Source organism: Streptococcus sp. CF8_St5-11 (assembly GCF_024295625.1).
Classification (GTDB): Bacteria; Bacillota; Bacilli; order Lactobacillales; family Streptococcaceae; genus Streptococcus.
The window spans coordinates 1-57,671 of record NZ_JANCOJ010000001.1; the positions used below are offsets into that span (position 1 = coordinate 1).

Sequence of the window (57,671 nt, forward strand, 5' to 3'; positions counted from 1 at the left end):
CAAAATTAGAAAAGTTTGCTCATCAGTATCATTTTTATTTACTACTTAACTTCTTGATTCCTTACCAAGAGGTAGAGAGTTGCCCCAAGTGAACATACAAATCCAACAACGTAAATACAGAGTTGCAAATTGGAAGCACTACCTAAAATGGTATCCGCAACAATATTATAAAATAGATAACTAGTCAATGGTTCCACTACTCTTTCTATGAATGGTTGTACCAAAATAGGAAATAGCAGCAAAATAGCTAAACTCCCCATTGGACTTTTGAAAAAATAACTTAAGAAGTAAGAAATTAAAAAATATTGGATGGAGCCAATCAAATAGAAACTGAAAAGTTCTAAACTGACACCATTTTCGCTACTAAAAAAATGAAACCATACAAGCAGTACAATGAAATACAAGGTTGATTGTAGTACTACATCACATAATTCTACGAACAGGATCCGAATTGAACTTAAGATCCTTTTTCCACTTACCAAATAAACTAGTTTTGTTTCGTGTGATTGTAACTCAACAAATGCATTAACACACCCAATACTAACTGAGAGTATTGATGCAAAAACAAGAGCTTGCTTTATAGATAATTGTACAACAGTATCATTGATTGCAACTGGTAAAATACTTAAGAGACACACAAAACCTATCAAAAATGACTGTATGGTTATCTGGTACTTCACGGGTTTTAAACTATATTTTTTGACAATAAGACTAAAAAATATTCTTGCCATTCTTCCTCCTCATTCGAATCATTTCTACAAGCATTATGAATACAAAGAACAAGATCCCTTCAACTACTAAAAGTGTAAATCCATACAATTGGCTCGTTTGAGTCCCTTCAATTCGGCCAAAAGCAAATGACTTTGCTCCAATCAAAGGCAAGAGATTTTCTATTTTAGAGGAAATTCCTCTTAGAATACCTGATAAAGTGATTACCAATAACAAAACGTCTGCAATTAATGAAGTCATTGATTTTTTCGTTACTATTACTAAGAGTAAAGCTAATAGAGTAAGAACGATTGCAAATATCATAACTCTTACCGTAACATCTAAAAACAAAGTAAATTCTAAATAATTCTTTAAAGTTGAATCCAGAAAAACGAGTAAAACAACAGCATTTACTATAGAAAATACTAAAGTAGAAAGTATCGATAAGACAACCGAACTTGCAATAAAACCAGTAAGACGAACTTTCCAGTTAGGAATCAATAACTGAGTAAAACTATCATCACCAAATTGGTAATGGGTTGAATAAACAAGTGAAACCAAGATTGGTAAGAAAATAACACTTGCTTGGTAGGGTGAAGATAAGAGGGCATCCCTGACTGTATAGACTGGATTCGATGATAACATAGACGGATCAAGGTTAACTGCTTGGCCATTTCCTTCCACTAAAGCATTTATCACCTGGATATTTTGAATTGAAAAAAATATGCTGACTCCCAAAATAAGAAAAAAAGTAAATTTAAAAGTAGGTAAACTACAATATTTATAAAGGTCACTAAAAAAGGAACGCTTCAACATATTATTCACCTTCTTTCCCTTCGAGCGCCTTAAAATATGCTTCCTCAAAAGATCCAAACTGTTTCAAAATATCTTTTGTAGGAGCATCAATAACAATTTTCCCATTAGAAATACCAACCAGATGATCTACAGTTAATTCTAACTCACTCATATAATGACTTGTCATTAAGACAGTTTTACCTTCACTGACAAAAGACTGCAAAAAATTGCGTACCCAGCGTATTCCTTCTGGATCTAGTCCATTGATTGGTTCATCTAAAATTAAGATGTCAGGATTTGCTAATAAGGCTGTTGCTAAACCAAGACGTTGCTTCATTCCTAATGAATAGTCTTTTACTTTTTTATTTTTAGCTTCACTTAACCCCACCAACTCTAAACATTCGTTGCACCTATTTCTGTCAACACCACAAGCCAAGCCAATCCACCGAAGATGCTGAAGTCCTGTTCTTGTTGGATAAGGTTGACAACTATCTAGGAATGATCCAACAATACAAAAAGGATTATCTCCCAATTGAGAGTATTTTTTCCCATCGATCAACGCCATTCCCATTTGACTATTTTCTAAACCAAGTAAAATTCTAATTAAAGTTGATTTTCCAGATCCATTCGGTCCAATCAATCCAGTAATCTCACCTTTTTTGGCTTTGAAAGACACGTTTTGAAGGACAATTTTATTATTATATTCCTTATGTAGCTTTTGAATTGTTATCATTCATTCTTTTTCCTTTCTGACTTTTAGTGAAAATCCATCTTCACTTGGAGCAAGTATAACAGGAGAAAATCAGGAAATTATCAGAATAATTATTTTCTTCATTTCTAACAAATTGCATTCTAGATTTGCTATAATATGCTCATATAATTGGAGGAACTATGAAGTATAAAATTTTAGCCATTGACGATGATGAAAAAATCTTACGATTAATAGCGAATGCATTAAAAGCGAACAACTTTCACGTGGAAACTCGTAAAAATATAGAGGAGATCAATATCTGTGACTTTACTGGATTCGATCTAATTTTACTTGATGTCATGATGCCTATTTCTGGTTTAGAAATCTGTCGTTCCATTCGTTCACAAATTACTACTCCAATTCTATTTCTAACCGCTAAAGATTTTGAAGAAGATTTACTAAAAGGAATACAAGCCGGAGCCGATGATTACATTACAAAACCATTCAGCATAAAGGAATTGATTGCAAGAATTCAAATGCATCTTCGGAGGGAAGAAAGATCTCACAATGCCTCTAAAGAAGAGATGGATTCAAATATAACTTTTTATCGAGATAGTCAAGAAGTTTATTATCAATCAAAGAGAATTTCATTAACTAAGCGAGAGTTTGATTTACTTTATCTTTTAGCAAAAAATGAAAACCGAATATTTAGCATAGAAGAACTTTACAATTATCTTTATCCTATAAGCTCTGACGCACAACTACGATCCATCACTGAATACATCTATCAAATTAGACAAAAATTTAAGATTCATAAAATTGATCCAATCAAAACCGTTTGGGGAGGAGGATACAAATGGAAAAAGAATTGACAATCAAGCAACTCATTAAGAGTACCTACCTTAAAATCATTTGGCAATTTCTTCTATGTCTGATACTTTTTTACATAGTTCCAGCTCTTCTATCTTCTGTATCTGGAATTAATGAGAAAAATGTCAATCGCTTTGCTTTATTTTTTAGCGTCAGTTCTTGGATTTATCTTTGCATCATTTTAATTTTTATCATTGTAATAAATATTAGACAATTATTAACCAAGATTCAAAAAGAAATGAACATGGTTTATCATAGTGGACTATATTTCACCAAAAATGAACATCACCATTTGCAGATTAAAGAATTCATTGAAACAAACGATCTGATTGAAAAAATGCAATCTGATATAAAAAATAGAATTCAAAATGAAAAAGATCAAAAAAAAGAACTCATGTTTCAAGTATCTAGCGCTGCACATGATCTTCGTAGCCCTCTAACTGTTATCAGAGGAAATGCTGAATTCTTACAATCTACCGAGCAAACACCTCAAGTAATGGAATGTCTAAAAGATCTTGAGCAAGCAAGTATTCAATTAAACGATTATTTTAACCACTTCATCCAATACTCCAAAACCTTTTACGACCATGATATTCAACTTGAAAACATATCAATTAAACAAGTAATTTATCAATTACAGGAACATATCTCACCTTTACTCCCCAAAAATACACATTTTATTTTTACAAACACAGTAACTCCATCAACACAAATTGCCATTCATTCCAATCTATTTTTCCGAGCAATCACAAATATCATTAATAATGCAATACAACATCAAAAAGAAAATGATGCACAAATCCAGCTAACAATTTCACAAGAAAATAGTCAATTAGTTCTAACTATATGGAATAACCAATCTAATTTTTCAAAAAATATATTACAGAATGCTGGAAATCTTTTCTATAAAGATGACCAAGCAAGAACACCCTCTCAAGAAAGTCACTATGGACTTGGTTTATCTTTCGTAAAACGCGTCATGAAACTTCATAATGGAACGATGCATTTAGAAAATATTAATCATGGTGCACAAGTCAAGCTAATTATTCCCATTATATAAAATAAGCCGAACTCATCAATATGTGTTCGGCTTTCCTTCATTTTTAATTTATAAAAAAGACCGGCATTTTGCCTGTCTTCGTATTTATCATTATTTCCTATCAGCCATTTCACACTTATTACTCAACAGCTCTTTCATTTCTTTCCCCTAAGAGGTAAACAATCACGACGGATACTAGAAGAACCAGAGTTGTGATGATCGATCCTTCCGCTCCAAATTCCCCTCCGGTCAACCAGTCAGGTCCTGACCCCATGGTAAATCTGAAGATAGAGGCATCTGCTCCCGTACCACTGACTTGAAAACCAAGGATATTTCCTTGTACATAGTTCCAAGTACCGTGTTGGGCGACCACTAGCCAGATACTATCCGTATAGATAAAAAGCAGACCAGCCAGTACTCCATCGAGGATGATATTCAGAACGGATAAGAAGGTCACTCCTGCATTTCCCATATGCAGAATGCCAAAGAGACTACTAGAAATCGCGATTGCGAAAGGCAGATTAGTTCTTGCAGCAATCCGAGTCAGAAGCCAACCTCGCGTCGCTACTTCTTCCGTCCCCCCTTGCAGAAGCCAAAATGGAAATAATCCTAGGATAAAAAGCAAGGGCTCTAAACTGAGCTCATTTAACACAAAAGACCCGATTCCACTGACTTGGTAGACAAGCGCGATCACTCCCATTTGAACAAGTGAAATCATGATCCCCCAGACTAGATACTTGAGCCAATTTCTTTTTACAAAGCCTAAGCTTGATAAAGCATTCTTCTCTATGACCTTCACCCAAAACATAAAGAGGAACAGAATGATTACAAAACTGAAAAGCTCATAATAGAGAAGATAATGGTAGAAAAATTCTTGAATACTTGCTGTCCCATTTCCTGGTGAAAAGAACTCCGCCAGAAAACCTATCACTAAGGAAAATGGTCCCACCAATTCACTACCAAGCCATAGTCCCCCTTCTATAAAGAGGGAGGCTAAAAATACATAGAATAGTGTAGAAATAAGAACTGGCCATGAGGTGTTAGTTTTTATATCCTGAATCATCTTTCCTTTCTTCATGATCAACCTCCATTTATCTGATAGGTCCATTGTAGCAAAGAAAATCAAGAGCTGCAATATCATTTCATGTCAGAAAACCTAACATGAAAACTCGATTTTTCTTGCAAAGCAAACTATTTTCTGATATAATAGCTTTTGTAGAAAAACATAAGACCATTCATACTCGTTTTGGTATGAATGATTTGTTTTTTTAAGGCCATCCTTTGGTCAATGTGCTCATGGGTCAAAACCCCAAAGAGAAAAGAATTAAAAGGAGACAGAAATGAAGAAAAAATTACTAGCATGTTTGCTTTTCTTATTTCCATTCGTTGCATTCGCTGGTCATGCTCATGCTGAGACGATCAAGGTTGTTTTCGACACAGCATATGCACCGTTTGAATTTAAGGATTCAGATCAAACCTATAAAGGAATTGACGTAGAGATCTTGGACAAGGTCGCTGAAATCAATGGCTGGGATTTGGACAAATCCTTCCCGGGATTTGATGCAGCGGTCAATGCAGTTCAAGCTGGTCAAGCAGATGCCATCATGGCCGGTATGACCAAAACAACAGAACGTGAAAAAGTCTTCACCATGTCTGATACTTACTATGATACAAAAGTTGTCATCGCGACTACGAAAGCCGATAAAATCACGAAGTACAGCCAATTAAAAGGGAAGACAGTCGGTGTTAAAAACGGAACTGCAGCCCAACGCTTCCTCGATAAAAACAAGGACAAGTACGGCTACAAGATCAAGACTTTTGATACGGGTGATCTCATGTACAACAGTTTAACAGCTGGTGCAGTGGATGCAGTCATGGATGATCAACCCGTCATTCAATATGCCATCCAAAAGGGTCAGGACCTAGCTATCAATATGGACGGGGAAGCAGTCGGTGGCTTTGCCTTTGGTGTTAAAAAAGGTGGAAATCATGAAAAGTTGATCACCGAATTTAACAAGGCCCTCGCTCAAATGAAAGCTGATGGAACACTTGATGAGATCATCAAGAAATGGACAGGTGAAAGCCAATCATCAGGGAACAGTGCTGTTCCAACAACAACTACTCCTGCTGGTCAAAAAGCAACTCCTAAAAAGTCAAAATATGTAATTTCAAGTGACTCATCTTTTGCACCATTCGTTTTCCAGAATGGGAAAAATAAGTATACAGGGATCGATATGGACTTGATCAAGGCCATTGCCAAAGACCAAGGATTTACCATTGAAATTGATAACCCTGGATTTGACGCTGCGGTAAGTGATGTCCAATCTGGTCATGCGCAAGGAATGATCGCAGGGATGACCGTGACTGATGCTCGGAAAGAAACATTTGATTTTTCTGAACCATATTATACTGCTAACTCTATTCTTGCAGTCCAAAAGGATAGCAAGATTGATTCTTACGATGACTTAAAAGGTAAGACGGTCGGTGTTAAAAACGGAACTGCATCGCAGACCTTCCTTGAAAAGAATAAAAATAAATATGGCTACAAGATCAAAACGTTCTCTGATGGAGCTTCTATGTATGACAGTTTGAATTCTGGTTCTGTTGCAGCGATTATGGATGACGAACCTGTTATCAAATACGCTATTAAACAAGGACGTAAATTCAAAACACCTATCGAAGGGACTCCAAGTGGTCAACTAGCATTTGCCGTTAAGAAGGGTGAAAATCCTGAATTGATCGAAATGTTCAATAACGGTCTTGCGAACTTGAAGAAAAGCGGTCAATACCAAAAGATTCTCGATAAATACCTTAAAGCAGATAGCAAATCAAGTACTTCAAGTACAACAGCAGATGAAACAACGATCTGGGGCTTGCTCCAAAACAACTACAAACAATTGTTAAGTGGTTTGGGTGTCACTCTTGCCCTTGCCCTTCTCTCTTTCGCCATTGCTATGGTGATCGGTGTTATCTTTGGGATGTTTAGTGTTAGCCCTTATAAATGGCTCCGCTGGACTGCAGAGATCTTTGTCGATGTTATTCGTGGGATCCCACTCATGATCCTCGCCGCCTTCATCTTCTGGGGAATTCCAAACTTGATTGAATCGGTCACAGGTCATCAATCCCCAATTAACGACTTTGTCGCAGGTACTATTGCCCTCTCTCTAAATGCTGCTGCCTATATCGCAGAAATTGTCCGTGGGGGGATCCAAGCTGTACCGATTGGACAGATGGAAGCTAGCCGAAGCCTTGGGATCTCTTATGGCAAGACCATGCGAAAGATCATCTTGCCACAAGCAACCAAACTCATGCTTCCAAACTTTGTTAACCAATTCGTCATTGCCCTGAAAGATACGACGATCGTATCTGCGATCGGATTGGTAGAACTCTTCCAAACTGGTAAGATCATCATCGCTCGAAACTACCAAAGTTTCAAGATGTATGCGATCCTTGCCGTCTTCTACCTCGTGATTATCACCTTGCTAACACGATTTGCAAAAAAATTAGAAAAGAAGGTTAACTAATGGCTAAATTAAAAATTGATGTCCATGACCTCCACAAATACTATGGTGAAAATGAGGTCTTAAAAGGAATCTCAGCAAAATTCTACGAAGGGGATGTGGTCTGCATTATCGGACCGTCCGGTTCTGGTAAATCAACCTTCCTTCGTAGTCTCAATCTCCTCGAAGAAGTTACAAAAGGTCAAATTACAGTTAATGGATATGATCTAACCGATCCAAAAACCAATGTTGATTTGGTCCGTGAAAATATCGGGATGGTTTTCCAACACTTCAACCTCTTCCCTCACATGAGCGTCCTTGAAAACATCATGTTTGCGCCAGTAGAGCACAAACTGATGACCCGTGAAGAAGCTCAAAAAGTCGGGATGGAATTGTTGGAAAAAGTTGGACTCGCAGATAAAGCCGATGCCAATCCGAACAGCCTTTCCGGTGGTCAAAAACAACGTGTGGCTATCGCACGTGGACTTGCCATGAATCCAGATATTATGCTCTTTGACGAACCTACTTCTGCCCTTGACCCTGAGATGGTTGGAGATGTATTGAACGTTATGAAAGAGTTGGCAGAGCAAGGCATGACCATGATCATCGTTACCCACGAGATGGGATTTGCCCGCCAAGTAGCCAACCGCGTCATCTTCACCGCAGACGGTGAATTCCTCGAAGATGGTAAACCAGACCAAATCTTCGACAACCCACAACACCCACGCTTGAAAGAATTCTTGGATAAGGTTCTAAACGTTTAAAAAATAGTGGTTTTTGAAGCATCTAGCAATTTTGCTAGATGTTTTTTAGACCCAAAAAAGCATTTTCAAATCTGAAAATGCTTAGATTGAAGATAAAGACATATTAAAAACTTTCCTTAGGTGAGTACGGACGTCAGCGAACTTCTACGAAGTTCCATGACTTAGTTTTGAACCTAAAGTTTCAAAACTCCCGAGTGCCTGAAACTAAATTGTTTCAGGCACTTTTCTCACGGCGGAAAGTTTTAATTTTCTCTTAATTCGTTATACAAATTAGGTAGATATTTATTTCTTTACAGAATCACTTTACTTATTTACTTTAAAAATAGTTTGTCTACATTCTAACTAATCTGTTGCTGAGCTGTCTGCATCTTGTAGTAAACACCTTGCGCTTGCATGAGCTCTTCATGAGTGCCATGCTCAACTATATCACCATCCACCATGACAAGGATCATATCGGCATTTTGAATGGTCGATAAGCGGTGAGCAATGATAAAGCTGGTCCGTCCTTTCATGAGTTGATTAAAGGCATCTTGAATCAAGACCTCAGTCCGAGTATCGATGGAGGATGTCGCCTCATCCAAGATCAAAATCTTAGGAACTGAAAGGAAAACCCGAGCAATCGTTAAGAGTTGGCGTTGACCTTGGGACAAAGACTCTCCAGCATCTGAAAGATAGGTATCGTACCCTTGTGGCAACTGCCGAATGAAGAAATCTGCATTGGCCGCTTTGGCTGCTTCTATGACTTCTTCTCTAGTTGCATCTGGACGAGAAAAGGCGATATTTTCATGAATGGTCCCAACCTTGAGCCAGGTTTCTTGCAAAACCATACCAAACTGTTGGCGGTAAGAAGCACGGGTGTATTCCGTAATTGGTACCCCATCAATCGTGATCTCTCCAGAATTAACAGGGTAGAAACGCATGAGCAGATTAATCAATGTCGATTTTCCTGCTCCTGTAGGCCCTACAATGGCCACTTTACTGGCAGCTGGAACCTGAATGGTTAAATCTTTGATCAAGGTCCTCCCCAAATCATAGCCAAATGTGACGTGTTCAAAACCAATCGCACCTTTAACATCCTGACTTTCCAGAACTTGATGACCCGTCTCTTCGATCTCAGCTTGATCCAAGACACTATACAAGCGCTCTGCGCAGGCAAGGGCACTTTGGAGTTCTGACAAGACAGAGGAGATATCATTAAAGGGCTTGGTGTATTGGTTGACATAATTGAGGAAGGTCACCAATTGACCAACAGTAAAGTGAGATCCCGAAATAATGCGTACAGCACCAAATCCAGCCACTACTGCATAAATCAAGGCATTCACAAAGCGAGTGGCAGGGTTGACAGTTGAGGAATAAAAGACAGCGGATTGGGAATAATTGGCATAGCTTTCATTTGTCCCTTTAAAAGCCTTACGGAATTGATCCTGAGCATTAAAGGACTGGATCAAACTTTCCTGGGTCAAAGACTCTTCGATCAACTGGGTTTGAAGACCACGCGCCTTGGTCTGCTTTTGGAAAAGCGTATAAGAACGCTTGGCAATAAAACGAGCAATCAACAGGGATAAAGGGGTCAAGACCAGAACCGCCACCATCATAAAGAAATCCAATTCCGCCATCGTCACGATAGTGACAAGAATGGTTAAGAGGCCAACAAAGAACTGGTTAAAGACCATCAGAAGACCACTATTGAGTTGCTCTACATCGGTCGTGAGGCGACTGACGAAGTCCCCGCTCCCTTGTTTATCTAGATAAGACAAGGGCAATCGGTGTACTTTTTCCATCACTTCTGCTCTTAGGCTTTGGCTAAAACGATAGACCAATTGATTGTAGACAAGAGGATTGATCCATTGGATCAAGGTATTGGCCACAATGACCAGAACCATTTGGATCAAAACGGGCCATAAGACTTTCATCCCTTGAGGATTAATGACCAAGTCAACCGCATGTCCGATCAGGATCGGTAACCAGACCGTTAAGGCCACTTGAACGATAGTTCCGATACTGGCTAGAATCAGGAGCCCGGGATGGAGAGCAAAATCTCTAAACAGACGTTTTACATAACTAGAACGTTTTTGACTCATGCTTCCTCCCTCCCGTGTTGTGAATAATGAATTTCTTGATAAATCTCATTGGTAGACAAAAGGAAATCGTGATTTCCCAGTCCTACTTGATGTCCCTTGTTCAAGACTAAAATCTGATCAGCAGACTTAATACTATTGGTTCGTTGAGATACTAAGATCAAACTTGTATCACTCAATTCTTCTTTTATCGATTTTAAGAGACGAGCTTCCGTCAAATAATCCAAGGCAGAAGTTGAATCATCCAAAATCAAGAAAGGAGCCTTCTTCAAAAGGGCACGCGCAATGGTCAACCGCTGGCGTTGGCCACCTGAGAAATTTCGACCAAAGGCTTCCACTGGCTCATCGAGTTGTCCTTCTTTTTCACGAACAAAATCAGCCGCCTGAGCTGTTTCTAGTGCCCACCACAAATCATCCTCCGACACCTTTCCTTCCATTCCCAGTAAGAGATTCGAGCGGATAGTTCCTCTAAAGAGCTCTGCCTTCTGTGGGACAACAGCTACCCACTCCCGCCACTCCTTGAGAGTTTGAGGAGAGTGACCTTGATGATAGAGGGCTAATTTCCCCTGACTAACGGCATACAAATGACTCAATAAGTGAACCAGGGTGGATTTCCCAGATCCTGTACCACCGATAATTCCCAACATCTGTCCATGATCCAGATCAAAGGAAATATCTTCTAGAGCTGGTCTTGAAGCCGTTGGATAAGTGAACGAAATTTCCTCTGCACTGATCGCTTCTTGTTCTGTTGCGGTTTCCTCTGTTAAAGCTTCTAGGAGGTCTTCTTCTTTCAAATCAAAGATCTCTTGTACCCGCTTGGCTGAAATATAGCTGACATTTAAAGACGTAACCAGCATAGCCAGCTTGATCAATTCTGTTAAAATTTGCAATAAATAATTGACCAGAGCGACCAACATCCCTTGAGTCAAAAGACCAGCAGAGATAGTCAACTGTCCCTGCCAAATAACACAGACTAAGGTCGTATTGACCACAAGGAAGGTCAAGGGACTAACCAAACTAGACCAGATACCAGCGCGAATTTGCCAGACTTTGTAGTCCTGATTGACCTCTCTAAAATCTTCTAATTCACTAGCCTGTTGTCCAAAGGCCCGAATCACTCGCATCCCTTGAAATTGCTGACGCGTCACCGTAACCATCCGGTCTGTGATTTTCCGAATCTTAGCAAAGAGCGGATTGACAATCCGTGACATGATCACAATAATCAGGGTTAAAATCGCTACCATCCCCAAGAACCAAAGGGTTAATTTAGGACTGATGGTGAAGGCCATGATGATAGCTCCAAAGACAATAATCGGTGCCCTCAAAAAAAGCCGCAAGAAGAGATTGATCCCAACCTGGATTTGATAGGTATCAGAAGTGAGACGGGTTACCAAACTAGAAGTCCCGATCCTATCTCGCTTGTCCTTTGGAAGTGATAAGATCTTATCATACAAATCCTTGGTCATCTCGCGGGTAAAGCCGACTGCTGCCTTAGAAGAAAAATACTGGGCTGTAATAGCTACGACGACCCCAAAGCTCGCAAATAAAAACAAAACACCGACCGTCATCACCACTGCGCTCGTTTCCTTTTTCGGAATGACCTGATCGACTAAGTGGGCGATGATTAAGGGGACACACAATTCAAAAATAGCTTCTAAAAGCTTAAACACGGGCCCTAGAAAAGTTTCCCATAGATAGCCCTTAAAATACTTCAATAATGATTTCATACGACTCGATTCTTTTTTTAATGGATATACATATTTTACCACAAATTCTTAAGATGAAAAAACTCTCCCTGCAGAGCAGAGAGAGTTGAATACTGACCAGATGAAGGTCAGAAATCTTATTCCTTCTTTGTTACCTTGCTTAAGGTCTTACCCATTTTCCCCAACCCAAACATCAAGAGAGGGAAAGAGAAAAGCGTTATAAGGCCTAATACAAGAAAGACTGCTACAAATCCACAGCTATCAATGAACCAACCAGTCAGTGGGAAAATGACAATCATAGATAGACTAAACATCATCGAATTGATACTCAGCATGGTTGCTCGCACACTAGAAGGCAGATAAGCTTGTAAATCATTGTAGTAGATGGGTTGATAAACGGCATAAAGGGCATTGGTCAAGAGATAGACACTCAGATAGGCGAATGGAGTCTTCAAACCTACCAAAAGCAAGGCCAACCCTGTCAGTGCAACCAGAATCGGAAAGACTTGATTACTATTCCATTTTTTCCCGATTTGACTGGCCAAATAAACCGCTAAGAGATTGAATCCACTACCAATCAACATAATAAGAGAAACTTGCCAACTGGCTAAGTCACTGATTTTCTGTTGGTAATAAAAATAAAACATACACATGATGGTCCCTACCAACTGATAGGTGAGCATCCAGTAAAACAAGACTGGTTTGTCCTGCCATTCTTGTTTCACTACCTCCAATATCCGCTTTAAGGTCAAGTGACTTCGTTCATCACTCTTGCTCTCTGGCTCCTTCATGAGAAAAATCAATAGAATGGAAAGCAAGGAAAGGCCAATGGAAATATAGTAGGTCCAAGCCAATGCTCCGTGAATAAAGAAGCCTGCCACAACTGTTCCTAAAGTTCGGGTGACTTCGGCCACACCAGACAAGAAGCTAGAAATCTGAAGATAACGGTCTTTTTGACCTGCTTCCACCGCTGAATCAAATAAGAAAGCAGTACTGGTCCCCGAGTCAAAATTATAAGACCAAGCATTGACCATCATGGCAATGGCATAGATCCAAAAATTCCCCTGACCAAATAAAATCAAGATCGAGGATCCAATACTGGACAAGCGAGCCAAATAGAGATTGGTCTTGTAGCTAAAGCGATCCGCTAACATACCAGACGGGATCTCACACAAGAGACTCGTCCCATGAAAGATACTCTCTAATAAACCAATCTGAAGCAAAGAAAGGCCATTCTGAATAAAAAAGAGAATCCAAAAACTGGTGATTCCAAAATAAGATGTAAATTCCAAACCTGCTAGGAGTGAAATATTGCGTTTGTAAGTTCTTTTAAACATTGTTTTTCCTCTTTCAATAGATTATATAAGTGTTTCTAAAAGACTTACTTAGATTTGCCTACATCTTCTCCACCTCCTTCATTTTTCTTGATTCATTTCTTGACGCAGCTGGGCCACTTGATTAGACAAGGACACCAACAATTCGGTTTGCAACTTTTGAATTTCCAGTAAATCTGTCTGGTCTTGCTGCACCATATGATCAATCTTCGTATGCAGTAAGCGAATTTCTCTTTCCGACTCCATAGTGACGTTAAAGTCATTTCGCGCTTGCAGGCGATCATAATCTGCTGCCCTGTTTTGGCTCATCATGATCAAAGGAGCTTGAATCGCCGCAATCGTAGAAAGTGCTAGATTGAGCAAGATGAAAGGATAAGGGTCAAAATTCCAGCCAAAGGGATGCAAGACATTGATCAACATCCAGATAGCCATCATCATGATGAAGCTAATAATAAAGGTCCAAGAACCACCGAAGCGCGCAACAGAATCCGCCACCCGCTGACCGAAGGTATAGCTGGCTGTCAAGCGGTCTTCAACGTTAAAGGGGCGCTCGCTTTCGGGCATGACACCTGTCACCTGCTGTTTAATGGCTTCGTTTTTATCATTGGCACGCTCAATAATCTGACCTAGATAATCCATACAATATTGGCTCAAATTTTTATAGGTGATAAAATCATCCATTTGACTTTCCGGATAGGATGTCTTGAGCATCTGTTGAATGGAATGGTCCAGATCCGCAATCAAAGATCCTTGGCCTTCTTCGTATTCTTTCCCATCAATGATGTCTATTTTCAGCATTGAAATTCCTTTCATAGTTTTTTGAAGCAGATAAAAGTGAAAAACGCCTAATGGCGTTTTTACGTCTATTAAGGTTTAATACGGTGCAACATACGTGGGAATGGAATAGCTTCACGGATGTGTTTTGTACCAGCTGCGAAGGTTACCATACGCTCAATCCCAATACCAAATCCACCGTGTGGAACTGTACCGTATTTACGAAGGTCAAGGTAGAATTCATACTCTGTACGATCCATGCCAAGTTCATCCATTTTTGCAACAAGGGCATCGTAGTCTTCCTCACGCATAGAGCCACCGATGATTTCTCCATAGCCTTCTGGAGCAAGCAAGTCTGCACAAAGCACGCGCTCTGGATTTCCAGGAACTGGTTTCATGTAGAAGGCCTTGATAGCTGCTGGGTAGTTCATGACAAATGTTGGCACACCAAAGTGGTTTGAAATCCAAGTTTCATGTGGTGAGCCGAAGTCATCACCATGTTCCAAATGCTCATAATCCGCATCTTCATCATTTTCATGCTCTTGCAAGAGATCAATGGCTTCATCATAGGTGATCCGTTTGAATGGTTCAGCAATGTAGCGTTTCAAGAGCTCTGTATCACGTTCCAAGGTTTCCAAAGCTTGAGGAGCACGGTCCAAAACACCTTGAAGCAAAGCTTTGACATAAGCTTCTTGCAAGTCAAGTGACTCATCGTGTGTCAAGTAAGAGTACTCAGCGTCCATCATCCAGAACTCAGTCAAGTGACGACGAGTCTTAGATTTTTCAGCACGGAATACTGGACCAAAGTCAAAGACGCGACCAAGAGCCATAGCACCAGCCTCAAGATAAAGCTGTCCTGATTGGCTCAAGTAGGCCGGTGTTCCAAAGTAGTCTGTTTCAAACAATTCAGTTGAATCTTCCGCCGCATTTCCTGAAAGAATTGGGCTATCAAACTTCATGAAGCCGTTCTTATCGAAGAACTCATAAGTTGCATAGATAATAGCATTACGGATTTGCATGACAGCGACTTGTTTGCGTGAACGAAGCCACAAATGGCGGTTGTCCATCAAGAAGTCTGTACCGTGTTCTTTTGGAGTGATTGGGTAATCTTGTGATTCACCGATCACTTCAATATCTGTGATATCGAGCTCATAACCAAATTTAGAACGCTCGTCTTCTTTAACAATCCCTGTCACATAGACAGATGTTTCTTGGCTCAAGCGTTTGATGGTGTCAAATTTTTCAAGACCCACTTCTTCTCCGAATTTTTCGATAAAGTTTGGTTTGAAAGCTACACCTTGGAAAAAGGCAGTTCCGTCACGCAATTGCAAGAAAGCAATTTTTCCTTTTCCTGATTTGTTGGCCACCCAAGCACCGATGGTCACTTCTTGACCAACGTAATCTTTTACTTCGATGATAGTAATCCGTTTTGTCATCATTCATCTTCCTTTTCTCGTTAAACTTGTCCGAAGACATTATCTTCTTAATTGTATCATAAAAAGGCTTTCAGTGCTAGATTCTACCTGTGAAAACCAGATTTTTTTTAAAGAAAAAGATCCTCAGCTCATTACTAAGGATCTTGTAATTTTATTTTTCCATAAAGGCCTTGAGTCGGCGAACAGCTTCTTTGAGGGTATCCAAATCTGTCGCATAAGACAAGCGTACATTTTCAGGAGCACCAAAGCCAGCTCCTGTTACCAAAGCAACCTCTGCTTCTTCCAAAATCGCTGTGGTAAATTCCGTCACATCCGTGTACCCCTTCATCTCCATGGCCTTCTTGACATTTGGGAAGAGATAGAAGGCTCCTTGAGGTTTGATGGCTTCAAAACCAGGTACTTCATTCAACAAAGGATAAATAGTATTCAAGCGCTCTTCAAAAGCTTGACGCATGATCTCAATAGAAGATTGATCTCCTGTAAGGGCTTCGATTGCAGCATATTGGGAAACGGTTGTTAAGTTGGATGTTGTTTGGCTAATCACCTTGGCCATGGCTCCAATAATCTCTGGATCACCCACTGCAAAACCAACCCGCCAACCGGTCATAGCATAGGTCTTAGAAACTCCGTTAATAACGATGGTTTGCTTGCGAATCGCTTCTGACAAGCTAGAAATGGGCGTAAAGGTATTGCCATTATAGACCAATCGCCCATAGATATCGTCTGCCAAAATCAAGATGTCATGTTCGACAGCCCAATTTCCGATTGCCTCGAGTTCTTCTTTACTGTAGATCATTCCTGTTGGATTGGATGGCGAGTTCAGCAAGACAACCTTGGTCTTGTCTGTCCGTGCTGCATCCAGTTGCTCTACCGTTGCCTTGAAGTGATTTTCTTCTGTTGTTTGGAAAGTAACAGGTGTGCCTTCTACCATCTTGACCTGGTCTACATAAGAAACCCAGCAAGGGGTTGGAATGATGACTTCATCACCTGGATTGATAACAGATGTAAAGAAAGCATAAAGAATAAACTTGGCTCCAGTACCAACCACTACTTCATTTCGGTTCACTGCATAGCCATAAAATTCCTTCATATAGTCGCTAATGGCATCCTTCAATTCTGGAAGTCCAGATGCAACCGTATAAAAGCTAGCACGGCCATCCTCGATGGATGCGACTGCTGCTTCTTGAATATTTTTTGGAGTCGCAAAGTCAGGTTGACCAAGGGTCAAACTTAAGATATCACGACCTTCTGCCGCCAAAGCTTTGGCACGCGCATTTGCAGCCAAGGTCACACTTTCTTCCATTTCCAATACACGATTTGATAATTTCATATTTCCTCCTCAAATCTTAAAAAACACCGGTGACTTTCCCAGTCTTGAAATCCACCACATAATAGGAACTCCCGGCCTTGACTTCCCAGATCGGTTTGCCTTTAAAGCGTCCAAAAGTTACACGATCAATCGCGTCCTGACTCTTCTCTTTGACGACAGAAGCTGCCTCTTTGGAGCTAACTCCTTCTTTCAAAGGGTAGGTATAGACTGCATCATCCGCCTGTGCCACCAAGACCGCTAGATCTTGCCCCTCTTGGTCCTTGCCAATAAAGGAAAGATAGGCATCTTTGCCATGAAAGAAACTCTCCGTCTCAATAGTAGCAATCGAAGAGTGAGACAGAGCTATTTTTCTTGCTTGCGCCATTTGATCCTGCAAGCGATCAGAAGTTTTTTCAGCAAGAAATAGCCAAGAAAAAAGGATCGTCAACACTAAGATACAGATTCCTATTATATGTTGCCATACTATAAAAAGATTATTTTTCTGTTTCACTCCCTCATTATACACCAAAGCCACCTAGAATTCTATAGATTTTCAAGAAAGAATTGTTACTAATATTTCATACCTGTTACAATGTTTTAGTATAAAATTGTTTGATAAACAAAGTAAAATTAACATCTATGCCATCATTTGTTCATAGTTTAATAAATTTGTCACAATTTTGTAACTAATTTGAAAATAAAATTAAACGACAGAAATACTATTTATTGATAAAATATAGATATGGAAAATTTAAAGAGATTATTCAAAGAAGCAAACGTAGATTTAAAAACCATGATCGTCTTCCACAAGGCAGAACGATTGATCCGTGCGTCTGAGGCTCATATCTTTAAAAAGCACCAGTTGACGCCAACTCAATTCTCTGTACTTGAGACCTTATACAGCAAAGGCGATCTCCGCATTCAAGATCTGATTGATAGCATTCTTGCGACCTCTGGAAATATGACTGTGGTTATTCGCAATATGGTCCGCGATGGTTGGATTACACGCGAAACTGATCCAGAAGACCGCCGTGCTTATCTTGTATCTATTACAGATGCCGGTCGTAAAAAGATCGAAGAAGCTCTTCCAGATCATATCAAAAATATTCAACGCTTGATGCAAGTCTTTAATAGTGGTGAGCAAGCTGAGTTGACAGAACTCTTGAAGAAATTCAAACATATCGCCTAAGCCTACTGCTCAAGACGATTCTGACTCCAAAATCCTCTATTTTGGAGTTTTCATCGTGCATTCTCTTTATCTAACAGATCAAAAAAATATTCCTGACGCTTCTCAGGAATATTTTTATTTATTCTTTCACAAAGACCCATTCCTTCTCTTGCGATAAATCCTCACGATAAGAGAAACCTGCTACTTCTAATGATTTCAGATCTTCTAGATGGATGATTTCTTCCTTCATCATAGCTGTCACCATGGCCCCACGTGCTTTTTTTGAAATCGTCGAGTGAATCTTCAGGGTCCCACCACGATTCTCCATGAATTTGATCCGAATCATTCGCTCACGAATGGCTTTTGAAAAGACTTGTTCAAACTCAGAAGACAAAAGAGATAAGATCTGTTCTTCATCTTCTACTGCCCGATCATAGTCCTCTTTCCAGAGTACCTTTAGAGATTTTCCAGCTGGTTTTAGCTTCATCATAAAATCCAAGCGATGGGGAGCAATCCCTTCATAGGCTGGTAGCACACCATATAAAGCAGTCGTGATTAACAAATGCTCCTGCAGATAAGCCTGCTCTTTTTCGGATAAGTCTTGACGCTCGATACTACGATACATAAGGCCATCAAACAGTTCCAAAGAAGGATAGGTTTTAGCACTCCCAGCTAACAAAGCCTCAATTCTTTCTTTTTCTACTTGAGCTCTTTCCTCTGAGATCCCGTAAAAGGTCGCTAATTCTTCTAGGGAGAATGCCTTCAAAGCTTGGAGGATGGTTTTTGTGTTCTCTGACAAGGGTTGGGGCTCGACGATACGAGCCTGTTCGTTCAGTTCTTTGGCGGATGGAATTAATAGTTTCATAGGTCTATTGTACCATATTTTTCAAATTTTCTTGACAGGAGTTTTTATAAATGTTATTATCTAGTTATGAAAACTAGATTAAAGAAAGGTGAAGATTTCGTGTCCACTTTTTCCTATCCAACGTGGGAGCAACTACCTGAGCTAGATCTCTATCTCGATCAGGTCCTTCTTTATGTCAATAAAACCTGTGCACCTGTTCTCTCTTCTTCTGACAAGGGCTTGACGGCTGCCATGATCAACAATTACGTAAAACATGGCTATGTCGAAAAACCAGATAAGAAGAAATACCAGCGTAGACAGGTGGCTCGCTTAATCGCTATTACAACCTTAAAAACGGTCTTTTCTATTCAGGAGATCGCTTCTACCTTAAATTTCTTGCAGGACCAGGCGAGTTCAGATCTTCTCTATAATAGCTTTGTCGCTTATCTCAATGAGCAAAAAGAGCCGATCGCTCCTATCATTCGCTCTGCCTGTCAGACCGTTCAACTTTATCTAGAAACCCTATCTTATATTCAACCAGTAAAAACGGAGGAAGAAACTGATGAATTACACCATGAAACTAAGTAAAAAATTATCCTTTGGAGAAGAGATCGCCAATAGTGTAACCCATGCTGTTGGCGCCCTCCTCATGCTGATCTTGCTTCCGATCTCTGCAGTCTATAGCTTTGAACAACACGGTCTGCTCAGTGCTTTTGGAACTTCTATCTTTGTGATCAGTCTCTTTTTGATGTTTCTGTCTTCGACCGTCTACCATGCTATGTCTTACGATTCACCTCAAAAGTATGTACTTCGCATTATCGACCATTCCATGATCTACATTGCGATCGCAGGTAGTTACACACCGGTTGTCCTCACCTTGATGAACAACTGGATGGGCTACAGCATTATCTTGATCCAATGGGGGACCACCATCTTTGGTATTCTCTACAAAATCTTTGCCAAAAAAGTCAATGAAAAGTTCAGTCTCGCTCTTTACTTGATCATGGGCTGGTTGGTCATCTTTATTATTCCCCAAATCGTTAGCCAAACCAATCCGATCTTCTGGGGTCTCATGCTCATGGGCGGTCTGTGCTACACGGTTGGAGCTGGCTTTTATGCTAAGAAAAAACCATATTTCCACATGATTTGGCACCTCTTCATCCTGGCAGCTTCTGCTCTTCAGTATTTAGCCATCGTTTACTTTATGTAATACGCTCACCACTCTTATGAGTGGTTTTTTTGTGATTTTTTCTGTACAATAGTAAAAAACTGTATGGGGACAGTCAAGATGAAGACGAGCAAATACCAACAAATTATTCATGTTCTAAAAAAAGCCATTCAAGATGGCGAACTGGAGACTGGAGAGAAAATTCCTTCTGTTCGCCAGTTAGCCGGTCAATTTTCTTGTAGCAAGGACACAGTGCAACGAGCCTTGCTGGACTTGACTTACCAGCACTTCCTCTATGCTAAGCCTCAAAGTGGCTACTATGTTTTGGAGCAAGAACCTGATCGACATGAGGATCTTCCACTAAAATTAGAGAAAGACCGCAACCAAGCTTTCGAGGACTTCCGGACCTGTATCAACGAAACCTTGATTGGACGGGAGAATTATCTCTTTAATAACTTTTCGGACCAAGCAGGGTTAGTTGAAGTACGCCAATCCATTCAAGGCTTATTAAAGGAAGAAGGTATTTATACGACTGCAGATCAGATTGTTTTGACTGCTGGTACCCAGCAGGCGCTTAATATCCTCAGCCAGATTGACTTTCCCAATAAAAAATCGCAGATTTTGATCGAGCAACCGACTTATCATCGGATGAACCAACTCTTAGATTCGCAGCAACTTGCCTATCGTACCATTCAACGTAATTTAACAGGGATTGATCTCGAGGAACTTGAAGAGATTTTCAAAAGTGGCTATATCAAATTCTTCTACACGATCCCTCGTTTTCACTATCCGCTTGGCCATAGCTATTCGACCAAGCAGAAAGAAGCGATCTTGCAACTAGCTGACCAATATGATGTCTACCTTGTTGAGGACGACTATTTGGGAGATCTTGATAGCAGTAATGCTCCATCTTTTCATTATTTGGATCAAAAGGACCGGGTCATCTATATCAAATCTTTTTCGACCAATCTCTTTTCTGCTCTTCGCATCACTTCCATGATCCTTCCCCAAGCCCTTCTTAAGCCGGTCTTGACCTATAAGACGATTCTGGACTATGATAGCAATCTGATCATGCAAAAGGCCTTAAGTCTCTACATTGATAACGGTATGTATCTGACCAATAAAAAGCGACTCCTAGCCAGAAAAAAAGAGGAAGAAGCCAGTCTAAAGACCTTGATGGCCCAGTCTACTCTTCTTCCCCATCTGACCCTGACCCACGACGGGATCCTTTTAGAACTCAGCCAAGTTCAATCTCTTGCTGCCGTAAAACACAGTGGACTCCCGCTTGATTTCTTTGAAGCAGCCTACATCACGGCTTGTCCTTATCAACTCGCCAAGATCAAATCAGCAGATGTGGCCAATGTTTTACCAAAGCTTACGCCTTTTTTTGAAAGATAAACCCTCGTATAGACTATACGAGGGTTTTTCTTATTTCTTCAATTGCTCATAAACACGTTTGGCATTTTGAAGGCCAATCCGATAGTCGATGCGAATTAAGCGAATCGCTTCCATCTCTGGTTCTTTGAGGTACTTCTCTTTTTGTTCCTTGGAGATGCTACCTGGTTTTAGAAGATAGTAGGTGAATTGATTTCTGACTTTATTGAGCTCAACTTGAAGGGTGAAATAGAGTCCAAATAAGACAATCACAACTCCCATCATGATCAGATCGTTTGACATGGTGTATGCTCCCTTTTTCTTTTCTTTTCTTTTCTTTATTTTACAGCTTTCAAAGAAGAAAAACAAGAGGCTGGGACAAAAGTCCTAGCCTTTCAATTGTTTTTGGATTGTCGAGCAAGACGCAGTGGTTGAGTGGGCTCTACTACGCTGATTTCATCAGCTTTTACAGCCCTACTCAACTGTGCGGAGGTGGGACGACGAAATCGAATTCTAACGAATTACCGATTTCTGTCCCACTCTCCTTGTTTGTCCTTATTTCATCATACCGGCCTGGAGGTCATACATTTTCTTATACGTTCCTCCTAGAGCAATGAGTTGATCGTGATTGCCTGATTCGATGATTTTTCCTTTATCGAGAACATAGATGCAATCGGCATCTTGGATGGTAGAAAGGCGATGGGCAATGGCAATGGTTGTCCGCCCTTGGCGCATCTTCTTCAGAGAATTTTGGATCATCTCTTCCGTCTCTTGGTCAATATTGGCAGTAGCCTCATCCAAAATGAGGATCTTAGGCTGGGCAGCAATGGTCCGGGCAAAAGCCAGAAGCTGACGCTGACCGGTCGATAAGGTAGAACCCCGCTCTGTTACCGGATGATCATAGCCACCAGGTAGACTCTCAATAAAGTCTGCTACATCCACAAATGCAGCTGCTTGTCGGATTTCCTCATTTGTCAGTTCTTCATGGTACATCCGTATATTAGAAGCAATGGTTCCATGATAGAGGAAGGGTTCCTGCAACACTAGACCAATGGACTTGCGCAAGGCTTCCTGGCTGTAGTCCTTGATATCCTGTCCATCAATCAAGATCTGGCCACGATCAAATTCATAAAAGCGCATGAAGAGATTGATAATAGAAGATTTACCAGAACCAGTATGACCAACAAAAGCGATGGTTTGTCCGTTTTTGACCTCAAAGGAGATCTCTTTTAGGACATCCCGTTTGCTATCATAAGAAAAAGATACATGCTCAAAACGAATATCCCCCCGCTCGATCTCTTTCAGGCTACCAGCTTGCTTGGGTTCATAGTCGTCTCGATCCATCATCTCAAAGACACGACCTGCAGAAATGGTTGAGGTCTGCAAGGTTGCAAAATTTTGGGTGACATCAATCAAGGGCTGGAAAAGCTGGTTAACATATTGGATAAAGGCATAGATAAGACCTGCTGTAAAGCCTGAGAACTGCCAATTTAGGCCAAAAAAGGTTAGAATGACCGCATAAGCCAGGACCTGTAACAGGGTCATAGCTGGCCTCAAAAAGAGGGAATTGACATCCACAGATCGGTTGGCATAATCCAAATGTTCCCCATTAATCTGTTCGAATTCATCCGTCAAGCGCTTTTCTTGACGAAAGGCCTGCACGATCCGCATTCCTTCAATGGATTCCGATAATTTCACATTGATATCTGATAATTTTTGTCGGGTCATCTTGACCAAGCGATTGGATAACTTGCGATAGAGACGGATGGAAAACCAAATGATAGGAAGAAAAGGCAAGATCCAAATAGTCAAATGCCAGTCCAAGCTAAACATGGTTACTAGAGTGACTAGAAAGAGTAAAAAGGATGAAACCAGGCTTGAAAAGACCGTAGAAAACATATCTGCGACTGCCTGTGTATCATTGGTCACACGCGAAACAATCGAACCTGCTGCTGTCTGGTCATAAAAGGACATACCCAGCCTTTGAAGATTTTGGAAAATATCTAGTCGGATATCTCTTACGATAGAATTGGATACACGCGCAAAGGTTAACTGGCTCAGGTAGGTTGCCAGCACGCGCCCAATGAATAACCCATAGTAGAGAATCAAAAACTGAAAAGCTGTCAGTACTGGAGAGCCTGCTTCTGTTGGATCCACTAAGTGGTCAATATACCAGCGAGCTGCAAGAGGGATCGCCGTCAATAACAGACTAGTTAGGAAGGTGAAGGCTAAGGCTAGGGCTGTTAACCATTTATAACGCCACATGTAAGTCAAGAGCCGCTTCATCACATGAGCTTCAGATGTTTTCATTCAGCTTTCCCTCCATTTCTTCTGATAATTGTTGGGCTTGGTAGGTTTCATAGTACCAACCTTTTTGAGCCATTAATTCCTCGTGATTTCCTCGCTCCTTGATCTGTCCATTCTCCATTACCAGAATCAAATCCGCATGAACGATCGCTGATAGGCGGTGGGCTGTGATGATCGTTGTTTTCCCCTTACGTTCCTGCTTCATATTTTCAATGATTTGATGCTCCGTTTTAGCATCTACTGCAGACAGGGAATCATCCAGAATCAAGATCTCAGGATTCATGACCAAAGCACGACTCATGGCAATCCGTTGCTTTTGTCCGCCAGAAAGAGAGACTCCTCTCTCTCCCAGCACTGTCTCCATCTGGTCTGGCATGGCCAGAATATCCTCATAGACTCCACAAGTTCTCAGAGCCCTCACCACCTCTTCTTCCTCGATCTGTGGATCTGAAAAAGCGACATTCTCGCGAATGGTCATGGCAAAGAGGATCTGATCTTGAGGGACGTAGCCGATCAAGCTTCGAAGATCTTCTAAACGATAATGTTTGATGGAGATTCCATTTAGCAAGATATCTCCCTGCTCCAAGTCATGCTCTCTAAGCAAGAGACGCAACAAGGTGGTCTTTCCAGATCCAGTTGGACCCACAATTCCAAGGGTTTGCCCTTTTTCTAAATAAAAGGCAACCTTTTCAAGGACAGGCTCTTTCTCATAGGCGAATTCTTTAATGTTATATTCCAGATCTCCGTTTTGAATGACTGTGACTGGTTGACTTGGATCTTGAATATCAGGTGTTTCTGCTAAAAGTGTCTCAATCCGATCATAGGAGACGCTAGCACGCTGACTAATATTAAACAAGAAGCCCATGGCTTGAAGGGGCCAGACAAGCATATTGAGATAGGTAATAAAGGTTACGATTTGTCCAACCGTCAGGCTCCCTTCCTGAACAAATAGCCCCCCGAAGTAGAGTGTCAAGACATAGGAGAGACCGACAAAAAGAAGAGTGGTCGGATCAAACAAAGCATTGTAACCGGCGGAAGTCATATTTTTTGAAAAGACCATTTGATTGGTTTTTTCAAAAGCCTGAATCTCATCTGCCTGAAAGCCAAAGGATTTGGTCACCTTGACTCCTGATACTGATTCCTGAACAAAGTTGTTCAGTTCTGAGAAGCCTTCTTGGGCCTCTTTGAAGGCTTTGTGGTTTTTGCGTCCAATGGCGGAAGTCACTACTACCATAACCGGTAGGGGCAAAATAGCCAAGAGGGTTAAGCGCCAATCAATCATGAAAAACATGCTGACTAGAGTCACCAAGGCTGTCACGGAAGCATCCACTGCAGACATAACCCCGCCACCGGCAAACATGGTTACCGCATTGATATCATTAGTAGCATGGGCCATGAGATCCCCTGTCCGATAACGCTGATAAAAAGACGGAGACATGAGCGTAAATTGCTTAAACAAACGGTAACGCAAGATCCGAGCCAACTTATTAGCCGTCCCAAAAATATAGCGTCTCCAGACAAAACGAAGGCCATACATGGCTAGAGCTGCGAGGACCAAAAGGGCGATATCCACAACTAACTGCCCCAGTGTCAGCCTTCTTTTATCGATCAAATCGATCACAAGTCCCATGATTCTTGGAGGAATGAGATTTAAAAAACTAACCAAGATCAAAGACCCTATCCCGATCAAGTATCGCTTTTTCTCTAAATTAAAAAACCAAGATAATTTCCTCAACAGATTCATCTTATTTCCCCTTTTTGGTGAGTTGCCAGCTACTATCCACTAAAGTAAACAACTCCTCATCAGCAATTGTTCCATCTAGAGGGATACTCACCCAATAGTTTTTATTCATATGAAAAGCTGGATAAATCCCTTTCTGCTGGATGAAATGGGCTACTTGATCAGACTTGACATTCAAAACTTCTATTTTCCCAGACTTGCCAGCATCCAGTTTTTTCCAATCAATGGTCATAAAGACACCATACCACTTGAGGGTGTCTCGGTGGCGAATGGCACCGGATTCCGGAGATCTCTCCCACAAATACTCAATCGTTCCCTGATAGTGCAGGGAGATATAGGACATGAGACGCTTGGCTTGAGGATAGAGAAATTCTTGGACCTCAAAACAAGCTTGGCGAATCCTTGCAAGACTTTCCTGACAGGATTCCCTGACTTGGCCGACGAAATTTCCTTGTAGCTGTTCCTGATGGATTTGGATATACTCGTCTCCTGTATCCTGATCATAGACCTGAAAAGAAATCTTCCGGTCGCAGACCTGGACATTTAAGAGAAAAGTGTCCGATAAGACGGGACACTGGTACTCATAGCCTACCCCTCTCTTCTTAAATCCGTAAGCCAATCCCTTTTCTGGCTGAAAGGTGTACCGTTCAAAATAATGCTCTAAAAACATTTCCTCTCCCTTATTCATTTTTGCACTAGAAGAGGCTGGAAACAACGTCCCCAACCTTGATAACGGATCCTCAAAACTACTTCAAGCAGTGATCGTTTCTTTTTTAAAACACAATGCGCGTGCCATGCAGTTGACAAACACCCAATTTCTCCAAAAAGAGCTGACGATTGTCAAGGGTCACACCCCCACCTGGCAGGATCTGAATCTTTCCCTTAGCCTCATCTAATAAACGATGATAGTGTGCAAAACGTTGCTCTAGTGTATCACCTGGACTTCCAGCTCGTGTTAAAATGCGGGCTACACCCTGATCAGAAAGCCAGTCAATCGCCTCTAGCTGATCTGTATAAGCCAATTCATCAAAAGCCATATGAAAGACAACTTCTGCATCTCCACAGGCTGCTAGTAAAAGCTGCATGATCCTCTGGTCCAACTTTCGATCGCTCGTCAGCGCTCCCAGCACAAAACAAGTAACCCCTATTTCTTTCGCAGCACGAATATCCGTCAGCATAGCTTCGACTTCCAGATCAGTATAGACAAAATCGCCACCTCGGGGTCGGATAATGACACATAGATCCACGGACTTCTCTCTTGTCAGTTTGATTGCTTCATTGATCACACCTATACTAGGTGTGGTCCCTCCTACTGCCAGGTTATCGCACAGTTCAATGCGACCTGCCCCAGCAGCAATCGCCTTATCAATATAAGTTAAATTCTCTGCACAAAATTCAAAGACAAGCATGACAACTCCAATTACAAAGACTTAAAACAAGGATATACTAACAGTTACCTTAGCATTGCCATTTTCCACTCTCGCTTTTGAGATACTATAGCCTGCTTGAGGGATCTCAAGGGTGATTTGATCACCATTCACTGTGAAGCCGCCTCCATTTTGATTGGATTGATCCTTCAAATAGTTGAGAACCAAGAATTTTGGAATGGGCATTTTCCCTAATTTAGCACCGGTCACGGTCAAATTCATGACATTGTTTTCAACTTGACCGGTCATGGTTAAATCTAGATAGCTATCGATTGGCCCTAATGATACAGGAACTTTGACATGAAGGTCATTGCCATCCATTCCTAATGCCATCTTTTGATAGTCAGAATTGTCAAGGGCGGATCCAGCACTTGTTTTTACGACCTGACTCAATTGCACTGAATTGAGACTTAGCTCAGTTGAGAGCCCTTCAGTGCTCACAGAGGCATTTGAAACAGCATTTTGAGCCAACTCAATCAAAGAACTCCCTGCCTGCACATTTCTCAGTTGCTCCCCTTCAGGGATAGAGCCAGGAACCAACAAGATCACTAATAACATAAATAAAACGATCACCATGCCAATTAGGCGTCTCATCCACTTAAACATCTGCTCCTCCAATACGTGAAAAGTTGTATTCTTATTGTACCCTAAATCCAAAGAAATTGCGACTAAGAGGGGCCTTTACAAAGCAAAAGAGAGCGTGGGACAGAAATCGGTAATTCGTTAGAATTCGATTTCGTCGTCCCACCTCCGCACAGTTGAGTAGGGCTGTAAAAGCTGATGAAATCAGCGTAGTAGAGCCCACTCAACCACTGCGTCTTACTCGACATTCCAAAAACAATTGAGAGGCTAGGACTTTTGTCCCAACCTCTCTCTGTGCATTATTTCGATTTAATGTAGTTAACACCATCTGCTTTAGGCGCAACTGCTTGTCCAAAGAAGGCTGCCAAGACAACCATGGTCAAGACGTAAGGCGCAATTTGCAAGTAGATGGATGGGATACCTTTAAGCAAAGGCAATTGATTCCCGATAACAGCCAAACTTTGAGAAGCTCCAAAGAAGAGACTAGCAAGCATGGCCCCGATTGGGTTCCATTTCCCAAAAATCATAGCCGCAAGGGCGATAAATCCAGGACCTACAATAGTAGTTACCGCGAAGTTAACAGAAACTGACTGAGCGTAAATGGCTCCTCCGATTCCTGCAAGGGCACCTGAGATCATCACTCCTAAGTAGCGCATTCTATATACATTGATTCCCAATGTATCTGCTGCTTGTGGGTGTTCCCCCACTGAACGAAGACGCAATCCAAATTTCGTCTTGAACATGATAAACCAAGCAAAGAATGAAAAGAGAATCGCAACCCAACCAATGATGCTGGCATTGTTGAAGAAAATATCTCCAATGACCGGAATTTTAGATAAGACCGGAATCGATGTTTTCCCAAAGGCAACTTTGATATTATCAGTTTGCCCCTTGTTGTACATCGCTTTGACAAGAAAGACTGCCAATGGAGGTGCCATCAAGTTTAATACTGTACCTGAGACGATATGGTCAGCACGGAAATGAATCGTTGCCACCGCGTGGATCAAGGAGAAGAGTACTCCAATCCCTGCAGCAACGATCAAGGACAACCATGGTGTCAAACTTCCTAACTCAGGCTCAAAAGTCAAGTTAAAGATAATACCTGAGAAGGCTCCCATAACCATGATTCCTTCCAGACCAACGTTAACAACCCCAGCGTGTTCTGAGTATGCTCCTCCGATACTTGTGAAGATCAGCGGCGCTGCATACACAATCATAGAGGAAACAAGAATACTTAAAATTGTTACAATACTCATTAGTTTGCTCCTCCTTTTTTAGCTGAACGCATCGAGATCATCTTTTCAATAATGTAGTGGGCACATACGAAGAAGATAATAGATGCTGTCACAATTTGAACGACTTCTTCAGGGATTGCAGCTGGCTTCATACCAACTCCCCCAATTTGAAGTGCACCAAACAAGAAGGCAGCAAATGGAATACCAATTGGTGAATTCATCGCAAGAAGGGCTACGGCCATTCCGTTAAATCCAACACTCATCGAGCTGGTTTGAACGTAGACATTTGAGTAAATACCCAGACCTTCTGCTACCCCACCAATACCAGCAAGAGCACCAGAAATGATCATAGAAAGGATAATGGTCCGTTTTGCAGACATCCCAGCGTATTCTGCCGCATTCGAATTGAGACCAACGGCACGGATTTCAAAACCAAGTGTTGTTTTCTTCATCAAGAACCAGATGACCACCACTGCGATGATGGCAAAGAAGATCCCGATGTTCATTTGTGATTTGTCTGTCAAATTACGCAACCACTCCGTTTGGTAGACAGCGTTGGCTCCCACATCAATGGTTGAGTCCTTGTTTTTCATCAAGGAAGCTGGGAAGCTATGAATCAAGGCATTCCCACCATAGAGAACAATGTAGTTCATCATAATGGTGATAATGACCTCACTGGTTCCGAGATAGGCACGAAGGAAACCAGGAATCGCTCCAATAAATCCACCTGCAATAGCCGCAATCAAAACGGTCATCGGAATCATCAGTAAGCGAGGCATATTTGGGAAGGAAAGGGCAAACCAAGTCGCCATGATCCATCCTGCAAAAGCCTGACCAGGAAGTCCAACGTTAAAGAAGCCGGCCCGGCTGGCTACTGAAAACCCAAGAGCAACTAAAATCAGTGGCCCCATAGCACGGGAAATATTTCCCCAACTCTTAATCGAACCAAAGGCTTTTTTAAACAGCAATTCATATCCCCAAAGGGCATCATAGCTGAAGGCCCACATAATAATGGCACCCAAGACCAATCCTAAAAGGACAGACACCAATGGAACGGCAATTTGTTTTAAATTCTTATTCATTTGATGCTCCCTCCTTTACTTGTCCACCTGCCATGAGGATTCCAAGTTCTTGCTTATTCGTTGTTTCAGGGGTTACGATCCCTTGGATCTTCCCATCATGAATAACCGCAATACGGTCAGAAACATTCAAAATTTCATCTAATTCAAAGCTGACAACCAGAACAGCTTTTCCATTATCCCGTTCTTGAATCAAACGTTTGTGAATATATTCGATCGCTCCAACGTCCAATCCACGAGTCGGCTGGCTAACGATCAAGAGATCCGGATCACGATCGATTTCGCGAGCGATAATGGCTTTTTGCTGGTTCCCTCCAGAGAGAGCCTTAGCAGGTACCACTTCACTGGCTGCACGAACGTCAAACTCTTCCATCAACTTCTTAGCATAAGAGGTAATATTTGGATAATTCAAAATACCATTCTTGCTAAGAGGTTCTTTATAATAGGTTTGAAGGGCAATATTTTCAGAGATCATCATATCAAGGACTAATCCATCCCGGTGACGGTCTTCAGGGACGTGCCCTACTTTCATTTCTGTGATTTGACGTGGACGAAGTCCCACAACATCCTTGCCTTTAATCTTGATTGAACCGGATTTTACCTTCCGCAGACCTGTAATGGCTTGGATCAACTCAGATTGACCATTTCCATCAATCCCTGCGATCCCAACGATTTCACCAGCACGAAGTTCTAAGGAAAGATTCTTAACAGCTGGGACTCCCCGATTTTCATTCACGACCAAGTTTTCGATCGACAAGACCACTTCTTTTGGTTCAGAAGGACCCTTTTCAGTCTTAAAGGAAACAGAACGACCGACCATCATCTCGGCCAAATCTTGGTTGGTTGCTCCACCAATCTCGACTGTTTCAATAGATTTCCCACGACGGATAACCGTTACGCGGTCTGAAACAGCACGGATTTCATCCAACTTGTGCGTAATCAAGATAATGGATTTTCCTTCATTCGCCAAGTTCTTCATGATTGTCATCAATTCTTCGATTTCAGCTGGTGTCAATACTGCAGTTGGTTCATCGAAGATTAGGATGTCGGCTCCACGATAAAGCGTCTTTAAGATTTCCACACGTTGCTGCGCACCAACGGAAATATCCTCAACTTTAGCATTTGGATCTACTGCCAAGCCATATTTTTTAGACAATTCAAGGATATCTTGACTGGCTTTTTTAAGGTCCAAAATACCATGCTTCGTGGTTTCAGAACCAAGGATGATATTTTCAGCAACAGTGAAGGCTTCAACCAACATAAAGTGTTGGTGCACCATTCCAATTCCTAAAGAAGCTGCTTTTGAAGGTGAGTCTAGGTTAACAGTATTTCCATTTACCACGATGTCTCCGCTAGTTGGTTCCAACAAACCAGCCAGCATATTCATCAGGGTAGATTTTCCCGCACCATTTTCTCCAAGAAGTGCATGGATTTCACCTTTGCGCAACTGAAGATTAATCTTGTCATTTGCTACAAAGTCACCAAATTTTTTGGTAATCTCACGCATTTCGATGACATATTCATGTGTCATGTAGGTGTTTCCTTTCAAAAATTTTTTATTTCAATAAAATCTGTTAGACAACTAACAGATTTTATTGAGACAAAAATGTCTCACTTTAAAAGAAACGGCCCTTAAAGGGAGGGCCGCCCAATCAAATATTATTTTTCAGGAACTTTAAGAGATCCATCAAGGATTTTAGCTTTGGCATCTTCGACAGCTTTTTTAGCATCTGCAGAAAGGTTGTCAGTTGTCAAATCAACTCCACCATCTTTCAAGCTATAAGTAATCACTTCACCGCCAGGGAATTTACCATCAGCAGTTTTCTTAGCCAAGTCTTTTACAGATTCTCCGACTTTCTTCAAGCTTGAAGCCAATACAAAGTTAGATTTTTTACCATCTTTAGAAGTGTATTCACCTTCAGCTTTTTGGTCACGGTCAACACCAAGAACCCAAACTTTTTCGTCTTCATTTTTCTTCTCGTTCAAGTCTTTAGCTTCAGAGAAGACACCTGCACCAGTACCACCAGCTACTTGGTAGATAACGTCTGCACCTGCAGCATATTGTGCAGCAGCAATTGTTTTACCTTTCGCAGAGTCACCGAATGAACCAGCGTAGTCTACTTGAACTTTGATAGATGGGTCAACAGATTTAACACCAGCTTCAAATCCAGCGCGGAAACGAGTGATAACTTCACTTTCCATACCACCTACAAAACCAACTTGTTTAGTTTTTGTAGTTTTCGCAGCAGCGATACCAGCAAGGTAACCAGCTTCGTTATCGGCATAAACAGCAGATGCTACGTTCTTTTGTCCTTCAATACGGTCATCGATGATGACATAGTTCACATCTTGGTTGTCTTTTGCAGCTTTTTTAACAGAGTCGCTCAAGGCAAAACCAACACCAAAGATCAATTTGTAGTCGTTAGAAACAGCTTCATCAAGGTTTGTCGCATATTGAGATTCATCTGTTGATTGGAAGTAGTCAAATCCGTTCCCTTTAGAAAGACCGTTTTCTTTACCCCAAGCTTGCAAACCTTCCCAAGCAGATTGGTTGAATGATTTGTCATCCACACCACCAGTATCGGTAATGATAGCAGCTTTCAAATCTGTTTTAGATTCTGAGTTTGCGCTATCTTTTTTAGACGCACGATTTCCACATGCTGCAAGTCCGATAGCAGCGACAGTTACTAGACCAAGGCCTAGCCATTGTTTCTTGTTCATTACTGAACCTCCTAAATTATTGTGCAACATTGTTGCGAAGTATTGAAAGGGTCAAAAGACCGCCTCACAGACCTATTAAGTCAGGTCTGTAAAGGAATATGGAAGTAATTCCTTGACCGTCATCACGACCGTCGATTTATCTTTAGATACTAAGGTTACAGGAAGGTCTGGCTCAAAAAATTCAGCCATGACCTGGCGACAAGCACCACATGGAGAGATGGGCTTTTCTGTTTGCCCGTAGATAATGAGCTCTTGAAACTCACGAGCTCCTTCAGAAACAGCTTTAAAAATGGCTGTCCGTTCTCCACAGTTGGTCAAACCAAAACTGGCATTTTCGATATTGACACCTGTATAGATTTCTCCATCCTTCGTTAGCAGTACAGCTCCAATTGGGAAATGAGAGTAAGGCACATAGGCTTGTTGACTCACTTCAACTGCTAAGTCAATCAACTCAGTAGTCGCCATGAGCCACCTTTCCTTCCATGATGGCTACACCAGAAGAAGTCCCGATACGGGTCGCACCAGCTTCGATAAAAGCAAGAGCATCTTCATAAGAGCGAGCACCACCAGAAGCTTTAACACCCATGTCGGGTCCAACAGTTTGACGCATTAAGGCCACATCTTCTACCGTTGCTCCTCCAGTTGAGAAGCCAGTTGAAGTCTTCACAAAGTCAGCTCCAGCTGACTTTGCAATCTGACAAGCGACGATCTTTTCATCGTCTGTTAAGAGACACGTCTCAATGATGACTTTGACCAGCTTATCACCGCTTGCTTCGACAACAGCTTGGATATCTTCTTCAACTAGTGCTAAATTCTTAGACTTCAAAGCACCGATATTAATGACCATGTCAATTTCATCGGCACCATTTTGAATAGCATTTTTTGTTTCACACGCTTTGACAAAAGGGGTATTTGCTCCCAAAGGAAAACCAATGACGGTACAAACTTTTACATCTGAATCGCGCAAGCCCTCAGTCGCAAAATTCACCCATGTCGGGTTCACACAGACACTCGCAAAATCATAAGCCTTGGCTTCTTCGATCAGCTTTTCGATCTGTTCTTGTTGCGCATCTGGTTTTAAAAGAGTGTGATCGATATATTTATTTAACTTCATACAATCTCCTGAGCTGCTTAAGATATTATTTCAATAATTTCTTTAACGCTTTCAGCCCTTTCTAGTATTTTAACATTTTTTTTGAATTCTGTAACGCCTTCTTGTGAATTTTTTTCATTCATGAAAATACGGGCAATGCGTTCCCCTTTTTTGACGCGCTCTCCCACTTTTTTGTCAAACACAATTCCTGTTTCGTAATCGAGGGGATCCGATTTGACAGCACGGCCAGCACCCAATCGCATTGCAAACAAGCCAAACTCCATGGCAGGTAAAGCAGCAATGACGCCATCTTGGTCCGCTGTTACTTCAAGGACCTGAGACACTTTGACGGGACGATGCAAATCCTCTAAGTCTCCACCTTGAGCTGCGACCATTTCTTCAAACTTCGCTAAGGCTTGACCATTGGTCAAGTGTTCATGGATGGCCTCGATCGATTGATCTACATTGGCCAATTTCAACATGATTTGCGCTAATTCACAAATAAACTCTGTCACATCAGCGCGCCCCTGTCCTTTCAGAATATCAAAGGCTTCCAAAATCTCTAAACGATTGCCAATGCTAGTTCCCAAAGGTTGGCTCATATCTGTAATGACAGCGATGGTTTTCCGACCCACTGCATTTCCAAGATCCACCATGGTACGGGCTAAGCGACGAGCATCCTCAATATTCTTCATAAAGGCACCCTCGCCTACCGTCACGTCCAAAAGAATGGCATCCGCACCAGCAGCAATTTTCTTACTCATGACGGAGCTAGCAATCAAAGGAATGGTATCCACTGTCGCCGTTACATCACGCAGAGCATACAAGAGTTTGTCTGCTTTTACAAGTTGGTCGGATTGACCAATGACCGATAAGCCGATCTCCTGCACCTGCTGTATAAATTCCTCTTGAGTCCGTTCAATCTGGAAGCCTTTAATGGATTCCAACTTATCGATGGTTCCACCTGTGTGGCCTAAGCCACGACCGCTCATTTTAGCAACCGGCACACCAAAACTTGCAACCAAAGGCACCAAGACCAAGGTCACCTTGTCTCCGACACCACCAGTCGAGTGTTTGTCCACCTTGATCCCTGGAATAGCTGACAGATCAAACTGTTGCCCCGTTTGGACCATCTTCATGGTCATATGAGAGATTTCTTCTGTCGTCATCCCTTTAAAATAAACAGCCATAGCAAAAGCGGACATTTGGTAATCTGGAACCGTTCCAGCCACATATCCCTCAATCAGCCATTCAATTTCTTCTTTGTTTAAGGCAAGACCATCTCTTTTTTTCTGAATGATATCTACAGCTCTCATGATTCTTTCTCACTTCTTAAAATATAATAGCCTTTGTCTTTTTTTACGATTTCACAATTGCCAAACGTCTCTTCCATCTTGGCCTTAGCGCTCGGAGCCCCTTGTTTTTTCTGAATGACAATGGTCAAGTCTCCACCTGGTTTCAAATGTTCAAAACTACCGGTGATCACTTGGTGGACCACTTTCTTACCAGCTCGGATCGGCGGATTACTGATTACATGGTCAAAGACCCCTTCGACTGCTTCATAGACATCCGAAGAAAAGATCTGAACTTCCACGCCGTTTCGGCTAGCATTTTTCTTAGCCAAGTCTAGTGCCCTCTCATTGACATCGACCATGGTCACTGCGACTCCCTGGGCTTTAGCTAGAGAGAGGCCAATTGGACCATAGCCACAGCCAACATCGAGGACACTTTCCCCTTCTTGAAAATCCAGGGTTGATAAGAGCACCTGGCTTCCATAGTCAATCATTTTTTTACTAAAGACGCCGGCGTCCGTATAAAAATTCATCTTTTGTCCCAATAAAACAACAGCCAGATCATGAATATCATGGGCTGCATCTGGGTTTACATCGAAATACATTTTACTCATAAGGTTATTTTATCATAATTCACTCCTTTTTTAAATCGTTTACATGACCTCTAAAAATTGGTATACTAAAGACTACAATAGGAGTGACATATGGACAAAGAATTTCTACATTTTGAAAAAATTAATCGGGAAACCTGGCAAAATTTGCACCGCAAAACCACCCCACCACTCTCTCAAACAGAGCTCAATTCTATTAAAAGTTTTAACGACCGCATCAACCTCCAAGATGTACGTGACGTCTACCTGCCTTTGACAAACCTGATTGGAATCTACAAGCGTTCCAAAGAAGATTTGGCCTTCTCAAAAGGTATTTTTCTTCAAAAAACGAGTGAGCGCCAACCCTTTATCATTGGTGTTTCAGGAAGCGTAGCGGTTGGAAAATCTACCACTAGCCGTTTACTTCAAATCCTGCTGTCACGAACCTTCGAAGGCTCGACTGTAGAGTTGGTAACAACGGATGGTTTTCTCTATCCAAATGCTATCTTAAAAGAACAAGAGATCCTCAATCGAAAAGGATTTCCGGAAAGCTATGATATGGAATTGCTCCTTGATTTTCTCAATCAAATTAAAAACAACAAGAGAGTAGAAATCCCTGTCTATTCCCACGAAATATACGATATTGTCCCAGATGAGAAGCAAACCATTTTACCGGCTGATTTTGTCATTGTCGAAGGGATCAATGTCTTTCAAAATCCACAAAATGACAGTCTCTATATGACCGATTTCTTTGATTTTTCGATCTATGTGGATGCCGCGGTCGACGATATCGAATCTTGGTATATCGATCGCTTCCAAAAACTCCTTGCATTAGCTCAGAATGATCCTAATAACTACTACTATCGATTTACAGAGCAACCCCTAGAAGAAGTTTTAAGCATGGCCCATCAGGTCTGGGAATCCATTAATTTAGTCAACTTGCAGCATTACATCCAACCAACCAGAAACCGAGCTGATCTGATTCTCCATAAGGCAACCAACCATGAAATCGACGAAATTTATCTCAAACGCTAGAGAAAATGGCCTTTTAACGGTACTTTTTTAAGGAAAAGCTATTTTAGGCTTGTCAAATCTTAACTTTTCATATATAATGAGATAGTTAGATTATCAATGGAGGTGAATAACTTGGCAAACATTAAATCAGCTATCAAACGCGCTGAATTGAACGTTAAACAAAACGAAAAAAACTCAGCTCAAAAATCAGCTATGCGTACTGCAATCAAAGCTTTTGAAGCAAACCCATCTGAAGAACTTTACCGCGCTGCTAGCTCAGCTATCGATAAAGCAGAAACTAAAGGTTTGATCCACAAGAACAAAGCTAGCCGTGATAAAGCACGTCTTGCAGCGAAACTTGGTTAATCAAGAACAGCATAAAAATCAAGCTCTCCGGAGCTTTTTTTGTGCCTAATTTTTTGAAAGGTGCTTATGAAAATCGTTATTATCGGCTATTCTGGCTCAGGTAAATCCACCTTGGCTGAAAACTTAGCCCGCCACTACTCCATTCCAAAGCTCCACATGGATACCCTTCAATTTCAACCGGGCTGGATAGACAGTGACCGGGATTGGATGGAGAAAGAGATGAGACAGTTTCTCGGCGATCATAAAGACTGGGTCATTGATGGCAATTACTCTTGGTGCTGCTATGAGGAAAGAATGGAGCAAGCAGACCACATTATCTTTCTCAATTTCTCTCGTTGGAACTGTCTCTTTAGAGCCTGGAAACGATACCGTCGTTATAAGGGACGCGTTCGCGAGAGTATGGCAGCAGGCTGCCCTGAACGCTTAGATTGGGAATTCATCCGTTGGATCCTTTGGGATGGTCGAACTAAGAATGCCAAAGAAAGGTATCGAAATATCCGTTCTACTTATACCGATAAATTCATCTCTCTCAAGAATCAAAAAGAACTCGATGCATTTCTAAAAACAATACAATAAAAAAGGTTGGGATATCAATCCCAACCTTTTCTTATTTATCAACGTAATCGCCACCGGTGAAGCCATAGTATTCTTCCAGACTCAAACCTGAGTCCGCGATATCTTGCGCTTCTTTTCCGATATAGCGGAGATGCCAGCTTTCTGGCATGTAGCCTGTCACTTTTTCTTTTCCTTCTTGGTAACGAACCACAAAGCCATATTTAGCAGCATTCTTGAGCAACCACTTACTTGGTCCAGGTTCGGTTACCAAATTACCACTGGTATCGATTAAATCAAAGGTCAAACCAGTTTGGTGTTCACTATAACCCGGTCTTGCAGAATAACGATCGGCGGCTTCCTGACCATCTTGATTGACATAGTTTTGGTAGAGGCCAACTTGGGTATCGTAGCTACGAAAACCACTATATTGGTCACTGATCGGATATCCTTCTGCCTGCATGGCTGCGATCAATTCATGAAGGGCTGAAACAGCTTCAGGATCTTCACCTGGGTTAAAGTCAGGCGACAAGGGATAATGTTTGTTGGCGATCATAACCTCACCATATTTCCCTTTGACACTATAGTAAGAACCATTATAGCTGACACCAGAGTCCACTTTGACATCTGACTTACCAGCTTTTGAAGACTCTTCTTTGCCAGTCTCTTTTGATGGATTCTTTGCAGAAGACGTTTCTTTGGAAGACTTGGTTTGCGTTTGTTTGCTTTCTTCTTTTGCAGAAGATTTAGAACTAGTGGAATGAGATTGGGAGCAAGCTGTCAGGGTTAACAAGGCAACTGTCACCAAAGTTAATTTGGAAAATCTTGCTTTCATGGGAATCTCCTATGATTCTTTTGTTACGACAATATCTGTAATCACATAACTTGCACCTACTTTTTTCAAGGTGTAGGTCTTGTACTTGCGGTTTTGTGAATCTGGATGGCTATCTGTATAATGCACGGTAAAGTCTTCATAAGTCTTGATCGTTACCACACCATTTTCTTCCGTGACACTTTGAATGTCCAAAGCTCCTGGAGTATAGTAGTCAATCTTAGCCTTTCGAACACCATCACCAGTTGTGAACTCAACCATGTCTTTGTAGGCTTGACTTTGTGTGTCATAGTATTTAGAGTAGGTGTTATTTCGATTTGAAACGGAGCTAAAGACAGCGTCGCGGTACTCTTTCAAGAATTCTTCCGCCAAGGTCCGATTTTGTTCTTCTTTGGCAGCTTGCGCTTTCTTAGCATCTTGTGCACTCTTGATGCGTTTTAGGGTATCTTTGACTAGTTTAAGTTCGATCGGATCGTTCTCACCCTCTTCAATCGTCACCTTAGCCTTTTCAGTTGTATAGGTTTCCCCATTCATGTTGAAGACGGCATGTACTTCAATTTCTTGATAAGGAATGCTGTCTACTTCAAAGGTCGTGCTGGTTCCGACTTCTTTGCCGTTGACCACAACCTTCACATCCGTTGGGTTTTCAACTTCATCTGGGAACTCAACTTCTAAATTGCGTTTTTCAGAATTCAACTGCAATTCTAAATTATTCTTTGTTGCTTTTTTAGGATTGAGATGGATCTTAGAAGTAACATTTCCGACCTCTGTTTTAGCAGTCAATTCCATTTCTTTTGTATTGTAATGGAAATAACCAAGGTCTGTCACTGCATCTTTCTTCAAGGTCACTGTTTTATTGGCAGCCACTTTGAGTTTGGCTTGATCCAAATTGGTCTTGACCTTCACTTGCACTGGATAGCTGGCCACACGGTATTCTTGGAAGATTCCAAATTTCTTGTCCGCTTTTTCCAAACCAAAGATCTTGTTTCCAGATTTATCCGTATAGCTGCCTTCTCCACCATTATCAATGATCTTGTTCAACTCTGTGCCGATATCGACCCCTTGATCTTCCATGCTGGTAATAAAGCTTTCGGCTTCATCCTTTGTCCATTTATCGTTATCGGTTGAAAGCAGATCTGCTGCTTCGCGATAATCCTTGGTGTCCACTGCCTTAATAAATTTATCTGCAGTCACTTCGACACGCGTTGTTGACTGGAAGTAAAAGAAGGCTGCTACCAAAGCGATCACAAGGACTGCAATAGCAGAAATAATCCCAATTTTCTTCTTGGAAAGTTTCTTTTCACCCTTCGTTTTAGGGGCCTTTTGTTTTTTCTGAGCTGGGCCTGCTTCTGTAACATTTGGACCAGCAAAGACCTGCGTTTGCTCAGCGGCAAGTGGAGCCGTATACTCTTGAGTTTGCTGTTGAGGGACATATTCCTGTGTTTCTTCAGTTGCATCTGGGGTTACAAATTCTGCTTCAGGCACAGGTCCTACAAAAAACTCAAAGTTTTGACTTTTAGCCGCGGTAAATTCTTCTGCACTTGGCTTTCGCCCATAGGTTTCTTCAAAATGTTGCAACCAAGCCTGACGAGCTGCTAGAAGTGGATCGACATTCTTCACTTCTTCAACTGGTTCAACCACTGGTTCCTCAACAGGAGCGTCTTCCTCTGCTGGGGCATTTCCTGCGATAGACTGAATTTGTTTCAAATCAAATCCACAAGCTTTCCCAGCCATAAACTCTTCTGGTGACGGTTTGCGACCGATCACTTTTTCAAATAATTCAACCCATTTCTTTTGCATGGATCTCTTCTCCCTCATTATAAAATAGGGAAAGTGGGTTCCCCCACCTTCCGTTTTGTGATATTGTTAGAATCCAAAGTTAGAGAAATTTGGAGCACTTGGAATAAATCCTACGGCTACTTGTTCTAAAATACGAGCATTCACATAAATGACAAAGATGGCAATGAGAAGCAAGACAACAGATGATGCTACTAGAAGCAAGAATTTATCTGCTTTAAAGCTTGTCTTGTTCAATCCTTGATGAACGACATAGCATGTTCCAACAAAGAACAAGAAGAAAATAAGGAAGTTTACAAAGCCATAAAATTCATAAACTTTTACAAGACCTACTAAGAAAGCAAGAAGGGCAAGTGGCAAAGTGTAAACAGACAAACGTCCAAACTCTTCAAATGAACGACCGTAACTATATTCCTTGTCTTGAAGAACCACACGACGAACAAAGAATCCAGCTACTTGGAAGGCGTAAAGGCTAAAGAATAGGGAAATCAATGTCAACATAAAGGCACGGAAATCCATTCCATAACCACCTGTAGCTCCACTAGCTGTGAAGAAAGTTGATAGTGTCAAGACAAAGGCAGTCAAGACATACTGTAAAATTCCGTTAAGAGCTTTTGGATTTTCTACAGCTGTTGGACGTTTCAAAGCTGAAAGGAACCAATTCCAGTAACCACCAACGGCTACACCAAATTGACTTGGTTGGGCAGGATAAGGTTGTCCTGGTTGACCTTGGTAAGGAGCTTGTTGATAAGCTGCTTGAGTAGGTTGTTGGTAGGCTTGCTGTGGAGCTTGAGGGGCAGGCTCTTGAACTGGAGCTGCGACTGGTTCTTCAGTAGGGGCAGTTGGCGCTGCGACAAAGTCTGGAGCTTGAGGAGCTGCTGGCGCTGCAACAAACTCTGGAGCTTGTGGAGCAGCAACTGGTTCTTCCACAGGTGCAGTTGGTGCTGCGACAAATTCTGGGGCTTGTGGGGTTTCTGGAACCACTACTTCTTCTTGAAATTCTCCTGCAGCCAGTGCTTGAGCAATTTCTTCTGCACTAGCAGAACGACCATTTACGGCTTCGAAATAATCCAGCCAATCTTGTTTTGACATAATGAATCTCCTTAACTATTGTTTATACTAGGGTATTATACAAAATTTCTGAACCATTTTCAATGAAAGACTGGAAAATCCCTGTAATATCTTTTGAAAAACATACAAATTCTACTCATTTTTAGAAATTAGTAAAGAAAACGACCTCTTTTCAGAGGTCATTTTTTAGGATTCAAATGCATCCATGCCACCTTGGACGTTGGTCACATCATAGCCTTGCTCTTCCAAAAATTGGCAAGCACGTGCTGATCGTCGCCCTGACTTGCAGATGACATAATAGGGATGATCCTTCTCTAATTCCTGGTAGCGATTTGCTAACTCAGATAAGGGAAGAAGACGAACCCCATCTAAGTGAAGGGCATCATATTCCTCCTGCTCGCGTACATCAAGAACGTGTATATCTCCTTGTTGATAAGCTTGGTAAAAGCTTGAAAATGGAATTTCTTTCATGATTTCTCCTTTGTTATGGAAGGGTTAGAATTTCATAATGAAAGCCAATAGCCTCTAAAAATCGGAACAAGTCTTGGGTTTTAATAAAGATCGTTTTTTCGTTGGTATTGGGATGAAAGGTCATGATCTCCTCTGACACAATGTCTTTATCGAAATAGACTCGAATATCTTTTTCTTCATTGTTCAATAAACCAAATGGAGAAACCGTTCCTGGCGGTAATTGCATTTTTTCAGCTAAAGAATCTGCTGAAGCCATGCGGATCCGGTTGGCTTCCACTTGCTCTTTGAAATCATCCATATCCAATGGCTTCTGGTCATCCATGATGAGCAAATAGTATTGGGTTTTCTTCTTGTTGGTCAAAAACATGGTCTTGGTCCGGACACCTTCTAAGCCTTCAATATAAGAATCCGCTTGCTCCGTCGTGAATGCAGGTGGGTGTTCCACCACATCAAATGAAATTCCCAACTCATCTAATTTTTCTTTAACTTGTTGATAAGGATCCATCTTCGCTCTCCTTTATTTTTGAATGATCTCTTGGACTAAGGTTTGCAATTCTGGGACCACTTCTGCCTCAAACCAAGGATTTTTAGCCATCCAGATTTGATTGCGAGGGGAAGGGTGAACAAGTGGAAAATAGGTTGGCAAATAGTCTTTAAAATGGTGAACGCGTTCGGTTACTTTGCCACTAACCTTTTCATGAAGGTAGTATGCTTGGGCATATTGTCCAATTAAGAGGGTCAATTCAATATCCGGACACTCCTTGAGGAGTTGAGGGTGCCACTTTTCCGCAAAGCCTTTGCGAGGTGGAAGGTCACCAGATTTTCCATGCCCTGGGAAATAAAAGTCCATAGGAATGACCGCAAACAAACCAGAATTATAAAAGGTGTCTTCGTCAACTCCTAACCATTCGCGCAGGCGGTCACCACTCTTATCCTTCCAGTAAATACCAGCTTCTTCCGTCTTCATCCCTGGAGCTTGTCCGATGATATTGATGCGAGCTGTCTTTGGAGCTGCAAAGAGTGGCTCGATTCCTTTATCCGTATATTCTTTATTTTGAGGATCTGCCATAATGGCTTGTTTAATGCTTTCAATCGTTGACATAAGTCCTCCTTCTATGGAAAAACTCAGCCAGAAAAACTGGCCGAGTAGTGGATTATTTGATTAGTTCATAGATGGCTTCTGCGTAAATAGCTGCTGCACGATAGAGGTCTTCAACATCTGCGAACTCATTAGCTTGGTGCATAGTATTGACATAGTCTGGGAACATAGCTCCAAAGGCAACCCCACGTTTCAAGAGGCGACCAAAGGTACCACCACCGATCACTTGTTCATGTCCTTTGAGGCCAGTTTGTTTTTCGTAAACACGCAAGAGGGTGGATACCAATTCATCATCCATCGGAACATAGTGAGGTGTGTGACCGTGGGCTGACAAGCTTACTGTAGCCACTCCTTCGATCTTTTCAAGGGTGGATTTGATGGTTTCAGGATCTGTACCTTGAGGGTAACGGATATTGAGGGCAATAGTGTTGTCTGCTTGGCTTTCATCAAAATGGAAGACACCTGCATTCATGCTCAATGGTCCCATTTTCGCATCTGTATGGGCAATTCCTAATTTTTCACCGGCAAAATCTTCGTGAAGAAGTGAAGCTGTCACATGAAGGTAAGCCTTAGCAGCACAACCAAAATCAAATTGGTTCAACAAGAGAGCCAAGTAGGTCGCACCATTAATTCCATCTTCAGGGGTTGATCCGTGAGCAGATTTCCCAACAATCGTAACGGTATAGGTTTCTTCATCAACAGTTGAGATTTCATACTTGAGCTGGTGTTCCTTAGCAAAGGCATCTAAGAGGCCAGCAAGATCTGGTAGTTGTCCAGAAACGACTGCAGTCGCTGACTCTGGTACCATGTTTTCACGAAGGCCACCTGTAAAGCTATGAAGATGGGCACTTCCTGTGTTGTCATTTCCAAAATGAAGGTACTCAGTGATGTTTCCTTTTTCCCCATTGATGATTGGGAATTCCGCATCTGGTGAGAAGCCAAAATCTGGCTCAGGAAGTCCGACATGTTTGAAATAGTAATCCATGTCGCCCCATCCTGATTCTTCATCCGTACCGACAACAAAGCGCACGCGCTTAGAAACAGGGAGTCCTAGGTCTTTAATGATCTTCAAACCATAGTAGCAGGCCATTGTAGGCCCTTTATCATCAGACGAACCACGCGCATAGAGCTTGCCATCGATAATTTCTGGTTTGTATGGATCCGTCTTCCAGCCACTACCTGCAGGCACGACATCCATATGGGCAAAGATCCCAAGTTCTTCTTCTCCTTCACCAAAGGTAAAGTGACCGGCATAATTGTCGACATTCTTGGTTTCATAGCCATCACGTTTAGCAATTTCCAAGAATTTTTCAAGAGCTTTTACAGGACCAGGTCCAAAAGGATGCTCTGCATCTGCCTTGCTGTCATCGCGTTCAGAATTGATTTCCAAGAGGCTGTATAGGTCAGCCATCATCTCATCGCGACGTTTTTCTACTTCTGCTTTAAAGTCAACTGTTGTCATGAATTCCTCCTCGATCTTCTATTTGCTAATTGGCTTAGCGTTTGTCAATGATTTCGTCCACTGGTAAGCGATAGCTTGGCTCTACTTTTTCAGCCGCATAGCCAACCGTAATCAAGACTTCCGGACGGAAACGCTCTTCGATGTCCAATACTTCATTGATTTTCGATTTATCAAATCCCAAAATAATATTGGTTCCAATGCCTTGGTCTGTCAAAGCAAGTACCAAGTTCATAGCCACAAGACCGGCATTCAAAGCCAAGTAATCACTTGTTTGTTGGGCATCATAGCGCGCAAATTCAGCAGGAAGATTTTGCATAAAGTATTGCAACTGCTCGTCTGTGAAGTTTTTCACCCCACCGACACGCGCAATCTTGCGAGCCCGTTTTTGCAAATCAGTATCTGTAAAGAGGGCGATGGTCACAGGGGCTTCCATGACTTGATCATAGTTTGCACCATAGGCTAATTTTGCCAATTCCGCATTTTTTTGACGAACGACCACAAATTTCCAAGGCTGGCTATTGTGGGCACTAGGGGCCAAGGTTGCGATCTCAATGGCAGTCCGTACATCCTTTGGATCGACCGGTTGGTCAGTGAAATGCTTGATCGCATGGCGTTTTTTATTGAGCTCTAGAAATTTCATAAGCTTCTTCCTTTTCTATTTCTGTTACCTCTATTTTAACACAAAATGAAAGAGCTTGCAGGGTTTTACAGCCTAAGATTGTGAAAAAAGAAGCGGACATTTTGAAGATCCGCTTCTTTTTTATAGGTTGAATACACAAGAGATCTACCTATGATTCATTGGAAAGATTGAAATAGGCTGCTACTGCTTTGGTATATCCGTATTTCTCAATTAAGCTAGTTAGGAGCTCGATGTTATGACCCCGATAGTTATCCTCGCGTCTCAATTCTTCGTACATCTCAATAAAGGGGAGGCCCTTGTCCTTGGCATCTTGGAGCTCTGCTTCATAGTCATAGGCCACCTTACGAAATTGCAGGTTGGTCACCCCATCTTCTTCGACATCGATTAGCGCATACTGAGCTCTGTGGTTTTGAATTGGTTCCCAGTCAAAATAAGGCATGCCAATAGTCCCCGGATTGAGGATCTGCTGACCCTGGCTGCCATAGCGAAGCAACTGCTTGTGGACATGACCGTAGATCGCCAGATCCGTCTGGTCATCCAGCAATTGGTCAAAGTTCTCCGTCGCATTTGCTGGACGCAAGTCTCCACCATAATTCTTTTCTGGCAAATTGTGGGTCAGTGAAAAGCGAATGCCATTGACCTCCTTCTTCTCTACCAATGGAAGGGATCGAAGCCAATCAATTCGCTTAGGATCCAGTCCTTCCATAAGGTACTGAGTGAGGCGAAGGAGTTGGATCTCCTGCGGATCCTCAAGTCCGTACTCGCCATCCAAGGCTTCTAAGAGACAATCGTCCCAATTTCCCCGAACAGCCGCTGTGATCGGAATCGCATCCAGCAACTCAAAAAGGTCATCTCTTCCAGGCCCTGGAAGCAAAATGTCACCTAAAAGCCAGTATTCCGTCGCGCCTAGAGCACGCGCATCCGCAATTACTGCCTCCAGGGCTGTCGTATCTCCGTGGATATCAGATAAAATAGCGATTCGATGGTTCATATCTACTCCTTTATGGATTGAAAAATCTGTGTGCCTTAAGTATAACAAAAACGAGCAAAAATAAAAAATGTGATCACACTTGGATATCACATTTTAAACGACCAGTCATCATTTGATTTCAAAACCATAAAAATATTTTCTTCCTTCGACCCAGTCTCGCTTTGAAACATCTTCAATGTAATCAATCATATTATCGATATCTTTTCTTGAAATTGTTTCGTTAACTTTTACTGGAACCCTTTTACCAGTAAATGTAGAAAGGAGAGCAGATTGAAGGTATTTATGAAACTTACCTTCAACTTGGATACCAGTATACAATGAAGTCATGATTTCCTTAGCAAACATTCCCGGAAAGACAGGAGAGCCCTTATAGTAATAGGTATCTGGTTCTTTCTGTTCGCTTACTAACGACCATAATTCTTCAACCTCTTCTTCGGTTGCTTCCTCCGTCGATAATTTCTGATCATAAAAATAATCATCCAATGCATCTTGGATCGCATATTCAATGTCTGAATCGCTATCTTCCCACTCGTCCCAAAGTGCAAGCAAATAAGGAACTACTTCATAGGACATCGTGTCCACAGCACCAGTGACAAATGTAAAAATAGCAAATTCTGACACATCGGATAAACATCTAAGATTGGAAACATCCCTTAAATCTTCATTGGTGCATACCGAGCAAAACAATCGAATACACAAATTTAAGACAGATTCATCTTTCGTTTGATTCATCAGTTCAATCAACAATGGTTTAACTGAAAAATCCCCCTTTTTTAATATCTCTGCAATCAGTAAAATACATTCTTTTTCATCAGAAATAGACTCTAGATTAGTTTTCAACTCTTTAAGAGACAAAGGACTAACCCCACCAAAATCTACTCCTGTCAGTAGTAAGTTATTTTCCATCAAACCTAAAATCCATTCGTTCCTATTGTATTTTAAGACGTGTGATCACATCTCGCCCCGCCTAAATCAGCATACAATAAAACTAGTATAACAAAAACGAGTACAAAACGTGAAAACCATCCACATGAATATGAATGGTTTAGACTATATTATAATAAGGTTCTAGAATGAACTAGATATTCCCTTCATCATCGGCTTCTTCATCCTCTACAACCTCTACATTCAAGTAACCATTATCTAGGTATTCTTCATGAGTGATTTCACCGCTATGATACATAAATTGCTTATTTAATTTTATGGACATTTGCTTAAACTCTGAAAAGCTATCTGCTAATCCGTCTAGAGCCAAAAAGACATCTACAAAACCAGTTGTATAATCTTGATCTTTTGATGAAGAAATCTTATCTTTCTTTTTGTCTAACAAGGTAATTCCATTTTTTAATTGCTCCAAGTAGTCTTCTATTTCATTCTCACAAGTTTTTAAATCAATAAGATATTCAGAATTATCTATATGCTGTTTAATATTTAATTGTTCAAAAAAATCGATATATTGTCTTATTAGTTTGCTTACTTCAATCATTTATTTAGTCTCCGCCCTGCTCCTAATTTGGTCTTCATTTTGTTTATTGTACCGTCAATATTTATTACTTTTTTAAATTCTCCATTCGACTTAAATACTTCCAAATGGTCTTTATGCATACCATCTAAATATATCTGATCACCTTTTTTAAGCCCAGGAATTCTCTTATCTACCACTTCATATATGGTTTGTCCATCATACTGTCTCTTGGTCTTTCTCACCGAACTTTTTAACTGTTCACCAAAATCCGTCTCAAAAAATTCTTGCATATTATTAACTGGAGTAGGGATCGTTCTTCCCCCACCTCTTCCTTCAAATGCCGCAATCTTCTGTTTGTGATCGACTGAAATTTGTTGGATGCGATCGGCGAAATCATCGATCTTCGTTGAGACGTTAGACTTTGGAAGATTAACATTTCCATCCCCTGCAAGAGCAAGGGCAGGTTGACGTTGATTTCCAATGGAATCTATCATGTTTTGAACATTTTGTCGACCTGTTTCCATCGCATTATTGAAGTTCCGAACTTTAGTGGAAAGCGCCTCTGCTCCTGCCGCAACGGTTTTGTTCTTCACATTTGAAACACGGTTCTTGAAGTGTTCAAAAGCTTCTCCAGCTTGAACCTTGACATCGCCCACCTTGGTCTTAACATCTGTCCAAGTTGTTTTGACGCTATCTTTAATATTAGCCTTAAAGCTAGTTGCTTCCCCACTGTGGATGTTGACATTGGCTGCTTGACTTGCTCGGTAGGATTTGTATTTATTTCCGAGGTGGCCAGTAGCTGACTGGTAATAAAGTGTTAGAAGTTTAAATCCAGTATAACAAAAACTTACAAAAATAAAAAATGCGATAACACTCTAGTTATCACATTTTTGCGTAGAAGTAGCCTGATAGTCAATTGAAATTTTTAAATTATTGATCTTTAGCAATCTTTAAAAATGCTTGCTTAAAATCCTCATACATTTCAAAAGCAATTTTCATAACATCCCGAAAATCAATATAATCAGAAATAACTGGATCTAGAATAATATACTCTCTAGAAATTAGCCATTTAGCATAAGATGCAAAGGGACTACCCATGATGGCTTTATCTCCTTCATATATGAGCCAAATCAATTCCAATCTACCATGTTCAAAAGCAAAATGAAAACCAAAACGAAAATTCTCAACTTGCTGCAAGTTAATATGGAAAAATCGTTCTCGCTTATCATACTGAACATCATAGCCCAATGATTCTACGATTTCCAATAAATAATCAAGCTCTTGACCCTCTGGTGTCCTATCTTTACTGTAAGTCTTTTACCGGCTCTGCCACTTCCATTAAGGGACTTGCTTCTTCCTGCTTTCCTTGATAGAGCTTGGCTTGCACCGCTTCAGCCACTGCTCGTGGGATGCCAACTGTGACGATCTCATCCACAGTAGCTTCTTTGATCTTGGTCAGTGACTTGAAGTGCTTCATCAGCAACTGCTTGCGTTTTGGTCCCAATCCTTCGATGCCGTCCAGCTGGGAGGAGAAGGAATTTTTGGACCGTAGCTGGCGGTGGAAGGTGATGGCGAAACGGTGGACTTCATCCTGAATCCGTTGCAGAAGGAAAAATTCCTGCGAGGTTCGAGAGAGTTCGATGACTTGGAGAGGATCGCCGAAGAGCAATTCATGGGTCTGGTGCTTGTCATTCTTTTGCAGGCCTGCGATGGGAATGTCCAGCCCCAACTCCTCTTGGATCACTTGCTTAGCGATATTGACCTGGCCCTGACCCCCATCGATGACGATCAGATCTGGTGGCGTCAGGCCATCCCGCATGACACGGCTGTAGCGTCTGCGAATGACTTCCCGCATGCTGGCATAGTCATCTGGCCCGACGACGGTCTTAATCTTGTACTTGCGGTAGTCCTTTTTGCTTGGCTTCCCATTGACAAAGACCACCATGGCTGAGACCGGACTGGTCCCCATGATGTTGGAGTTGTCAAAGGACTCAATGCGCACAGGAGTTGGGATTTGCAGGAGTTTTCCAAGATTTTCAATAGCACCTTGGGTCTTTTCCATGGATTTTTCAAGGAGATTAAACTTCTGCTCCAGACTAACACGCGCATTCTTGATGGCCAGATTGACCAACTGCTTCTTCTCCCCACGCTGGGGCTTGAGGACCTTGGTATCTACAAGGGCCTTGACCGGTTCCTCATCGATATCCTGAGGGATCAGGATTTCATTGGGGATCAGGTGGGATTTCTCCTGGTAAAACTGTCCCACATAGGTCAAGAAATCCTCGTCTGGATCATTGTAGTATGGGAAAAGATTGACGTCGCGCTCAATCAGCTTGCCCTGACGGACAAAGAAGACCTGCACACACATCCAGCCCTTGTCCACGTAGTAGCCAAAGACATCCCGGTTCTGCAAATCCTTGGCCATGACCCGCTGTTTGGTCCGCAGGGTCCCGATGGCCTGGATTAGATCCCGGTACTCGGCTGCCCGCTCAAATTCCATGTTTTGCGCAGCGGTAGTCATCTTGAGCTTGAGCTCATCGATAATCTTGTCATCCTGCCCCTTGAGGAAATCAGAAACCTCCTGGGCCATGCCCTTGAAATAGGCCTCGTCCTTGTGGCAGACCGTGTGAGCCATACATTGCCCTAAATGGTAGTAAAAGCAGACCTTGGAAGGCGGATTGGTACACTTGCGGAATGGGAAAATTCGATCCAAAAGCCGTTTGATCTCATTGGCCGCTCCCACATCTGGATAGGGACCGAAATAGAGACCGCCGTCCTTTTTGACCTGGCGCGTGATGATGAGGCGCGGATAGCGCTCATTGGTAATCTTGATGAAGGGATAGGACTTGTCGTCCTTGAGCATGATATTGTACTTGGGCTTGTTTTCCTTGATGAGGTTGATCTCAAGAAGCAAGGCCTCAATATTGGACTCAGTGACGATAAACTCAAAATCTACAATCTCAGATACCAGCGCTTCTGTCTTGGTATCATGGCTCCCTCTGAAATAGGACCGCACCCGATTGCGAAGATTCTTGGCCTTCCCCACATAGATGATGGTACCGTTCTTGTCTTTGTGAATGTAACAGCCCGGACTCGTCGGCAAGAGCTCGAGCTTGGATTTAATCAAGTTATTCATACTCTCTATTATAGCAAAAAAGAGAGGGGGTAGCCTCTCTCTAGTATGTTTGTATTATTGTTATCCACCTTCACCAAGTAAAAAATAATTATTAAAAGGTATATCAGATAGTCATCCTCAATCCTTTATCTTCACTTGCCCTTTTTCATATCCCGAATACCAACTACTATTCGGACTGACATATTCAGGTAATTCCTTTTGTGGTTGATCTCCTGAAAGGGTTAAAAGCCCATCATGTATCAAACAAGTGTACTTCTCTGAATCTCTAACAAATTCATTATTTTCAGTATCATATGAGTAAGTATGCTCTGAACTACCTTCCTTTATGGTTATCTGCTCTCCTTCTATTTTTATCCACGATGTTTTATCTAGGGAGGCCGTTTTAGTTGATTCATTTTTTACCGTCAGATAGTATATTCCATCTTTTGATTTCATCTCATCAAGGGTAGTCGTGATAATCCCTAAAATCATCAGTGCAGGAATAATCAACAGAAACCATTTCCATTTTTTAGATTTATTTTTCATTAGTAACCATTACTCCATTTAATTTTAAATTTCGTTTTTTTAAAGTTCAAATTTTGCATTTCTACTTTTTCTATTATAGCAAAAAAGAGAGATCTAAAACGATCCCCCTTTACTAGCAATCGATAATCTTTATCCTTTGAGATTAGCCATCTGGAAGATCGGAATCACATAAGGAACAATAGACATCAGGATAGTGAATAGCACGAAGAACCAGAACCAGAAGGACGCGAGGGCACGCTGGAAAACTCCCGGTTGAGGTTTATTGGCTTGAATATAAGCCTTGATAGTTGGCCATTTAGTCGCAAGAACCACTATCATCACAATGGAACCAATAGCTAAAACACCGATTTGGAGCCAATTCGCTAGTCCCTCATCCACATGATAGGCTACATAATGCAGGCCTTGGGAAATGACAAAGTTATTGAAAATGTGATAGAAAATAGCCCACCAGATATTGTATTCAAAGGCAATGTAGCCGAAACCTAGGCCAATGATACTCGCGAAAAAGAGCTGATCAAAATTGGCATGGAAGAGACCAAACAAGATAGCCGTCATGACAATGGCAAAGACCTTGCCATACCGTTCCAAGCCACGCAAGCCTGCTCCACGGAAGAAGAATTCCTCTGTGATTGGACCAAAAAAGCCAGCATACAAGAGCATGGTCCATGATCGCTCAATCGTATCACCTAGATCGGGTGTTGGAGAATGAAGGCCAATGGTCTCAAACATGCGCTCAATCACTTGTGTCATCACAGATGAAAAGACTTGAGAAAAGCCAAGAAAGGCGAGAAGAATAAAGAAGACTGAAAGAGTCATCTTACGTCCCTTGTGCTTAAGATCATATTTATAAAGGGCCTTCTTGCGATAAGCATTAAAGAGAAAGAGTCCAATGGAAATAGAGATAAGGTAGGGAATACCTGCCCAAACATTCAGGGCATTGAGTTTCTCCGTTACTTGACTTGGATCTTTTCTGAGAGAGCCTGCTATGGTCAATCCAAGGAGGACTTCCCACAGGACGGTTACCAAGGTCATTACCAAGAGATAAATGGCAAGGGTCCCAGAATACCTTCCTATATCTTTTTTAGGGTCTAATAATCGGTTGTATTGGTTCATTTCTTCCTCCTAGAAAATAGATAAAAACTTGCACACATTCCTTCGTATAAGACAAAGAAAATCAAAAAGGCATGCATAAAGTAGTCTTCTGGTAATGCAAGAATAATCGAATCCACGCGCGGATCAAAGAGCCAAGTATTGTCCCCAGCAAATAAGACCTGATGAAAGAGCGTAAAGAATTGATCAAAGCCAATCATAACAGCTATCACTGCAATCACCACTGGTAAAACCATCATCCAAAAGAAGAGACTACGGTACAAGGTAAGGTAGCCTTTTTTGACAACTGTCCGCATAAACTGGATAAAACCAGGGAGTGTGACCACGAAAACGACCGTCACTAAGTGAAATAGGTACTTGACGGCCTCAAAATGATGCAGTCCATTTTTTGAAGAGGGGAATTGAGGCATCTTCAACACCCATTGAAAAGGATTGGTCAAGTAGTTCATCAAGACATTAAAATTCTTCATGATGACAGAAGCCGAAAAACCAGTCCGGCTTTGAATCCCCAACCAATGAATCTCCATGGGATAGAGGGCCCAAGCGAGAGCAATGGTGAGAAGGATTGCAGCTGACAAGATAAAGAAAAATAGGTTAATTGATTTCAAACTTTTAAGCATCAAAATCCCACTCCGCTAGACTGGCAACAACATGTGTCGGTGAGATTGGTAAGGTTGGCACTTCTTCTGGTTTGGTAAAACCTGTCGTCACCAAAAGGGTCGGAATCCCATTGTCAATACCAGCACGAATATCTGTTAGATAATTATCCCCTACCATAACGACTTCTTCTCTTTCAAGACCCAAGTGTTCAATAGCCTTATCCATGATGATGGCCTTTGGTTTTCCAATGATCACAGGCTCTACCCGTGTTGCTGCTTCGACAAGGGCAATCAGGGATCCTGCCCCTGGCATCAAGCCACGCTCTGTTGGAATGTTCAGGTCCGGATTGGTCCCAATAAAGTGAGCTCCTTTTTGAATCGCCAAGGTCGCAAGAGCAAACTTCTCATAATCCACTTGCCAATCGAGGCCAATCACCACATAATCAGGTGCTTCTTCATCGATGATATAGCCAGCTTCTTCAATAGCATCTTTGAGCCCCGCTTCTCCGATCACATAGACCTTTTTGCCCAGATTTTGGTCATTCATGTAGTCAATGGTCGCAAGGGTAGCTGTATAGATAGTCGAAACTGGGGTTTTTATATTGAAATGAGTGGCCAGCATATCCCGAACAGTCTCTGGTGTGCGGGTTGTATTGTTGGTCACAAAGAGATAGGGAATCTCACGCGCCTGCAGTTCATGAACAAAAGCTTCTCCTGCAGGAATTCGTGATTTTCCTTTGTAAATAGTGCCATCCAAATCAATCAAATAGCCCTTATAGTGCATTTATTCTTCCCTTTCTGTGTCAGCTTCTTCATGAAACTTCTCTGCATCGACTCGTCCACCAGAACCATATAAGAGCAATGCTCCAGCATAGAGGACAAATTGTAACACCAAACCTGTAAAATTAATCCCTTGACTTCCCGATTGGGTGAACAAGAAGGATGCTACCATGAGGATCACAATGGTCAATAACAAGCCTATCACGGTTGCCTGATCCACACTGATTTGATAAACCGTGCGTTTAGTGCTCCGATTTTTCCCGTCAGACTTAGTTTCTGGTTGCAAATTCTCCACAAAATCAGTCACCAAGGTCGCAGCGAGGCTGACTGTTGTGCTAAAGAGCACGCCTTGGGACAAGCGGTGATAGAAATTGGACCAGAAGGATCCTGATTGGCTAGTAATCCCAATCGAGAAGATCATGACCGGTAAAAGAAAGGCCAAGGTGAAATGGATCCAGACCCGATACCAGCGTATATCTTCTCTTAAAAAGCGATTAAAACTCTCTAAATTCAAGCGATAGCGGAAAAATTTATAAATTTCCTCTACCAGGATGATGCCCAAAGCACAAAGAGTCAAGAGCCAATCTCCCAACATGTACAAAGGGTTCTTTTGACGCTTGGCATAGGCCACAACCCGTTTTTGATAGCTTTCAAGTTCCTGTTTTTTATTTTTTAATCTTCTACTTTCCATAATTCCAACCCTTTTCTTCTACTTCTTCCCACTCAATTTCAGCTTGGGCATTGATCTGACTATCTGAAGTAATTTGGTGCTGAGTTTTCAAGCCCTCTTGTTCATATTGAGAGGTGATGAGACCTCCTGCTAGCACTTCTTTGACATATTTTAGATGAACTTTTTTAGGGATATGATGGGTCAAGAAGTCTGCTCCCATCACCTCAAAAACCCAGTCCAAGTACTTGCTATTGTTGACATGTCCGTTCATATCCAAGTCGTAAAACCGAACCCGGTATTCTTGTTCGACGCCGCCCTCTAATTCTTTGAAACGGGGACCACGGATCATGGTTTTTGAAAATTCAGAGTCAAAGGCATCCGTGATTTCGCTCATAACTGGATGGACCTTGCGCGTATCCCGATCCATCAAGACAAAAGTCGCGACCATCTCAATGATAGTATTTCCTGCTTCATCCTTGATATTAAAGGCCCGGTAGCAGAAAAGTCGATTGTGACTCTTGGCATAGGTTTCGATAGTGATTTTCTCATCAAAAACAGGGAGACGCTCGATCTTCATATTGTAATCCGTGATAATCCAGACTAGATTGTAGTTCTCTAAAATGTACATATCACTCATACCCAGCTCAATCGATTGCATGCCCGATACCTGTAAAGACAGCAAGATCAATTGGGGAATCTTAATATAACCATTGACATCGCTCATATCAAACGGAATTTTCATGCTGTATTCAAATGTTTTTGCCATTTTCTACTCCAAAATAAACTTCTCTGCTACAGTGTCTCCTAAAAAGAGACCTTTCTTGGTCATTCGTACAATGTCCTTGTCAGGTACCAAAAGGCCCTGCTGGATCAATTCTTCAACCACTGATCCATATTGTTGGTCAAAATTCACACCAAACTTTTCTTCAAAACGCTTCTTGGAAACGCCTGTTTTCTTACGTAGTCCAAGAAACATCTCTTCTTCCATCATTTCTGTCTGAGTCAGATGCTCTTCTTGGACACGCGCATTTCCCTCTTCGACAGCCTGCATATAGTGACGAATGGGGCCATGATTCTTGTAGCGAACACCGTTAACATAGCCGGATGCACCAGCTCCCAGACCATAATACTCGGCATTGTCCCAATACATGAGATTGTGCCGACTTTCAAAACCAGGCTTGGAGAAATTAGAAATTTCGTAATGCTCAAAGCCTGCTCGCTCCAACTCCTGAATAATGTATTCAAACATCTCTGCTTCCAACTCCTCTTTAGGTAGAGGAAGCTTGCCCCGTCTCATGCGGTTCATAAAAACTGTGTGATTCTCCAGAATCAAGCTATAAAGACTCATGTGGGGAATGTCAAGGGCAAGAGCCTTAGCGACATTCTCTTTGACCTGGTCCATGGTCTGCGTCGGAAGCGCATAAATGAGGTCGATCGAAATATTGTCAAAACCAGCCAGCTTCAGACGGTCGATATTGTCATAAATGTCCTGCTCTTGGTGGCTCCGACCAATCTTCTTGAGCAAGCGATTATCAAAGGTCTGCACGCCCAATGAAACCCGATTAACCGGCGAATCCTTCAAGACCGCAATCTTATCCGGATCCAAATCACCAGGATTAGCCTCGATGGTCAGCTCTTCCATCTGAGACAGATCAAGCGACTTGGTCAGCTCCTTGAGCAGATAGGCTAGCTGATCCGCAGTTAGTGCTGTCGGTGTCCCACCCCCAATATAGAGAGTCCGTAAGTGTGTGATTTCTTCCCGACGAAATTCTTGGATCAAATGATCCAAATATGCATCGACCGGTTGGTTCTTAATAAAGACCTTCGAAAAATCACAATAAAAACAAATCTGGGTACAAAATGGGATGTGGACATAAGCGGACGTTGGTTTTGTATGCATACCTTTAATTATACCATAAAATCCCCCCCGAGTCCGAAAAGAAAAGGGAATAAGAAGCAAGGAATCCCTTGACAATAACGAATAAAAGGAATAGAATAAATCTAATCATATTCGGAGGTAAGGAGATATGAACAACTAAGTTTCGTTAAATAAAATACTTTATTTAGTGGACTGCTTGTTCTATCTCTTTTTGTGTACCCTTTCGCCTCTTCTCCAACCATTTGTTGGCTAAATAAGGTCTTTTTCTGCTTGGGTTCCACATGAATACAGCTCTACTAAATAGGTAGAGCTGTTTTTTGTCCCAGTAGAAAGGAATCTTATGCTAAAACTATCCTACCTCACTATCCGACATACAAAAGATTTACGAGATCTGGTTCGAGATCTGTCCCTGACCATTCATGAAGGAGAAAAAGTTGCTATTATTGGCGAAGAAGGGAATGGAAAATCTTCCTTACTTCAGGTCCTTATGTCCTCAAAATCTCTACCAGATTATCTGACCATAGAAGGAGAAATCACCACTTCCTTTCACTCCTATGCCTATATTCCCCAGACTTTACCGGAAGCTTTGAAGGGAAAAACCTTGGAAGAATATTTTTTTGGAGAGGACGAGCTAGACTATGCCACCCTCTACAGACTGGCAGATCAATTGCATTTTAATAGCGAGCGCTTTGCAAGCGATCAAACCATCGGAAGTCTATCTGGTGGAGAAGCCCTCAAAGTCCAACTGCTTCACGAACTTTGTTGTCCTCATGAATTGCTATTTTTAGATGAACCTTCAAACGATCTGGATTTGGAGACCTTGGACTGGCTCCAGCAGATGATCCAAACGAGTCCCCAAACCATTCTATTTATTTCTCATCATGAGGATTTTTTAACTCAGACGGCGGATACCATCATACACCTCAGACAGATCAAACACCGCAAAGAAGCTGAAACCATCGTAGAGCACCTAGGCTATCAAGACTACAGTAGCCAGAGGGAACAACAATTTAAGCAACAGTCTCAGCAAGCGGCCAACGATCAACGAGCCTACCGAAAAACAATGGAGAAGCATCATCGCGTCCGTCAGCAAGTCGAAACCTCCTTACGAAATACCAAAGATAGCACTGCTGGACGTCTCCTGGCAAAGAAAATGAAGTCCCTCCTCTCACAAGAAAAGCGCTACGAGCGAGAATTCCAATCCATGACTTCCCAACCCTATGATGAGGAAATCATCAATCTGCATTTCCCTTCCCTCACTCCCTTGTCTCCTCAAAAACGTGTCCTTCTCTTAGATCAGGAAGAGCTTGCAATTGGGGATCATGTCCTAGTCAAGAACCTCTCCCTCACACTTCAAGGGCAGGATAAAATAGGGATTATCGGTTCCAACGGTATTGGGAAATCCACTTTTCTAAAAATGATCTGGGAGATCTTACGGAAGAATGAAAGTATTCGCACTGCCTATATGCCTCAAGATTACACTGAACGTCTCCCTCTGACTCAGACACCCGTTCAATTTCTACAGCATTCAGGCGATCGCAAAGAAATCAACACCATTCAATTGTATTTAGCCTCCCTCAACTTTAC

The 57,671-nt window shown here is 41.7% G+C and carries 59 protein-coding genes (1 of these 59 running past the window's edge); 12 read left to right on the forward strand and 47 right to left on the reverse strand.

Annotated elements, in window-relative coordinates; translation table 11 throughout:
* Positions 1–41: 41 nt before the first annotated feature.
* Genes NMM13_RS00005 through NMM13_RS00015 form a run of 3 tightly spaced genes read right to left on the reverse strand, consistent with a single transcriptional unit; the run spans position 42 to position 2,236 of the window.
* Positions 42–731 carry a hypothetical protein gene (locus tag NMM13_RS00005; RefSeq protein WP_254726744.1) on the reverse strand — a complete coding sequence of 230 codons (690 nt, stop codon included), beginning with the start codon at positions 729–731 and terminating at the stop codon, positions 42–44.
* The gene (locus tag NMM13_RS00010) at positions 712–1,524 is read right to left on the reverse strand and encodes a hypothetical protein (RefSeq protein ID WP_254726746.1); all 813 of its coding nucleotides are present in this window, start codon (positions 1,522–1,524) and stop codon (positions 712–714) included. The genes NMM13_RS00005 and NMM13_RS00010 overlap by 20 nt, the downstream gene beginning before the upstream one ends.
* A gap of 1 nt (position 1,525) precedes the next feature.
* Positions 1,526–2,236 carry an ABC transporter ATP-binding protein gene (locus tag NMM13_RS00015; RefSeq protein WP_254726749.1) on the reverse strand — a complete coding sequence of 237 codons (711 nt, stop codon included), beginning with the start codon at positions 2,234–2,236 and terminating at the stop codon, positions 1,526–1,528.
* Between the two features lie 158 nt (positions 2,237–2,394).
* On the opposite strand from NMM13_RS00015, the gene NMM13_RS00020 reads away from it, so the two are divergent.
* Positions 2,395–3,066, forward strand: coding sequence for a response regulator transcription factor (locus tag NMM13_RS00020; protein ID WP_254726752.1), 672 nt, complete (start codon positions 2,395–2,397; stop codon positions 3,064–3,066).
* Entirely contained in the window at positions 3,051–4,124 is a 1,074-nt protein-coding gene (locus NMM13_RS00025; protein ID WP_254726754.1) for a sensor histidine kinase KdpD, read from the forward strand. Before NMM13_RS00020 ends, NMM13_RS00025 begins: the two co-directional genes overlap by 16 nt.
* Before the next feature lie 118 nt (positions 4,125–4,242).
* Here NMM13_RS00025 and NMM13_RS00030 read toward each other — a convergent pair whose 3' ends face one another.
* On the reverse strand, positions 4,243–5,181 hold the full coding sequence (locus NMM13_RS00030; RefSeq protein WP_254726755.1) for a CPBP family intramembrane glutamic endopeptidase: 939 nt from the start codon (positions 5,179–5,181) through the stop codon (positions 4,243–4,245).
* Positions 5,182–5,443: 262 nt separating this feature from the next.
* Between NMM13_RS00030 and NMM13_RS00035 the strand changes: the two genes are divergently transcribed.
* Together NMM13_RS00035 and NMM13_RS00040 are read left to right on the forward strand one after the other, a co-directional pair.
* Complete coding sequence (locus tag NMM13_RS00035) at positions 5,444–7,627, forward strand: amino acid ABC transporter substrate-binding protein/permease (protein WP_254726756.1); 2,184 nt, start codon at positions 5,444–5,446, stop codon at positions 7,625–7,627.
* The gene (locus NMM13_RS00040) at positions 7,627–8,367 is read left to right on the forward strand and encodes an amino acid ABC transporter ATP-binding protein (protein ID WP_023918276.1); all 741 of its coding nucleotides are present in this window, start codon (positions 7,627–7,629) and stop codon (positions 8,365–8,367) included. The genes NMM13_RS00035 and NMM13_RS00040 overlap by 1 nt, the downstream gene beginning before the upstream one ends.
* Before the next feature lie 338 nt (positions 8,368–8,705).
* On the opposite strand, the gene NMM13_RS00045 is transcribed toward NMM13_RS00040, so the two are convergent.
* The 7 genes from NMM13_RS00045 to NMM13_RS00075 form a co-directional block, all read right to left on the reverse strand.
* A complete protein-coding gene (locus NMM13_RS00045) occupies positions 8,706–10,448 on the reverse strand; it encodes an ABC transporter ATP-binding protein (RefSeq protein ID WP_254726758.1) in 1,743 nt (580 codons plus the stop codon).
* The gene (locus NMM13_RS00050; protein ID WP_254726760.1) at positions 10,445–12,172 is read right to left on the reverse strand and encodes an ABC transporter ATP-binding protein; all 1,728 of its coding nucleotides are present in this window, start codon (positions 12,170–12,172) and stop codon (positions 10,445–10,447) included. The genes NMM13_RS00045 and NMM13_RS00050 overlap by 4 nt, the downstream gene beginning before the upstream one ends.
* A gap of 116 nt (positions 12,173–12,288) precedes the next feature.
* A complete protein-coding gene (locus NMM13_RS00055) occupies positions 12,289–13,488 on the reverse strand; it encodes an MFS transporter (RefSeq protein WP_023918280.1) in 1,200 nt (399 codons plus the stop codon).
* A 78-nt stretch (positions 13,489–13,566) separates the two neighbouring features.
* Positions 13,567–14,283 (reverse strand): DUF1003 domain-containing protein, encoded by a 717-nt coding sequence (locus tag NMM13_RS00060; protein WP_254726762.1) that lies wholly within the window; start codon positions 14,281–14,283, stop codon positions 13,567–13,569.
* Positions 14,284–14,351: 68 nt separating this feature from the next.
* Positions 14,352–15,698 (reverse strand): asparagine--tRNA ligase, encoded by a 1,347-nt coding sequence (gene asnS, locus NMM13_RS00065; protein ID WP_191904594.1) that lies wholly within the window; start codon positions 15,696–15,698, stop codon positions 14,352–14,354.
* A gap of 148 nt (positions 15,699–15,846) precedes the next feature.
* Complete coding sequence (locus NMM13_RS00070; RefSeq protein WP_254726764.1) at positions 15,847–17,025, reverse strand: pyridoxal phosphate-dependent aminotransferase; 1,179 nt, start codon at positions 17,023–17,025, stop codon at positions 15,847–15,849.
* Between the two features lie 16 nt (positions 17,026–17,041).
* Positions 17,042–17,455, reverse strand: a complete 414-nt coding sequence (locus NMM13_RS00075; RefSeq protein ID WP_254726766.1) for a DUF5590 domain-containing protein — start codon at positions 17,453–17,455, stop codon at positions 17,042–17,044.
* Positions 17,456–17,746: 291 nt separating this feature from the next.
* Between NMM13_RS00075 and NMM13_RS00080 the strand changes: the two genes are divergently transcribed.
* Positions 17,747–18,193, forward strand: a complete 447-nt coding sequence (locus tag NMM13_RS00080) for a MarR family winged helix-turn-helix transcriptional regulator (RefSeq protein ID WP_003001765.1) — start codon at positions 17,747–17,749, stop codon at positions 18,191–18,193.
* Positions 18,194–18,311: 118 nt separating this feature from the next.
* On the opposite strand, the gene yaaA is transcribed toward NMM13_RS00080, so the two are convergent.
* Positions 18,312–19,037, reverse strand: a complete 726-nt coding sequence (gene yaaA, locus NMM13_RS00085) for a peroxide stress protein YaaA (RefSeq protein ID WP_151191193.1) — start codon at positions 19,035–19,037, stop codon at positions 18,312–18,314.
* A 66-nt stretch (positions 19,038–19,103) separates the two neighbouring features.
* Here yaaA and NMM13_RS00090 point away from each other — a divergent pair, with 66 nt between their 5' ends.
* From NMM13_RS00090 to NMM13_RS00100, 3 genes are all read left to right on the forward strand, one after another.
* Positions 19,104–19,604: a DUF1836 domain-containing protein gene (locus tag NMM13_RS00090; protein WP_049498294.1), complete on the forward strand. Its 501-nt coding sequence runs from the start codon at positions 19,104–19,106 to the stop codon at positions 19,602–19,604.
* The gene (locus NMM13_RS00095) at positions 19,579–20,226 is read left to right on the forward strand and encodes a hemolysin III family protein (protein WP_003011253.1); all 648 of its coding nucleotides are present in this window, start codon (positions 19,579–19,581) and stop codon (positions 20,224–20,226) included. Before NMM13_RS00090 ends, NMM13_RS00095 begins: the two co-directional genes overlap by 26 nt.
* Before the next feature lie 63 nt (positions 20,227–20,289).
* A complete protein-coding gene (locus NMM13_RS00100; protein ID WP_254726768.1) occupies positions 20,290–21,582 on the forward strand; it encodes a PLP-dependent aminotransferase family protein in 1,293 nt (430 codons plus the stop codon).
* Between the two features lie 30 nt (positions 21,583–21,612).
* On the opposite strand, the gene NMM13_RS00105 is transcribed toward NMM13_RS00100, so the two are convergent.
* The 14 genes from NMM13_RS00105 to NMM13_RS00170 form a co-directional block, all read right to left on the reverse strand.
* A complete protein-coding gene (locus NMM13_RS00105; protein WP_254726770.1) occupies positions 21,613–21,861 on the reverse strand; it encodes a hypothetical protein in 249 nt (82 codons plus the stop codon).
* Between the two features lie 252 nt (positions 21,862–22,113).
* Positions 22,114–23,868 (reverse strand): ABC transporter ATP-binding protein, encoded by a 1,755-nt coding sequence (locus NMM13_RS00110; RefSeq protein ID WP_254726772.1) that lies wholly within the window; start codon positions 23,866–23,868, stop codon positions 22,114–22,116.
* Positions 23,855–25,609, reverse strand: a complete 1,755-nt coding sequence (locus NMM13_RS00115) for an ABC transporter ATP-binding protein (RefSeq protein ID WP_254726774.1) — start codon at positions 25,607–25,609, stop codon at positions 23,855–23,857. The genes NMM13_RS00110 and NMM13_RS00115 overlap by 14 nt, the downstream gene beginning before the upstream one ends.
* Position 25,610: 1 nt before the next feature.
* Positions 25,611–26,276 (reverse strand): MmcQ/YjbR family DNA-binding protein, encoded by a 666-nt coding sequence (locus tag NMM13_RS00120; protein ID WP_254726776.1) that lies wholly within the window; start codon positions 26,274–26,276, stop codon positions 25,611–25,613.
* Between the two features lie 103 nt (positions 26,277–26,379).
* Complete coding sequence (locus tag NMM13_RS00125) at positions 26,380–27,015, reverse strand: copper homeostasis protein CutC (protein WP_254726778.1); 636 nt, start codon at positions 27,013–27,015, stop codon at positions 26,380–26,382.
* A gap of 21 nt (positions 27,016–27,036) precedes the next feature.
* The gene (locus tag NMM13_RS00130) at positions 27,037–27,639 is read right to left on the reverse strand and encodes a hypothetical protein (RefSeq protein WP_254726780.1); all 603 of its coding nucleotides are present in this window, start codon (positions 27,637–27,639) and stop codon (positions 27,037–27,039) included.
* A gap of 275 nt (positions 27,640–27,914) precedes the next feature.
* Positions 27,915–28,871, reverse strand: coding sequence for an ABC transporter permease (locus tag NMM13_RS00135; RefSeq protein ID WP_021153355.1), 957 nt, complete (start codon positions 28,869–28,871; stop codon positions 27,915–27,917).
* A complete protein-coding gene (locus NMM13_RS00140; RefSeq protein WP_049485437.1) occupies positions 28,871–29,932 on the reverse strand; it encodes an ABC transporter permease in 1,062 nt (353 codons plus the stop codon). The genes NMM13_RS00135 and NMM13_RS00140 overlap by 1 nt, the downstream gene beginning before the upstream one ends.
* A complete protein-coding gene (locus tag NMM13_RS00145) occupies positions 29,925–31,460 on the reverse strand; it encodes an ABC transporter ATP-binding protein (protein WP_254726782.1) in 1,536 nt (511 codons plus the stop codon). The genes NMM13_RS00140 and NMM13_RS00145 overlap by 8 nt, the downstream gene beginning before the upstream one ends.
* Before the next feature lie 128 nt (positions 31,461–31,588).
* Positions 31,589–32,650, reverse strand: coding sequence for a BMP family protein (locus NMM13_RS00150; RefSeq protein WP_254726784.1), 1,062 nt, complete (start codon positions 32,648–32,650; stop codon positions 31,589–31,591).
* 75 nt (positions 32,651–32,725) lie between these two features.
* Positions 32,726–33,115, reverse strand: coding sequence for a cytidine deaminase (locus NMM13_RS00155; RefSeq protein WP_003007631.1), 390 nt, complete (start codon positions 33,113–33,115; stop codon positions 32,726–32,728).
* Positions 33,102–33,764, reverse strand: a complete 663-nt coding sequence (gene deoC, locus NMM13_RS00160; protein WP_254726786.1) for a deoxyribose-phosphate aldolase — start codon at positions 33,762–33,764, stop codon at positions 33,102–33,104. Before deoC ends, NMM13_RS00155 begins: the two co-directional genes overlap by 14 nt.
* A gap of 17 nt (positions 33,765–33,781) precedes the next feature.
* Positions 33,782–35,059, reverse strand: a complete 1,278-nt coding sequence (locus NMM13_RS00165) for a pyrimidine-nucleoside phosphorylase (RefSeq protein WP_254726788.1) — start codon at positions 35,057–35,059, stop codon at positions 33,782–33,784.
* A complete protein-coding gene (locus NMM13_RS00170) occupies positions 35,056–35,649 on the reverse strand; it encodes a class I SAM-dependent methyltransferase (RefSeq protein WP_070594890.1) in 594 nt (197 codons plus the stop codon). The genes NMM13_RS00165 and NMM13_RS00170 overlap by 4 nt, the downstream gene beginning before the upstream one ends.
* 90 nt (positions 35,650–35,739) lie before the next feature.
* Between NMM13_RS00170 and coaA the strand changes: the two genes are divergently transcribed.
* From coaA to NMM13_RS00185, 3 genes are all read left to right on the forward strand, one after another.
* Complete coding sequence (coaA, locus tag NMM13_RS00175) at positions 35,740–36,660, forward strand: type I pantothenate kinase (RefSeq protein WP_070466090.1); 921 nt, start codon at positions 35,740–35,742, stop codon at positions 36,658–36,660.
* Between the two features lie 96 nt (positions 36,661–36,756).
* The gene (rpsT, locus tag NMM13_RS00180; protein WP_003007640.1) at positions 36,757–37,005 is read left to right on the forward strand and encodes a 30S ribosomal protein S20; all 249 of its coding nucleotides are present in this window, start codon (positions 36,757–36,759) and stop codon (positions 37,003–37,005) included.
* Between the two features lie 66 nt (positions 37,006–37,071).
* A complete protein-coding gene (locus NMM13_RS00185; RefSeq protein WP_254726790.1) occupies positions 37,072–37,581 on the forward strand; it encodes a DNA topology modulation protein in 510 nt (169 codons plus the stop codon).
* Positions 37,582–37,612: 31 nt separating this feature from the next.
* On the opposite strand, the gene ldcB is transcribed toward NMM13_RS00185, so the two are convergent.
* The 21 genes from ldcB to hemW form a co-directional block, all read right to left on the reverse strand.
* Positions 37,613–38,392, reverse strand: a complete 780-nt coding sequence (gene ldcB, locus NMM13_RS00190; RefSeq protein WP_254726792.1) for an LD-carboxypeptidase LdcB/DacB — start codon at positions 38,390–38,392, stop codon at positions 37,613–37,615.
* A gap of 9 nt (positions 38,393–38,401) precedes the next feature.
* On the reverse strand, positions 38,402–40,189 hold the full coding sequence (locus NMM13_RS00195) for a hypothetical protein (RefSeq protein ID WP_254726794.1): 1,788 nt from the start codon (positions 40,187–40,189) through the stop codon (positions 38,402–38,404).
* A gap of 66 nt (positions 40,190–40,255) precedes the next feature.
* Positions 40,256–41,278 (reverse strand): DUF6574 domain-containing protein, encoded by a 1,023-nt coding sequence (locus NMM13_RS00200; RefSeq protein WP_254726795.1) that lies wholly within the window; start codon positions 41,276–41,278, stop codon positions 40,256–40,258.
* Between the two features lie 165 nt (positions 41,279–41,443).
* Positions 41,444–41,728 carry a rhodanese-like domain-containing protein gene (locus NMM13_RS00205; protein ID WP_254726797.1) on the reverse strand — a complete coding sequence of 95 codons (285 nt, stop codon included), beginning with the start codon at positions 41,726–41,728 and terminating at the stop codon, positions 41,444–41,446.
* 13 nt (positions 41,729–41,741) lie between these two features.
* Positions 41,742–42,233: a prolyl-tRNA synthetase associated domain-containing protein gene (locus NMM13_RS00210; RefSeq protein ID WP_003001656.1), complete on the reverse strand. Its 492-nt coding sequence runs from the start codon at positions 42,231–42,233 to the stop codon at positions 41,742–41,744.
* A gap of 12 nt (positions 42,234–42,245) precedes the next feature.
* Positions 42,246–42,830, reverse strand: coding sequence for a uracil-DNA glycosylase family protein (locus NMM13_RS00215; RefSeq protein WP_254726799.1), 585 nt, complete (start codon positions 42,828–42,830; stop codon positions 42,246–42,248).
* A 52-nt stretch (positions 42,831–42,882) separates the two neighbouring features.
* Positions 42,883–44,289, reverse strand: a complete 1,407-nt coding sequence (gene pepV / locus NMM13_RS00220; protein WP_254726800.1) for a dipeptidase PepV — start codon at positions 44,287–44,289, stop codon at positions 42,883–42,885.
* Between the two features lie 34 nt (positions 44,290–44,323).
* Positions 44,324–44,929, reverse strand: coding sequence for a nitroreductase family protein (locus NMM13_RS00225; protein ID WP_003001591.1), 606 nt, complete (start codon positions 44,927–44,929; stop codon positions 44,324–44,326).
* Positions 44,930–45,077: 148 nt separating this feature from the next.
* Positions 45,078–45,920: a metallophosphoesterase gene (locus NMM13_RS00230; RefSeq protein WP_254726802.1), complete on the reverse strand. Its 843-nt coding sequence runs from the start codon at positions 45,918–45,920 to the stop codon at positions 45,078–45,080.
* A gap of 108 nt (positions 45,921–46,028) precedes the next feature.
* Entirely contained in the window at positions 46,029–46,826 is a 798-nt protein-coding gene (imm47, locus tag NMM13_RS00235; protein WP_024054868.1) for an Imm47 family immunity protein, read from the reverse strand.
* Between the two features lie 172 nt (positions 46,827–46,998).
* Positions 46,999–47,406, reverse strand: coding sequence for a hypothetical protein (locus NMM13_RS00240; protein WP_024054867.1), 408 nt, complete (start codon positions 47,404–47,406; stop codon positions 46,999–47,001).
* Positions 47,403–48,041, reverse strand: a complete 639-nt coding sequence (locus NMM13_RS00245) for a hypothetical protein (RefSeq protein WP_254726804.1) — start codon at positions 48,039–48,041, stop codon at positions 47,403–47,405. The genes NMM13_RS00240 and NMM13_RS00245 overlap by 4 nt, the downstream gene beginning before the upstream one ends.
* Before the next feature lie 274 nt (positions 48,042–48,315).
* Entirely contained in the window at positions 48,316–48,651 is a 336-nt protein-coding gene (locus NMM13_RS00250) for a hypothetical protein (RefSeq protein WP_254726805.1), read from the reverse strand.
* Between the two features lie 37 nt (positions 48,652–48,688).
* Positions 48,689–50,521 carry an excinuclease ABC subunit UvrC gene (uvrC, locus tag NMM13_RS00255; RefSeq protein ID WP_254726808.1) on the reverse strand — a complete coding sequence of 611 codons (1,833 nt, stop codon included), beginning with the start codon at positions 50,519–50,521 and terminating at the stop codon, positions 48,689–48,691.
* A 117-nt stretch (positions 50,522–50,638) separates the two neighbouring features.
* Positions 50,639–51,046, reverse strand: coding sequence for a hypothetical protein (locus tag NMM13_RS00260; RefSeq protein ID WP_223141808.1), 408 nt, complete (start codon positions 51,044–51,046; stop codon positions 50,639–50,641).
* Between the two features lie 129 nt (positions 51,047–51,175).
* Entirely contained in the window at positions 51,176–52,159 is a 984-nt protein-coding gene (locus tag NMM13_RS00265) for a CPBP family intramembrane glutamic endopeptidase (RefSeq protein WP_223141807.1), read from the reverse strand.
* A complete protein-coding gene (locus NMM13_RS00270; protein WP_223141806.1) occupies positions 52,156–52,776 on the reverse strand; it encodes a TIGR01906 family membrane protein in 621 nt (206 codons plus the stop codon). Before NMM13_RS00270 ends, NMM13_RS00265 begins: the two co-directional genes overlap by 4 nt.
* On the reverse strand, positions 52,769–53,539 hold the full coding sequence (locus NMM13_RS00275; RefSeq protein ID WP_254726810.1) for a TIGR01457 family HAD-type hydrolase: 771 nt from the start codon (positions 53,537–53,539) through the stop codon (positions 52,769–52,771). Before NMM13_RS00275 ends, NMM13_RS00270 begins: the two co-directional genes overlap by 8 nt.
* The gene (locus tag NMM13_RS00280) at positions 53,540–54,226 is read right to left on the reverse strand and encodes a hypothetical protein (protein ID WP_021153378.1); all 687 of its coding nucleotides are present in this window, start codon (positions 54,224–54,226) and stop codon (positions 53,540–53,542) included.
* Entirely contained in the window at positions 54,216–54,971 is a 756-nt protein-coding gene (locus NMM13_RS00285) for an acyl-ACP thioesterase domain-containing protein (protein WP_254726814.1), read from the reverse strand. The genes NMM13_RS00280 and NMM13_RS00285 overlap by 11 nt, the downstream gene beginning before the upstream one ends.
* A gap of 3 nt (positions 54,972–54,974) precedes the next feature.
* Positions 54,975–56,105 (reverse strand): radical SAM family heme chaperone HemW, encoded by a 1,131-nt coding sequence (gene hemW, locus NMM13_RS00290; RefSeq protein ID WP_254726816.1) that lies wholly within the window; start codon positions 56,103–56,105, stop codon positions 54,975–54,977.
* Positions 56,106–56,424: 319 nt separating this feature from the next.
* Here hemW and NMM13_RS00295 point away from each other — a divergent pair, with 319 nt between their 5' ends.
* On the forward strand, positions 56,425–57,671 hold the 5' portion of the coding sequence (locus tag NMM13_RS00295; RefSeq protein ID WP_254726819.1) for an ATP-binding cassette domain-containing protein. Its footprint extends 277 nt past the window's final position; 1,247 of the gene's 1,524 nt are visible here — the first part of the coding sequence; it begins with the start codon at positions 56,425–56,427; the stop codon falls past the right edge of the window.

Excerpts from the sequence above, each read along its gene's own strand:
- NMM13_RS00005 (WP_254726744.1), bottom strand. The coding sequence starts at position 731 with ATGGCAAGAATATTTTTTAGTCTTATTGTCAAAAAATATAGTTTAAAA.
- NMM13_RS00010 (WP_254726746.1), bottom strand. The coding sequence starts at position 1,524 with ATGTTGAAGCGTTCCTTTTTTAGTGACCTTTATAAATATTGTAGTTTA.
- NMM13_RS00015 (WP_254726749.1), bottom strand. The coding sequence starts at position 2,236 with ATGATAACAATTCAAAAGCTACATAAGGAATATAATAATAAAATTGTC.
- NMM13_RS00020 (WP_254726752.1), top strand. The coding sequence starts at position 2,395 with ATGAAGTATAAAATTTTAGCCATTGACGATGATGAAAAAATCTTACGA.
- NMM13_RS00025 (WP_254726754.1), top strand. The coding sequence starts at position 3,051 with ATGGAAAAAGAATTGACAATCAAGCAACTCATTAAGAGTACCTACCTT.
- NMM13_RS00030 (WP_254726755.1), bottom strand. The coding sequence starts at position 5,181 with ATGAAGAAAGGAAAGATGATTCAGGATATAAAAACTAACACCTCATGG.
- NMM13_RS00035 (WP_254726756.1), top strand. The coding sequence starts at position 5,444 with ATGAAGAAAAAATTACTAGCATGTTTGCTTTTCTTATTTCCATTCGTT.
- NMM13_RS00040 (WP_023918276.1), top strand. The coding sequence starts at position 7,627 with ATGGCTAAATTAAAAATTGATGTCCATGACCTCCACAAATACTATGGT.
- NMM13_RS00045 (WP_254726758.1), bottom strand. The coding sequence starts at position 10,448 with ATGAGTCAAAAACGTTCTAGTTATGTAAAACGTCTGTTTAGAGATTTT.
- NMM13_RS00050 (WP_254726760.1), bottom strand. The coding sequence starts at position 12,172 with ATGAAATCATTATTGAAGTATTTTAAGGGCTATCTATGGGAAACTTTT.
- NMM13_RS00055 (WP_023918280.1), bottom strand. The coding sequence starts at position 13,488 with ATGTTTAAAAGAACTTACAAACGCAATATTTCACTCCTAGCAGGTTTG.
- NMM13_RS00060 (WP_254726762.1), bottom strand. The coding sequence starts at position 14,283 with ATGCTGAAAATAGACATCATTGATGGGAAAGAATACGAAGAAGGCCAA.
- asnS (WP_191904594.1), bottom strand. The coding sequence starts at position 15,698 with ATGATGACAAAACGGATTACTATCATCGAAGTAAAAGATTACGTTGGT.
- NMM13_RS00070 (WP_254726764.1), bottom strand. The coding sequence starts at position 17,025 with ATGAAATTATCAAATCGTGTATTGGAAATGGAAGAAAGTGTGACCTTG.
- NMM13_RS00080 (WP_003001765.1), top strand. The coding sequence starts at position 17,747 with ATGGAAAATTTAAAGAGATTATTCAAAGAAGCAAACGTAGATTTAAAA.
- yaaA (WP_151191193.1), bottom strand. The coding sequence starts at position 19,037 with ATGAAACTATTAATTCCATCCGCCAAAGAACTGAACGAACAGGCTCGT.
- NMM13_RS00090 (WP_049498294.1), top strand. The coding sequence starts at position 19,104 with ATGAAAACTAGATTAAAGAAAGGTGAAGATTTCGTGTCCACTTTTTCC.
- NMM13_RS00095 (WP_003011253.1), top strand. The coding sequence starts at position 19,579 with ATGAATTACACCATGAAACTAAGTAAAAAATTATCCTTTGGAGAAGAG.
- NMM13_RS00100 (WP_254726768.1), top strand. The coding sequence starts at position 20,290 with ATGGGGACAGTCAAGATGAAGACGAGCAAATACCAACAAATTATTCAT.
- NMM13_RS00105 (WP_254726770.1), bottom strand. The coding sequence starts at position 21,861 with ATGTCAAACGATCTGATCATGATGGGAGTTGTGATTGTCTTATTTGGA.
- NMM13_RS00110 (WP_254726772.1), bottom strand. The coding sequence starts at position 23,868 with ATGAAAACATCTGAAGCTCATGTGATGAAGCGGCTCTTGACTTACATG.
- NMM13_RS00115 (WP_254726774.1), bottom strand. The coding sequence starts at position 25,609 with ATGAATCTGTTGAGGAAATTATCTTGGTTTTTTAATTTAGAGAAAAAG.
- NMM13_RS00120 (WP_254726776.1), bottom strand. The coding sequence starts at position 26,276 with ATGTTTTTAGAGCATTATTTTGAACGGTACACCTTTCAGCCAGAAAAG.
- NMM13_RS00125 (WP_254726778.1), bottom strand. The coding sequence starts at position 27,015 with ATGCTTGTCTTTGAATTTTGTGCAGAGAATTTAACTTATATTGATAAG.
- NMM13_RS00130 (WP_254726780.1), bottom strand. The coding sequence starts at position 27,639 with ATGTTTAAGTGGATGAGACGCCTAATTGGCATGGTGATCGTTTTATTT.
- NMM13_RS00135 (WP_021153355.1), bottom strand. The coding sequence starts at position 28,871 with ATGAGTATTGTAACAATTTTAAGTATTCTTGTTTCCTCTATGATTGTG.
- NMM13_RS00140 (WP_049485437.1), bottom strand. The coding sequence starts at position 29,932 with ATGAATAAGAATTTAAAACAAATTGCCGTTCCATTGGTGTCTGTCCTT.
- NMM13_RS00145 (WP_254726782.1), bottom strand. The coding sequence starts at position 31,460 with ATGACACATGAATATGTCATCGAAATGCGTGAGATTACCAAAAAATTT.
- NMM13_RS00150 (WP_254726784.1), bottom strand. The coding sequence starts at position 32,650 with ATGAACAAGAAACAATGGCTAGGCCTTGGTCTAGTAACTGTCGCTGCT.
- NMM13_RS00155 (WP_003007631.1), bottom strand. The coding sequence starts at position 33,115 with ATGGCGACTACTGAGTTGATTGACTTAGCAGTTGAAGTGAGTCAACAA.
- deoC (WP_254726786.1), bottom strand. The coding sequence starts at position 33,764 with ATGAAGTTAAATAAATATATCGATCACACTCTTTTAAAACCAGATGCG.
- NMM13_RS00165 (WP_254726788.1), bottom strand. The coding sequence starts at position 35,059 with ATGAGAGCTGTAGATATCATTCAGAAAAAAAGAGATGGTCTTGCCTTA.
- NMM13_RS00170 (WP_070594890.1), bottom strand. The coding sequence starts at position 35,649 with ATGAGTAAAATGTATTTCGATGTAAACCCAGATGCAGCCCATGATATT.
- coaA (WP_070466090.1), top strand. The coding sequence starts at position 35,740 with ATGGACAAAGAATTTCTACATTTTGAAAAAATTAATCGGGAAACCTGG.
- rpsT (WP_003007640.1), top strand. The coding sequence starts at position 36,757 with ATGGAGGTGAATAACTTGGCAAACATTAAATCAGCTATCAAACGCGCT.
- NMM13_RS00185 (WP_254726790.1), top strand. The coding sequence starts at position 37,072 with ATGAAAATCGTTATTATCGGCTATTCTGGCTCAGGTAAATCCACCTTG.
- ldcB (WP_254726792.1), bottom strand. The coding sequence starts at position 38,392 with ATGAAAGCAAGATTTTCCAAATTAACTTTGGTGACAGTTGCCTTGTTA.
- NMM13_RS00195 (WP_254726794.1), bottom strand. The coding sequence starts at position 40,189 with ATGCAAAAGAAATGGGTTGAATTATTTGAAAAAGTGATCGGTCGCAAA.
- NMM13_RS00200 (WP_254726795.1), bottom strand. The coding sequence starts at position 41,278 with ATGTCAAAACAAGATTGGCTGGATTATTTCGAAGCCGTAAATGGTCGT.
- NMM13_RS00205 (WP_254726797.1), bottom strand. The coding sequence starts at position 41,728 with ATGAAAGAAATTCCATTTTCAAGCTTTTACCAAGCTTATCAACAAGGA.
- NMM13_RS00210 (WP_003001656.1), bottom strand. The coding sequence starts at position 42,233 with ATGGATCCTTATCAACAAGTTAAAGAAAAATTAGATGAGTTGGGAATT.
- NMM13_RS00215 (WP_254726799.1), bottom strand. The coding sequence starts at position 42,830 with ATGTCAACGATTGAAAGCATTAAACAAGCCATTATGGCAGATCCTCAA.
- pepV (WP_254726800.1), bottom strand. The coding sequence starts at position 44,289 with ATGACAACAGTTGACTTTAAAGCAGAAGTAGAAAAACGTCGCGATGAG.
- NMM13_RS00225 (WP_003001591.1), bottom strand. The coding sequence starts at position 44,929 with ATGAAATTTCTAGAGCTCAATAAAAAACGCCATGCGATCAAGCATTTC.
- NMM13_RS00230 (WP_254726802.1), bottom strand. The coding sequence starts at position 45,920 with ATGAACCATCGAATCGCTATTTTATCTGATATCCACGGAGATACGACA.
- imm47 (WP_024054868.1), bottom strand. The coding sequence starts at position 46,826 with ATGGAAAATAACTTACTACTGACAGGAGTAGATTTTGGTGGGGTTAGT.
- NMM13_RS00240 (WP_024054867.1), bottom strand. The coding sequence starts at position 47,406 with ATGATTGAAGTAAGCAAACTAATAAGACAATATATCGATTTTTTTGAA.
- uvrC (WP_254726808.1), bottom strand. The coding sequence starts at position 50,521 with ATGAATAACTTGATTAAATCCAAGCTCGAGCTCTTGCCGACGAGTCCG.
- NMM13_RS00260 (WP_223141808.1), bottom strand. The coding sequence starts at position 51,046 with ATGAAAAATAAATCTAAAAAATGGAAATGGTTTCTGTTGATTATTCCT.
- NMM13_RS00265 (WP_223141807.1), bottom strand. The coding sequence starts at position 52,159 with ATGAACCAATACAACCGATTATTAGACCCTAAAAAAGATATAGGAAGG.
- NMM13_RS00270 (WP_223141806.1), bottom strand. The coding sequence starts at position 52,776 with ATGCTTAAAAGTTTGAAATCAATTAACCTATTTTTCTTTATCTTGTCA.
- NMM13_RS00275 (WP_254726810.1), bottom strand. The coding sequence starts at position 53,539 with ATGCACTATAAGGGCTATTTGATTGATTTGGATGGCACTATTTACAAA.
- NMM13_RS00280 (WP_021153378.1), bottom strand. The coding sequence starts at position 54,226 with ATGGAAAGTAGAAGATTAAAAAATAAAAAACAGGAACTTGAAAGCTAT.
- NMM13_RS00285 (WP_254726814.1), bottom strand. The coding sequence starts at position 54,971 with ATGGCAAAAACATTTGAATACAGCATGAAAATTCCGTTTGATATGAGC.
- hemW (WP_254726816.1), bottom strand. The coding sequence starts at position 56,105 with ATGCATACAAAACCAACGTCCGCTTATGTCCACATCCCATTTTGTACC.